Below are 57671 nucleotides of genomic sequence, written 5' to 3'. Positions count from 1 at the left end.
CGGGCGCGCTCACCGCCACGCCGCGCGCGGTCACGCCGAAGGACGGGCACGTGCTCGCGTACGACCTGACGCTCGGCGAGGACGACGGCGTCATCCTCGCCTTCCGGGACGACGATACCCCGAGCGGCTCGATCGGAGGGCGCATCAGCGCCGTGCTGGTGCGGCTCGGCGGCGTCGGTGAGCCGCGCGTGCTCGTCGGCGATCGTGAGCAGGACGCCCCGCCCGAGGCGGCCCTGGGCGTGGGCGCCGGGGTGCCGGCGCTCCTCCGGGGCGCGCCGGGGCCGGGCGCGAACGGCCGCGCGAGCGGCCGCGCGGGAGCCGTGTGGCTCGCGATCGCGAACGCCTCGGGCCCGACGCAGCTCGCGGCGCTCACCGCGCGGGGCGAGCTCCAGGGAGGGCTGCACGCGGAGCCGGCGCTCGGGCGTGGCGAGCCGATCGCGGCCTCCGCGGAGGCGCTGCTGGTGGCGCACCCGGCCGGCAAGGCGATGAAGCTCGACGTGCTGCGCTGCGCGCCGGCCACGCCCGGCAAGTAGGCCGGCCCCCGGGTCGAGGAGGTGCGCCGAGCACCGCATGCGGCGCAGCGCGGCGGGATGCATCGCGTGGCGCGAAAAAAGCCGTGAGCCTGCTCGCGCGCGGCTCGAGATGCGCGCGGCGTCGGTCGAGCAGGCACATGGACGTGGATTGAACGCGCGCGGGTGTGTAGCATCCGCGCCGGTGCACGGGGACGATCCGCAAGAAGGAGCGTCGCGCCGGCCTGGCTTGCCTAGCTTGTCCGGATCGCCGGACGAAGCTGGCTGGGAAGCCAACGCCGACAACGCTCAAATCGCGCGCGTGAGCGCGCAACCTCAGGCCGGCGCGAAGACGCTGCTCGTCGGCAGCGCAGGCACGTCGAGGCTCGGCGCGCCGAGCGCGAACGCGCCACCTGGCGACGAGGCGCCGCCGGCCGCGAACGCGCCGCCAGACGGCGAAGCGCCGCCGGCCGCAAACGCGCCGGCGGTGACGACCCCGCTGCCCACGCCGCACGCGCCGCTGGCCGCGACCCCGCCGCCGGCTGCCACCGCGCCGGCGGCGACGACCCCGCTGCCCACGCCGCACGCGCCGCTGGTCGCGACCCCGCCGCCGCCGCCGACCTCGCTGCCGCCGCCCAACACGCCGCTCGGCGCGGGCGCGCTGCCGCCGTTGACCCCGCTGCCGCCGCCGAGCGTGCCGCCGCCGGGACCGAACCGGACGCCGGCGCCGAGCGTGCCGCCCCCCGGCGGGGGACCGAGCAGGCCGCCGCCGCTCATCCGCCGCAAGGACGGCAGCGTCGCGAGCGGGCCGCTACCGCCGCCGCTGGCCCCGCCGTCGAGGCCTCCGCCGCCGCTGCCGCCGGGCGCGAAGGCGCCCGCGTCGACGCCGGGCCAGATCGGCGCGCCCGGCTCTGGCCAGGCCGCCGCGACCGCGCCCCGGGAAGAGCAGCCGCCGGTCCGCTCGCCGCGAGGCGCTCCCGCGCGCCCGCCGACCCCGAACCGCGCCGTGCCGCCTGCTCCGGGCTCCGGCGCGGGCGCAGGGAAGCCGGCGCCGAGCTCCCAGCCGGGCGTGCCCACGCTGGCCTCGCCGGCGGTCGCCGCCTTCAACGCGACCGCGACGCCGATGCCCATCTCGGTCGACCCGACGGCGACGCCGATGCCCATCTCGGCCGAGCCGATCTCGTCGCCCACGCCCATCTCGGTCGAGTCGATCGAGCCGCTCGTGACGCCCGCGCCCGCCTCGGCCCCCCAGCCGTCGCCGCTGACGCCGCGCTCGGCCACGAGCGAGCCGAGAGTCCCCGCGCAGAGCCTGAAGGCCCCCGCGCAGAGCCCGCAGGCGCCGCAGGCCCCCGCGCAGAGCGCGCAGGCCCCGCAAGCCGTCGCGCCGAGCGCGCAGGCCCCGCAAGCCGTCGCGTCGAGCGCGCAGGCCCCCGCGCAGCGCCAGCAAGCTCCCGCGCTGAGCCCGCCGATCGCGGCGCCCGACCTCGCCACGGAGCTCCAGCAGCGCGCCGAGCGGCTCAAGGCCAGCGACCCGGTCGGCGCGGCGCGCGCGCTCGTCGAGCTCGGCATCCACGAGGAGCGGGTGCTCAGGGACCCGGCCGCCGCCCGCCGCTCCTACGAGCGCGCGCGGCAGCTCTCCCGCACGCTCGAGCCGGCGCTCTCGCGCGTCCATCGCCTGATCGACGCGCGCACCGAGCTCGCCCTCGCGCTCGAGGTCGTCGAGGACAAGCTCCGCGTCGCCGAGAGCGACGCCCTCCGGGCCGACCTGCTCGCCGAGCGGGCGCGCCTGCTCCAGGCGCTCGGGCGCACGCCGGAGAGCTGCGACGCCTTCACCGAGGCGCTGCGGCTCGTCCCGCTCCACGCCGCGTCGCTGCGCGGGCTCGAGATCGCCCTGCGCCGCGAGAGCGCGCGCAGCACCGAGCAGGCCGGGCGGGACCTCGCGGCGCACCTCGATCGGCTCGCCGACGCGTACGCCCCGGGGCGCGGGCGCCCGGACGGCGACGGCCAGCTCACCGCCTGGATCCACGTCGAGCGCGCCGCCGTGCTCGATCGCAAGCTCCACAAGCCCGAGCTCGCCCTCGCGTCGCTCGAGGGCGCGATCGCGTTCGACCCGGGGCCGGGCCCCGTGCGGGAGGCGCTCCGCCGCCACCTCGTGCACCACGACGGCATCGTCGGCCTCGTCGGCGCGCTCTCGCTGGAGGCCGAGCACGAGCGCGACGACGAGCGCGCGTCGCGGCTGCTCTACACGGCGGCGCGGCTGCTCATCGACAAGATCCGCTCCCCCGGGGACGCGGTGCCCCTGCTGACGCGCGCGTCGACGCGCGCCCCGGCCGGGTCGCCGACCGCGCGGCGCATCGTCGGCGAGCTGGTCCGCCTCCTGGAGGCGAGCGGCGCGCTCGAGCAGGCCGCCAGCGTGCGCCAGAAGGAGCTCGCCCTCCTCACCGACCGGGAGGCGATCGTCTACGAGCACGTCCGCCTCGCGGAGATCCACGACACGCTCGGGAACTCGGAGCAGGCCTCCTTCCACGCGACGCGCGCGCTGGAGCTCGAGCCCGAGGACAGCTCGACGCGGGAGCGGCTCGACCGCGCCCTCCAGCGCCTCGGCCACCACGAGGAGCGCGTGGAGGTGTGGACCGCCGTCGCCAACGCGAACCGGCCCACGCAGGTGCGCGTCGCGGCGCTGCTGCGCGCCGCGGACATCTCGGAGCACCACCTCAAGCAGCGGGACGAGGCGCTCGCCATCCTGCGCGCCGCGTGGGCGATCGACCCGGGCAACACCACCGTGTTCGACGCGCTCTCGGCCCTGCTCGCGCCGGCGCCGCAGTCCGTCGACGAGGAGGATCCGCGCGGCGTGCGCGAGCGGATCGACCTCTACACGCAGGCGGCCAGCGCGACGGAGGACCCGACGCGCAAGGTCGGGCTGCTCGAGAAGCTCGTCTCCATCTGGGAGGACGAGCTCGCCCAGCCCGCCCGCGCCATCGAGGAGATCGAGAAGATCCTCGAGATCGACCCGGAGCGGCGCGCCGCGATCCTCGCGCTCCAGCGCAACGCCGCGCGCGCGAGCGACGCGCAGCGGCTCGCGCGCGCGCTCTGCGCCGAGGCCGAGCTCACGAGCAACCCGGCCCAGCAGCGCAGGCTGCTGCTGCGCGCCGCCGACATCACCGAGATCAGGCTCGGCGATCGCGACCGGGCCTCGGCGCTGGTCGATCGCGCCCTCGCGATCGATCCGGCCGATCCGGACGCGCTGCGCGCGCGCTTCCGCCTCGACGAGCGGTCCGGCCGCTACGAGGAGGCGCGCCGCGCGCTGCTCAAGCTCATCCAGCGCGATCCCGCGTCCGACGCGGCGTTCAGCCTCTGGATCGAGGTCGCGGCGCTCGACGAGCGGCGGCTCAAGCGGCCGCACAGCGCCGTCGAGTCGTACCGCGAGGCGGCCCGGCGGAGGCCCTCCCACCCCCAGCCGCGGATCGAGATCGCGCGGCTCCTCCGCGAGACCGGCAACTACGAGAAGCTCGTCGAGGTGCTGAGCTCGCTCGCCGACGAGACGCAGCGGCCCGAGGACCACGCGCGGCTGCTCTTCCAGGCGGCCGAGGTCCAGGAGCTCGCGCTCGGGCGCGATCAGGACGCGCTGCGCCTCCTCGCCCGCGCCGACGCCGCGCTCGCCTCGAGCCAGCCGGACCCGGCGATCCTCGACGCGATGGAGCGCATCTACGTCCGCGCCGGCGGCGCCGGCTTCGGCGTGGGCCTCGGCGCGCCCGCCGCGCAGCGGCCGGCGACCGGCACGCGCCCCGCGTCCAGCCTGCCGGGGATGTCCCACTCGATGATCGCGAGCGAGCTCGCCGGGCTCTACGCGCGCTGGCTCGAGCGCAAGCCGCCGGCGCTCGTCGATCACGCGCTCCGGATCTCGCTCGCGCTCGTCCTCGCGGAGAGCAGCCCGCGCCACGCCGTCGAGATCCTGGAGGGGCTCGTCGCCGTGGTGCCGAACCACGTCCCCGCGCTCCGCATGCTCGAGCAGCTCTACCGGCTGCTCGAGGCCCCGACGTCGCTCGCGACGGTCCTGCGCGCCGAGGCCGACGTGTTCACCTCGGCCGTCGCGCGCGGCGGCGCCCTCTGGGAGATCGCGTCGCTCGAGGAGCAGCTCGGGCCGAGCGCCGCGCTCGAGGCGCTCGCGCGCATCGTCAAGGAGTCGCCGCGCGACGCGGCCGCGCACCTGGCGATCCTGCGCCTCGCCGGCAAGGTGGCCCCCTCCGATCCGGCCGCGCCGCGGGGGCAGGCCCTCTTCACGAGCGCCGTCCGCGACAGCCGCGAGCTGACGAGCGACCCGATCGCGCGCGCGCTCTACAGCATCGAGGAGGCGCTGCTCGCCGAGGCGCAGGCCGACGCCGACCCCGCCGCCGCCCGCGCGGCGCTCGCCGGCTTCCGCGACGCCCTCGCGCTGTGGCCGGAGAGCCTGCTCGCGGCGCGCGGGCTCGATCGGCTCGCCCAGCGCGTCGGCGACAAGGCGAGCATGGTCACGGCCCAGCTCGCGCTCGCCAAGCTCGTCCTCGGGGAGCCCGCGCGCGCGACGCACCTCGTCCGCGCGGCGGAGCTCACGGCCGAGGACACCTCGCCCGAGGGCAACGCGCGCGCGCTCGAGCTGTACGAGAGCGCGCTCCGCGCCGATCCGAGCAGCGTCGCCGCGGCGCGCGCGCTCGCCCAGAAGCTCGCGGGCGACCCGCACCGGCTCGCCGACCGCCTCGGCGAGGCGCTCAACCGGGCGGCGAGCCCCGACGCGATCACGCTGCTCGGCACGGAGATCGCCCGGTCGGTGCTGCAGCACCAGGGGCGCCCCGGCGCCATCGACCCCGGCGTGGGCATCGCGGCGATCCGGCGCGTCATCGAGGCGACGCCGAACGACGCGGCGGCGCTGCTCCTCCTCGCCCGGCTGCTCACCGCGCAGCGCGTCTGGCTCGAGGCCCGCGACGCCCTGAAGCGCGCGGTGGCCGCGGCGACGGACGCCGAGACCAAGATCGCGGCGCAGTTCCTGATCGCCGACCTGTACGAGGGGCCGCTCGCGAACCCGGCGCTCGCGCAGGACGCGCTCCAGGCGGTCCTGTCGATCGACGCGCAGAACCGGCCCGCGCTGGAGCGGCTGCACAAGCTCGGCGTCGCGCGCGGCGATCACGCGCTCGCGCTGCGCGCGCTCGGGCGCCTCGTCGAGCTGTCGCCCGACCCGAACACCCGCGTCGAGGCCGGCCTGCGCCTCGCCGACGCCTACCGCGACGCCGGCGACAGCGCGGGCATGGTGCGCACGCTCTGCGACGTGATCGTCAGCTCGCCGAGCGGCGACACGCGCGGCTGGACGGCGCTCGCCCGCCTCTACCGAGTCGACACGAGCGAGGGGGCGGCGGCCTACGCCAAGGCGCTCACGCAGCTCCTCGAGATCGCCGGCACGCGCCGCGTCGCGCTCGACCCGCGCTGGCTGACGACGCTCGGCCTGCTCGAGTCGACGCTGCTCATCCGGCCGCGCGACGGGCTCGCGCGCCTCCAGCAGGCCGTCGCGCTCCCGAACGCCCCGCCGGAGTCGCGCACCGCACTCGGCCGCGGCCTCGAGGCCGCGGGGCGCAACTCGGAGGCGGTCCAGGTGCTGCGGGACGTGCTCACCTCCGACGCGGAGGTCCTCACGCGGCTCCCGGATCTCGGCCCCGCGCTCGCCGCGCTCGAGGCGGCGCTCGCCAAGGACGGGCGCGCCGAGGAGCGGGTCACCGTCGAGGAGGTCCGCGCCTGCCTCGGCGAGGTGTCGCCCGACCGCATGGCCCGGCTCAGGGGCCGGCGCGTGCCCTCCGAGGCGCCCTACGTCGGGGCGTTCGCCGGCCCCGAGATCGGCCGGCTGCTCGTCCCCGAGGCCCGGAGCTCCTGGATCGACGTGGCGCTCGCGATCGCGCCGATCGCCGCCAAGGCGATCCGCTTCGAGCTGAGCAACCTGGGGGTCAGCTCGCGCGAGCGGCTCGGCCCGCGCGACAACCACCCGACGCGGCAGCTCGCCGAGCGCGTCGGCCGCTCGCTCGGCATCGAGGCGTTCGAGCTCTACCTCGTCCCCTCGTGGCAGGGCGCCGCGCGCGTCTTCCCGGGCGATCCGCCCGCGATCGTCGCGCCGACCTCGTTCACCGAGCTGCCGGAGCTCGAGCAGACGTTCGCGCTGGCCCGCCTCTTCGCGCGCGTCGCGGTCGGCTTCACCTTCCTCGACGAGATCCCGGCCGAGGCCACCGACGGCCTGCTGCTCGCGGCGATCCGCACGCTCGATCCCGGCTTCGGGTCGGGCGCGATCTCGCCCGCGCGCGAGCACGCCGCCCAGCAGATGCTCCCCGGCATCCAGCGGGCGATCGGGCGTCGCCAGCGCAAGCTGCTCGAGGAGATCGCGCCGAACGTCGCCGTGGCGTACGACGCGCGCGCGTTCGTCATCGGCCTGCGCCGGAGCGAGTACCGCATCGGCTACCTGCTGTCCGGCGACGCGCTCGCCGCGATCGACTACCTGCGCCGGTACGATCGCGACATCGCCCGCTCGACCGAGGAGCCGCGCCTGCTCCTGCAGCACCCGGTGTCCAACGAGCTCCTGCGCTACGCGCTCTCGGCCGATGCCTTCGCCGAGCGCCGCCGCGCCGGCTCGATCTGGCCAGCGGTATAGCTGGGAGTGCGATTCACGATGTTTGCGCGTCGCGCCAACGACAGCGACGTACGGATGTCCCCGACGCCGCTGCGACGCTCACATATTTGTTTGACCTGAGCGGTGTAGTAGCGCGCGAGACGCGCGCGGCGCCGGCTCGGCGGACGGCGCGTGGTATCCTGTCTCCGCGTGACCAACACTCTGGTCCCGGGCGCCCTGGTGGCGAGTCGCTACCGGGTCGATCGCCAGCTGGCCGAAGGCGGCATGGGGGTCATCTGGGCCGCCACCCACCTCGCGAGCGGCGAGCGTGTGGCGCTGAAGCTGCTTCGTCCCGGCGCGACGGAGGACGCCTCCACCCGCCGGCGCCTCCTGCGGGAGGCGCGCGTGGCCACCGCGGTCGATCACCCGAACGTGCCGGGCATCCACGACGTCCTGGAGCTCGACAACGGGACCCCGTTCCTCGTCATGGATCTGCTCGAGGGGGAGTCGCTCCGCGACAAGCTCCTGCGGGAGGCGCAGCTACCGCTCCCCGAGCTGGCGCGCATCCTCCTGCCCGTCATCTCGGCGGTGGGCACCGCGCACGCCCTGGGCATCGTCCACCGCGACCTCAAGCCCGACAACATCTTCCTGCTCACGCTCGAGGCGGCGGCGCCGCTGCACGACGAGGCGGCCCGGGTGCGCGTGCTCGACTTCGGCATCGCCAAGCTCACCGCGTCGCACGGCGAGACCGCGTGGACCTCGGGGCGCACCGGGACCGGCGAGATGCTCGGGACCCCTTACTACATGTCGCCCGAGCAGATCCTCGGCGAGCACGACGTGGATCACCGCGCCGACATCTGGTCGCTCGGCGTCATCCTCTACGAGTGTCTCACCTCGGTCCGGCCCAACGAGGCCGCGAGCATGGGCAAGGTGCTGAAGCGCATCCTGACGGGCGCGATGCGGCCGATCGGGGAGGTCGCGCCCGCGCTGCCCGCCGACGTCGCCGCGATGGTCGATCGCATGCTCAGCCCGGATCGCGCGCAGCGCCCCGCAGATCTCCGCGAGGTCGGCGCGCTGCTCGAGCGCTACGCGGACGTCGCGCTCCGCCCGTTCGGCCCGCCCGCGGCGCCGCGGGAGCCGGAGAGCGACGCGCTCTCCTTCGAGGCCCGCGCCGGCGACGCGCTCTCGGCCGGCGCCGCCGACCTGGACGGCGAGGCGTCGGTCGCGACGCTGCGCGCGGGCAGCCTCCTGCCCTCGCCCCCGTCGAGCGCCCCGCTGCCCTCGCGCCGCACCCCGGCGGCCCCGCTGGAGGCGCCCGGCGCCGCGCCCACCGCCGCAGCGGCGGACGCCTACGGCGCCGCCGCGGAGGGCGGCGAGGGAGCCGTCGCCCCGGGGGCGCGCGGCGCGAAGAGCGCAGGCGTCAAGCTCGCCGCCGCGCTGATCGTCGCCGCCGGAGCTGCCCTGTCGCTGCTCCGCTGCTCGACCTCCTCGGCGCAGGAGCCGCCGCACATCCTCCTCGTCGCCCCGGGCGCCGACGCGCCGGGCGCCGCCGACGCCCCGCTCGATATCGAGGTGCAGAAGTCAACTCCGGACAAGCCGGAGATGCCTTGAGGGAACTGCCTTAGATACAGGCGTGAGGCCCTTCCTGACGCCTGTCGTGACGCGACGAGACGGTGTTCGGGCAGCGTCGGATTCCTGTTGCGCCGCGCTCTTGAACAGGGCGAGTCTCTCTCACCTTAGGAGAGAGGCATGCCTACAGAAGTCATCGTCCGCATCCGTTCCCCTCGCGGGATCGTCGACCTGCCCGGCACGGTGGATACCGTCGGGCAGGCCGCGTCCGCTGCGTTCGAAGGGCGCAAGTCCACACCGGGAATTCGCCTGCTCGCGGTGGCGGTGAACGACAACGACTATGCCATCTCGCTCCAGGCGCCGGTGCCCGCGGAGCACCTCGCGGCGCTCCGGGAGCGCGAGGGCAAGGCGGTGCTCATCGTGTTTCCGGGGCGCACGCCGGTGCGCCGGCGGCTCAAGGCCGTCGTCGCCTCCACTGTCGAGGTCGAGCCGGATCAGGGCGTCGCGTCGCAGGCGGCGCCGATCGACCTGACCGCCGGGCGCCAGGGCGCCGCGCCGCTCTGGCTGTTGCCCGTCGGGGTGTTCAGCGCGAGCCCGGCCCTCGCCGCCGACGGGATCGCGGCCCGCGACGCCCTCGTCACCGCGGCCCGGTGGATCTCCTCGCGCCGGACGAGCACCTTCACGCAGCTCTTTCCGCCGAGCGCGTTCCACCCGGAGGAGCCGCTGCGCAAGGAGCGGCTCTCGGCGGGCCGGGGCATGGCGCTGCTGGAGCAGGCGCGCGCGGCGCTCGAGGCCGCGGCCGTCGGCGGCGACGAGGCGCGGCGCGATCCGACGGCGGCCGCGACGCTCCGCTCAGCGGCGCTGACCATCCTGTCGCACCTCATCGCGACGTCGCTCGACGACCGCAGCTTCGCGCCGGTCGCCGACCGCGCCGCCCAGGAGATCTTCGCGCTCATCGACAAGGAGGCGGGCGACGAGACGGCCCGGCCCGCGCTGCGCGCCCACGCGATCCAGCTCCTCCAGCTCCGCGCGCCCGGGCTCACGGCGGACCAGCAGGAGCGCGCGCGGGGGCTCGTGCGCGGCCTGCTCCGCGAGGCGCCGCCGTACGACGAGCTCACGGGGCCGTGGAATCTCGCCGTGTGCAGCGCCTCGGAGTTCCACGAGGGCGAGTGCCGCATCCTCGTGTCGGCCTACGAGTTCAAGGAGATAACGCCCCCGCCGGACACGCCCCCATCGCCGAGCGGCTGGAGCCCTTACCGCGTCTTCGAGGCGCCCTTCAAGACGCCCTCCGGCGAGCCCATCCGCATCTTTGCCCGCACGGCCACCCCGCGGGACGAGAACCTCGAGATGGGGGTGAAGTTCTTCATCGGGCTGCTCATCAACCGGCACGCCCAGCTCGGCTCGTTCGACCTCCGCGCGGCCGCGGTGAAGGTGCGGCAGGAGGGCTACAAGCTGATGATGAACTCGCAGTGCGCCGGGCTCACCACGCGCTTCGCGATCTCTCAGATGTTCCCCGACGCGGACATCTATTCATCCTGGGACTCGACCTATTTCCGGGTCGGCCAGGGCGGCGTGGTCACCGCCTCCGAGGGGATCGATTGCTTCGTCGCCGCATTGCGCGGGATGAGCGAGCGCGCGTCGCACGCCGAGCTCGACGCGCGCATCCGGAAGGCGCAGTGGCACCACCCGCAGGCGCAGGTCCCCGGGTTCTCGCAGTTCGTCGGGCCCTCGCACCCGCTCGTCGTCGCCCGCTACTCCGACGTGAACCGGGACGGACGCGCGGATTATTACGACGGCTTCCTCGACTTCCAGCTCACGGAGATCGCCGAGGACATCCAGGGCTCGATGACGCCGCGCGATCCGGGGGTGAGCGCCTCGCAGATCAGCGGCGACGCCGCGGCGGGGCTCAACTGGGCGGCGGGCAGCCTCAACCGCGTCGCGCAGTACTCGGAGATCTGGGCGGGGCTCGCGGGCCAGAGCGAGCTCTATTATGTCTTCCAGTCGGGGGGCTTCTTCAGCCACCGCGAGCCGCCGCACGACGTGCCCACCGGCAACGCCGTCCGGCAGGATCTCGGGCGGCTCCCGGCCGTCACCCGGTTTCATGAGAGCAAGGACGCGCCCGGCGGCCTGTCGGTCGACGTCATGTTCCACAGCCACCTGAGCCACGCGGCCCAGGAGCTGAAGCGCCTGCTCTGCGCGGCCGACGCCATGCGCCGCGCCTTCGATCTCGGCTATCTCGAGGGCGATGACGCGCTGTCGACGCCGAGGGGCCAGCGCTGCGCCATGCTCCTCACGATGGCCGGTCTCCTGGAGTTCCCCGCGGATCAGAACTTCATCGACGGCCTGTGGTCGATGGCGCTCACGGCGCTGCGGCTGCCGCAGATCTCCCGCAGCGCGGTGCGCGCCTGCATCACCGAAGAGGACCACGAGCTGTCGAACTACTACGGTTCGCGGCGCGGGCTGGGCCAGCTCCTGGCAGCGCTCCAGAAGAGCGATCCCGTGACGTTCGAGCAGCTCGGCACCGAGGATCCGCTGGTCGGCCGGCTCGCCGAGCTCGACCTCGGCGCCGCCTGACGCCGCCCCCATCGCGCGCGGGCTCCGCGGCGGCCTCTCTCGACATCACGGGAACAGGCCTGCTCCCGATCGCGGGAACTCGGGAGTCACACCGTCAGACCGGACCGGTTTCAACCAGGGACGGTCTGCGCAACGGGTGACCGGACGATTGCACCAGCATTGAAGGGAGCGCGGCTCGCGCCGCGAATCGCGAAGCGCTGCCGAGCGCGTCGGCCACAGCGCTGGCCGAGGGGCCGCCGCGCGTTGCTCGGCGCGGTCGCCCGAGCATTGGCCGAGCGGCCGCCGCGCGTTGCTCGGCGCGGTCGCCCGAGCATTGGCCGAGCGGCGCCGGGCGTCGCTGTGGGCGGTCGGTCCAATGCTTGAGGCCCCCTGTTCGTCGGCGTACACTCGGCAGGCATGAAGTTGTTGCAGGCCGTCGCTCGGATCGGGCTGAGGTCGGGGGACGATCCGCGGCTGCGCCAGCACAAGAGGATTCTCACGCTCACGGCCGCGCTCAAGGCGTGCGCGTGCCCCGCCTGGGTGATCGCCTATGCGGCGAGCGGGGATGTCCGCTCGGCGGCGATCCCGCTCGGATACACGGCGTGCACGGCCCTGAGCCTCGTCCACTTCGCCCGGACGAAGGAGTTCGCCGGATTCCGCTTCCGCCAGGCGCTGCTCATCTTCGCGCTGCCGTTCCTCATGCACGCGAGCCGGGGCGGGTTCGTCGCGTCGAGCGGCGTCGTCCTGTGGGCGCTGCTCGCGCCGCTGACCTTCTTGCTGTTCCACGGGTCGCGGGCGTCCATCCCGTGGTTCGCCGCCTACGCGCTCCTCGTGGTGATCGCGGGCGCCATCGACCCCCTGCTCTCGGCGCGGGCGCCGGAGACGCCCGAGGCCCTCATCGCCTGCTTCTTCGCGATGAACATCCTCACGGTGTCGGCCATCGCCTACGCCGCGGTGCAGTATTTCGCGCGCCAGCTCGCGGAGGAGCAGGAGAAGCTCGCGGAGCTCGTCGCCTCCTCGGCGCAAGCGCTCGACGACCTGGCGCGGTGGTCGTCCGCCGCGGCGGCGCAGATCACCGAGGCCATCGGGGCGCGCGAGATCGCGGTGTGGAAGGCCGAGGCGGAGACGATGGTCAGCCTCACCGCGACCGCCACCGAGGCGCCGTCGGCCGAGGCGCTGCGCAGCGCCGCGCTGGCGAAGCGGCCGCTCCCGAGGTCGTCGGACGTCGTGATCCCCGTCGTCGGCATGTCGGGCGACGTCCACGGCGCCCTGGTCATCGTCGGCAGCAGCGTCGCGTGGACCGACACGACGAGGCGGCTCGTCGACTCGTTCGCTCACCACCTCGGCAGCGCGCTCGAGCTGTCTCGCATGCGCAAGGAGCTCGCCGGCGCGGCCGAGCGCCGGAAGGCGACCCTCGAGGACATGGTGAGCCGCGGAATCGATGTCCTGCAGATCTGCCCGAGCTGCCATCGTTGTTACGATCAGAACGCACCGCTGTGCAGCGACGACGGAGCCGCGCTGAGCATGCCGCGGCCGTTCCCTTACCGCGTCGCGGGGCGATATCGGCTGACCCGGGTCGTCGCGGAGGGCGGCATGGGCCGCGTGTTCCGGGCCCAGGACGAGCGGCTCGGGCGCGACGTCGCGATCAAGACCATCAGGACAGAGCATTTCAACAACGACGATGTGCGCGCGCGGTTCGCGCGGGAGGCGCGCCTCGTCGCGCGCATTCAGCACCCGTCGGTCGTCGAGGTGTACGACTCGGGCGAGCTCGAGGACGGGTCGCTCTACATCGTCATGGAGTGGCTGGAGGGCTGCAACCTGGCTCATGCCATGAGGCACAACGGGCCCGGGACGCCTCCGCAGGTGGCGCTGCTCCTGCGCGAGGGCGCCTCGGCGCTCGCGGCCGCGCACGCGGCGGGGCTCGTGCACCGCGACGTGAAGCCGGAGAACATCTACCTGGTTCCGTCCACGTCTCCGGGCGGCTTCCGCGTCAAGATCCTCGATTTCGGCATCGCCAAGGAGGTCGCGGCGGACGTCAGCGCGACGTCGACGGGCATCTTCCTGGGGACTCCGCTGTACATGGCGCCCGAGCAGGCCAGCGGCAGGCCGGTGGACGCGCGCAGCGATATCTACTCCTTCGCGGCCGTCGCCTACCAGGCGCTCACCGGGCGGCGCGTCACGGCCGGAGACGACCTCTCCACCGTCCTGTCGAGCCTCTCGCGCGTGGCCCCGCCGCCCGTCTCATCGCTGCTCCCGGGGACGCCGCCGGCGATCGACGACGCCTTTGCCCGGGCGCTCGCCCTGTCGCCCGACGAGCGGCCGGTCGAGATCGAGGCGTGGGTGAGCTCCTTCGTCGACCACCTCGACGCGCTGCCCCGGCGGTGCCGTGGCTGGCGCGCCGCGGGCGTCACGCACGACCTGGACGACTTCAGCCGCGTCGAGACGGTCCGGATCAACGAGCCCGGGGCGAAGCTCCCGTCGGTGGCGCCGCGCGCGTCGTGACCGCGCCCGCATCGTGACCGCGCCTGCGTCGTCGCTGCACGAGCGCCCCGCGGCGTGGGGAGGAGGGGCCTTGCAAAGAGGGCGGTGGAGGGGGTATGCCCGGAACGGGACCTCCATGCTGTGCCCTCGTTGCCACCGGCGGTACGCGGATGACCACCGCTTCTGTCCGCACGACGGGGAGAAGCTGGTGAAGAGCCTCGACATCCGGCGGATCCGGTCCCAGCCGACCGAGCACGTGGGCGCCGTCATCGCCGAGCGGTACCGGGTGCGGGGCCTGATCGGCAGCGGCGCCATGGCGCAGGTGTTCCTGGCGGAGGACACGCAGGGGGGCGCGCCGGTCGCGCTGAAGCTGCTGGAGCCGAGGTTCCGCCGCGAGCCCAAGGTGAAGGCGCGGTTCCTCATCGAGGCCAAGGCCGCGGCCACGGTCGTGCACCCGAACCTCGTCGAGGTCCTCGACATCGGCCTTCACGACGGGTCGCCGTACCTCGTGATGGAGCTGCTCTTCGGAGAGTCGCTGAGCTCGCTGCTCCTGCGCGACAAGCGGCTGTCTCCGGAGGCCGGCGTGCCCATCCTCCTCCAGGCCGCGGCGGGGCTCGGCGCGGCGCACCGCGCGGGGATCGTCCACCGGGACATCAAGCCGGCCAACGTGTTCCTCGTGGGCGAGAAGGGCGACGCCTGGGCGGCCAAGGTCGTCGATTTCGGGTTCGCCAAGCTGTACGAGCACTCGGGGCTCACCCAGGCCGGGGTGACCGTCGGCACGCTCGAATACATGGCTCCGGAACAGACCATCAGCGACCCGCCCGACGCGCGCACGGACGTCTACGGCTTCGGCATGCTCATGTACCGCGCGTTCTCCGGCAAGCTCCCCTTCAGCGTCGCGCGGGCCTCTGGCCACGCGCTGACGCCCGCCATGGAAGAGGCGATGGTGCTGGGCCACCAGCTCATGACGCCGCCCCCGCCGCCCGGCCTGGGCGCGAGCCCGGCGTCGAGGGCGCTCGAGGCGGTGATCATGAAGTGCCTGCGCAAGCGGCCGGAGAACCGGTATCCGTCGATGGAGGCGCTCAGCGACGATCTCGGCCGGATCGGGCGGCCTGGCGCGCTGGCGGCGGACGCGCCGATCGCCTCGCCCGACGTGTATGTCGCGACGACGCCGTATGGAGAGCACGCGGCGCGGTTCCTGTACAAGCAGCTCGGCAAGGTGTACGGCGCGGCGCCGTAGCCGCGACATGCCCGGCATGCGGCGCTCCGCACGGTTCGCACGACGCCGCGCCCCGGCGCTGGCCGCCTGCGCCGCCGCCCTCGGCTGGCCGCTCGCCGCGGGCGCGGCGCCGGGAGCGCCGCGCGAGGCCGACGCGGGTGGAGGGCCGCATCAGGCCGCCGTGAGCGGCGCCGCCACGGAGCCCGGAATCCGCCTCACGCTGCCGTGGCTGCTCGTCCAGCTCGTGCCGAGCCCGGAGCTGTGGATCGGGGCGAGCGGGGCGCGCTTCGGGGTCCGCTGGCAGGTGACGCCGTTGCTCTACTCGTTCGGGATCAACCGCAAGCTCTCGCCGTGGCGCGCCTTCGTCGTCGAGCCGCTCACGAGGCACGCGGGCTCCATCGAGCTGTTCGGCTCGCCCGAGTACGTCGCTGGCCCGGCCGCGGCGGCCGGGGGCTGGATGGTGCGCGGCGGCGTGCGCTCCTATTTCCCGCTCCTCGACCGGGGAGAGGCCCTGTCGTGCTCGCTCGGCGCGTCCGTGGTCCACGCCCGCGATCAGGTGGCCGCCTCGTACGAGGCGGGGATCTATACGCTGTTCGGCGGCCTCGGCGCTCAGGTGACCGTCACGCCGACAGCCGCCTTGCGGTCGACCACGATCACGCTCAGCATTCGCTACTTCTGACGCCGCGCATGGCCAAGCGCATCTCCTCGTCTCCCGCACGATCGCCCGCGCGGTCAGCCACGCTGTCACGCGCGCTGTCGGCGGCAGGGTCGCTCGCGCGGCCGCTCGCCGCGGCGCTCCTCGCGATCACCGGCCTGTCGAGCTGCGTGCCCGCGCGCATCCTCGGGGACAACGTCGCCATCCTGTTCGACCGGCCGCTGCCGGTGCCGGACAAGGTGCGCGCGCCTCATCGACCGGAGGCGCGGCTCGCCGTCCTCTGGGTCGGGCACGCGACCGCGCTCGTGCAGATCGACGACAAGTTCATCCTGACGGACCCTGTCTTCACGTCGAATGTGGGGCTCATCGTGAAGCGGCTCGTCGAGCCGGGGCTCGACCCCGAGGACCTGCCGCCCATCGACGCCGTCCTCGTCTCGCACATGCATTTCGACCACCTCTCGCTGGGGTCGCTGTCGCTCATCGAGCCGAAGGTCCGGACGCTGCTCGTGCCGCAAGGCGGGCTCGTCTACGTACCGAACTACGCGTTCGAGTCGGTCGAGGTCCCTACCTGGACGACATGGCAGCAGGGCGATCTGAAGATCACGGCGGTCCCGGTGAGGCACGCCGGATACCGGTACGGCCTCGACCGGGACTGGATGACGACGAGCTACACCGGATATGTGATCGAGTATCACGGGATCAAGGTGTATTTCGGCGGCGACACCGCGTACCAGCGCGATCATTTCGAGGAGACGCGCGCGCGGTTCCCCGGGATCGATCTGGCCCTCTTGCCGATCGCGCCGGTGGGGCCGCGCGAGTTCATGGCGCCGAAGCACGTGGACCCGGCGGAGGCGGTCCAGGCCTTCTTCGACCTCGGGGCGCGCCGGATGATGGCCATTCATTTCGATACCTTCATCAACAGCACCGACACGTTCGGCCAGGCGCCCCGCGAGCTCCGGCGCGTCATGGCGGCGCGCGGGCTGGGGCCCGACCGGGTGATCGTCCCGAGGCACGGAGAGCAGCGGATCCTGATCGCGAAATGGGCGCCGTGAGGCCGGTTCAAGGGCGGCCGGCGGAGGCGCCGGCGCCGCAGGAGAGATGGCCCGATCAGGGGAGCCGGGAGCGTCTGGCAGGAGGCGCGAGCGTCACGACCCGCGCTTCCCCTTGAGGCGCTCGATCTCGGCCAACGCCTCGACGAGGCGGCGCTCGAGCTCCTCACGCTGCCGTGCCTCCTCCTTGCGAAGGCGCGCCTCCTCCTTGCGAAGGCGCACCTCCTCCTTGCGAAGGCGCGTCTCCTCCTTGCGAAGGCGCGCCTCCTCCTTGCGCTTGCGCGCCTCCTCGACCGCCCGTTCCTCGGCCGCTCGAGCGCGCACCTCCAGGGCGTCGAGCATGGACTCGAGGGAGCCGATCATCTCGTCCGCCTCGAGCAGCGCCGAGGTGCCGTGGAAGAAGCGAAGGCGCTCGTCCTCGATGGCCAGGTCGAGCCCGAGCACCTGGGAGACGTACCGGCCGCCCTGCGGGATGATCGGCTCGTACCGGCGCGACCCGGCGCCGGACCGCCGGCCCGCCAGGGGCAAGCGGAAGCCCGAGAGCTTGAGCCGGGCCCGGTCGAACACGTAGTACTCGGGGATGCCGAGGCGCGCGTACCGCTCGACGTTCTCGGCCAGATCCTTGCGACGGCGGCCGGAGACGAGCACCTCGAGCGCGAAGTCGAGCCCGCGCCCCTCCACGCCGACGACCCACTTCTCGCGCCGGTGCACGGGCACGTCGAGCACGGCCATGACGTCGGGCGCGAACATCCGCTCGCCCGGGTAGTACACGGGCAGCTCGCACGCGAGGTACACGCGGCGCCCGATCCGGGCGAAGTAACTGCCGAGCGCGGAGCGGGCGCCGACCTTCGCGCCGAAGTGCTCGTCGCCCTCCGGCGGCGACGCCTCGGAGACGGGGAACTCGGAGGGGAGGCTCGCGACCACGCGCGCGCGGCCGGCCGGGCTGAGCCGCGCCCAGACCTCCTCGGAGGGCGCGCGCGGGTCGTCGGGATCGACGCGGTACAGGGCAGCCGGCTGGCGCATGACCGCAAGAATAGCCGGTGCGGCGGGTCCGTCCCAGGCCGCGGTTTCATGGGCGGCCGGCCGGACCGCCCGGCGCGGGGTCCTCCGCGGCGTCGAGCTCGCGCAGGGCCGCCGCGTAGTCCTCGGGCGTGTTGAGGTTGCGCAGCGACCGCAGCGCCGGATCCGCCTCGCGGAGCCGCGAATCCGCGAGCAGGAGCTCCGGCCCCGCGACCAGCGTGCGCGCCCGCTCGAACAGGGAGGACAGCCGCAGCATGCCCTGCGCAAGCAGCTCCGCCGCGTCGGCGCGCACCGAGCAGGCGTATACCGCGCCGAGCGGGTGATGGTGCCCGTCCGCCCACGGAACGGCGACGGCGTGGCCGCCCGCCTGCAGGTCGGCGAGGCGCCGCACGAAGGCGGGGTGCAGGAACGGCGCGTCGGTCGCCGAGACGTAGGCCCGCTCGGCGAGCGGCGCGACCGCCTCCAGTCCCACGGCGATGCCCTGCAGCGGGCCGCGGCCCTCCTCCGGGTCGCGCACGACAAGCACCCCCTCCGGCAGCGGCGGAAGCTCCTGCCCGGGGGCGGCGACCACCGCGATCGGCCACGCCGCCTCGCCGAGGCGCCGCACCACCCGCTGGAGCAGCGCCTCGCCCCCGAACGGCAGCCACGCCTTGGGGCGCCCCATCCGGCTGCTCCGACCGCCGCACAGCACCACGCCCGCCAGACCGGCGGCGCGACCGGTCGCGCCGCGCTCGCCGTCCAGCGCGCCGGGTGCGCTGGGCATGCCGGGTGCGCTGGGCATGCCGGGTGCGCCGGGCATGCCGGGTGCGTCGGGCATGCCGGGTGCGCCGGGCATGCCGGGTGCGCCGGGTGCGGTCGAGATCTTCCCCTGATTCATGAGGATCGCGCCGCGTCCGAGCATGGGCGCGCGCCCGGGCGCCGGCCACCGGGATCGCGCCCCTCGCCCGGATTGTTGGGCGCCGGCGCGCCCCCGTGGATAATGGGCCCCGAGAAGCCGCCTGCGATGCGCCACGCCCCCGTCCTCCTCGCGATGTGCGCCGCGGCCGCGCAGATCGGCTGCGAGCGGCCCGCCAACGTGGGCGCCGGGCTCGCTCCACCGCCCGCCGTCGCCACGGCCGCCCCTATCGCGCCCGCGGCCGCCCCTATCGCGCCCGCGGCCGCCCCTATCGCGCCCGCGGCCGCCCCCATCGCGCCCGCGGCCCCCCCTGGCGCGCCGGCCGATGCGATCACGCTCCTCGCCGGCGGCGACGTGTGCCTCGGCAAGGCGCTCGGCCAGGAGCTGCTCCGCAACCCGGCGCACGACCCGTTCGCCCCGGTCGCGACGCTGTTCGCCTCCGCCGACGTGCGCTTCGTCAACCTCGAGAACCAGCTCAGCGACCAGGGCGGCGAGACCCAGCACAGCCGCCAGCCGCTCGTGTTCACGGGCCCGCCGGCCGGCGCGGACGCGCTCGCGCGCGCCGGCATCAGCGTGGTGTCGCTCGCGAACAACCACATGTGGGATTACGGCAAGGGCGCGTTCCTCGAGACGCTCGGCCACCTGGAGCGCGTCGGCGTCGCCTACGTGGGCGCCGGCCGCACGCGGCGCCAGGCGTACGCGCCGGCCGTCATCGAGCGCCGCGGCTTCCGCGTGGCGGTGCTGGCCGTGACCGGCATCTGGAACCAGGGCTCGCTGTGGGAGCACCCGGCGCGCGAGTTCGTCGCGGCCGCGGAGCGGTACGGGCTCGCCGCCGCCGTGCGCGCCGCGCGCAAGCAGCCCGGCGTGGACGCCGTCGTCGTGAGCTACCACGGCGGCACCGAGTACCTCGACACCCCGCTGCCCCAGGCGCGCGCGGTCGCCGCCGCCGCCATCGACGCCGGCGCCGACGCCTTCCTCGGCCACCACCCGCACGTGCTCCAGGGCATCGAGCTCCGCCGCGGCCGGCCCATCTTCTACAGCCTCGGCAACTTCATCATGAAGGTGAAGAGGACCGGCCCCGCGGTCGAGCTCGCCATGCTCGCCCGCCTGCGCCTGCGGCGCGGCGCGCCGCCCGTCGCGGAGATCTGCCCCGTGCGCAGCGAGGGCCTCGGGACCGTCCCGCTCGCGGCCGACCCGCGGCGCGCCGAGACCGAGGCGGCGTTCACCGCGCGGATGCGCCACGTGTCGGCGTTCGTCGACGGCGAGCCGGCGATCGGCCCGTTCGGCGCCGACGGCTGCGCGCCGCTCGAGGACGCCGCGAAGGCCGCCCCCGCCTCGCCGCCGAAGGTCGCCGGGCCGATCCGCTGAGCGACGCCTTGCGGCTCTACCGCGAGCACATGCGCGAAGCGCGCGGCACGTCGATCAACGAAACTGGCTTGAGCACATTCGATCCGGGGGCGGACACACTGGACAGGTAGGTCTGAAGGAGGGAGCCGTTCGCGGCCCCCTCCTCCACGACGGTGTGCCGTTCACAGAGCGCTCACGCTCCGTTCCTTCCCCAGCCGACCACGGGCGGCCCCCTTCCGGATGCCGGCCTCCATCTCTTCGAGGGACGCGGAGCGGGCGGGCCTGGGGGAACGCCGTGCGAGGAAGTCCTCGGGTTCGTAGAGAATTGGCGTCAGGATCAGCCTTCCCTTGTCGTCGACACGAACATCGACCTGGCAGCCCGGCCGTAGCTTGAGCTTCTCACGGATCGCCCGGGGGACCGTGAGCTGGCCTTTGCTGCTCATCCTCAGGGTGGCCATGAGCCGGAGCGTAAGCCAGCCCGACTTACTCCGCCACTGCTCCCGACGCGCGCGAGCGCGCCGGTCCACACCCTACCTCCGAACCCCGGGCCATGGAACGTGGGCCTCGGGACCGCCCCGCTCGCGGCCGCCCCGCGGCACGCCGAGACCGGGGCGGCGTTCGCCGCGCGCATGCGCCACGTGTCGGCGTTCGTCGAGCGCGAGCCGGCTGCGCACGCGCGCGGTCCCTCACCCGAAGAGCTTCAGCACCACGTTGCCCGTCTTCTTGCCGGACGCAACGTAGGCATAGGCCTCCTGGATCTCATCCAGCGTCACGGTGCGGTCGATGACGGGCCGAAAACGGCGCTCGGTGATGAGCCGATGCATCACCTCGAGAAACGCCTTTCGGTCGGTGGGTACAGGGAACACGACCCGCTTCCGGCCGAGAGCGGGCGTGAGGAGCGCCAGGAATGGATTCTGCCACCCGGGTCCGGGCTCCGAGGAGACGTACACGCCCCTGGGCGTCAACAGGCGCTTGCAGGCGCCAAACGTGCTCTTTCCCACGGCGTCGAACACGTAGTCATAGACCTGGTCGTCCCGGGTGAAGTCCGCTTCCTCGTAGTTGATGACCCGATCGGCCCCCAGCGACTTCAGCAGCTCCAGGTTCCTGGTGTTCCCCACCGCGGTCACGGTGGCGCCCCGGTATACGCACAGCTGCAGCAGCGCGGATCCGATCGCCCCGGTAGCCCCGTTGATCAGCACGCGACGACCGCTCTCGAAGGCCGCCCGCTCGAGGATGCTGTGAGCATACCAGGCGCCCTCCAGGGAGGCAGCAGCCTCTTCGAAGCTCAGGCCGCTGGGCATGCGCGCGACCGAGTCATCCCCGGAAATGACGAGATACTCCGCATGAGACCCGGCCCCGAGATCATTGATCCCCCAGACGTCGTCGCCGACCGCAAAGCTGCCGACGCGCGCGCCGACCGCCTCCACCCGCCCCGCGAAGTCGGTCCCGAGCGTCTGGGTCCTTGGTCTGCGGAGGCCGGTCATGAACCGCATGATGAACGGTTTGGCCGAGAGCAACGCGCAGTCGGTGCGGCTCACCGTGGCTGCGTGGACCCGAACCAGTATCTCGTCATCAGCCGGCGTGGGCGCCGCCACGTCTTCGATCCGGATGACTGCCGGCGTTCCATACCGTTCCCGTCGGGCGGCTCGCATGGCTCCGTGATACCGGAGATGGCTGAGCGCGTCCATGTCCCTCATCGGATCGTGTGTCGCCGTATCAACCCAGGCAACATCACCTCAATACTCCATGTCCGCTGCGTGTGCTTCCCAATCGATGGCCAGGAGCTGCGTGACCACGGCCGGGTCGATCGGGAACGCGAAGTCATCCTGGAACCAGATCACCACCAGGCCGGAGAAGTCGCGGCTCCGGTCGCGAGCCGGATCGAGCGAGTCGAACCGGCCGATGCAGGTCACCCCCGGCAGGGCCGATGGGGTGCCGAACGGGTACGGGTCATCCTCGGGGAGCTCGATGGGCACCTCTATCGGCCGGATCAGGTACGGTCCGCCGGGGTACGGGTTGTCCCGGTGCTCCGAGACCAGCTCCTCGATCTGCTCCTTGTTCCGCTCGACGGTGGGCAGCCCCTCCAGCATGCCCTCGTAGGTCAGGTACTGTCGCAATTCGCGAAGGTACAGCCGTCGCCCCGAGGGCATGTGCAATTCGCCGACGCTGGTCATCCGTAAGCCTCCGCCTCCACCGCCGAGATGGGTGCCACCCATGTTTTTGTTGGAGGCACGTCCACCGGGAGATGGGTGCCACCCATGTTTTTGTTGGAGGCACGTCCACCGGGAGATGGGTGCCACCCATGTTTTTGTTGGAGGCACGTCCACCGGGAGACGGGTGCCGCCCATCTCTTGCTGGAGGCACGCACGCCAGGCGACGGGGGCCACCTCTCGCGGCCGCGTCGCGGCCCTCCGAGCTTCCTCCGAGCCCGGCCCCCGCGCCTCACGCCCGCCCGCGCCGCGCGCCCCCCACCTCCTCGACCGCCTCGAGCGCGCTCTCGATCTCGCGAACCAGCTCGTCCGCCGCCTGCTGCTCCCTGTCGGCGCGCGCCTCCTCGACCGACGCATCGAGGCGCACCTCCACCCGCCGCAGCAGCTCCGCGACCCGCTTCCCCTCGGTCGAGGCGGCGTCCACGCGCCGCTGCTTCAGGGCGCCCAGCGCGGCCTCCACCGCGGGCAGCAGCGGCGCGGCCACGACAGGGTCGGCGGCCCTCAGCTTGGCCCGGGTGCGCGTCGCCAGGCCGAGCAGCTGGCCGAGCGGCGAGCGGGCGCGCCGCCGCTGCACCACCCACCCGATCGACGCGAGCCCCAGGACGCCGAGCAGCACGGCCGCGCCCTGCACGTAAGGCACGGCCGCGGGCGCGACGGGCGGGAGCACGGCGTCCGGCACCTCGACCGTGATGCCGCCGTTCAGGCAGCTCGTCAGCTCCTGCGCGGTCTGGAGCCGCGCGCGCGCGAGCGGGACGAGCCGGAGCGGAAGGCAAGGGGCCTCCACGCCCGCGAGCGCGCAGGCGGGCGCCGGATCGCCGGTCGCGATGGCGCGCACCTCGTGGGTCGCGGGATCGCGGCTCATCACGTGGAAGCCGCCCTGCGCGAAGTCGACGAGCCCGCCGCTGTCGACCGAGGCGCCGCCCGGCGCGCCGGCCGGCCAGGTCGTCGTCGCCGCGTCGATGACCGAGCCGTCGGTCGAGCAGACGAGCTTGCCGCGGAGGACGATCTCGCCGCCAGGCGCCACGTCGACGTGCTGCGCCACCCGATCGCGCCGGAGAGGGAAGGTCTGGGTCATGGGCTCGCCTCGAACGTGCCGGTAGCTCGCCGCGCCCGCGGCGTCGTCGCCATGCGCACGGCCCTCAGTGGAGGTGCGCCCGCGAGGCGGTCTCGAGCAGCATCGCGAGCACGAGCGGGTCGCCCAGGCCGTCCGGGGCGCCCGTGTGGCTGCGGAGGCGCGCGAGGCGGTCCGCGTCCTTCAGGAAGAGCGGCTCCTTCAGCGCGTCGGCCGCGGCGCGCAGGATGCCCTCCCGCTCGGCGAGCAGCGCGGCGGCCCGGCCGCGGTCGCCGAGCGCGATGTGCCGGGAGGCCTCCGACAGCGTCTCGCCCGCGGCGAAGCCCTGGATCGTGCGCGCCACCGACGGGTCGGCGCTCGCCGCGCTGTCGGCGTCGCCGGCCGCGTACACGACCTTGAGCGGCGCCTCGTCGACGACGTTCTTCTTCGTCACGCGATCCTTGTACTTGAGCTCGATCGACGCGATCGTCCGCGCGTCCACGCCGGCCGGCAGGCCGAGCTTGAGCAGCAGCGCGTGGCTGTCGTCGCGCGAGAACGCCGGGATGAAGAACCGCATCCCGCCCTCGGCGTCGTCCTTCCGGTCCTGCTCGATGCGATCGCGCTTCTGCGCCTGCGCGTCCGCCGCGACCTCGATCTCCCGCACGCGCGCCGCCTCGACGTCGCTCAGCCGGCGCGAGCCGTAGACATGGAGCAGCTTCACGTCCGGCTTCAACCGCACCCGGAGCTCGACCGCCGTCGCGACCGGATCGAGCCGCTTGTCGAGCTCCGTCGCGAGCGCCGGGGCGATCTGGTCGGGGTCGCGCAGGTAGTAGTAGCCGCCGGCCCCGTCGCTCGCGATGCCGCTCATCAGCGCGCCGTCGTAGTCGGCGCCGAGCCCGAAGGTGCTCGTCTGGACGCCGCCCTGGAAGGCGTCGAGCGCGAGCCGCGAGAGCCGCTCCGAGCTCGTGATCCCGGCGTTCGCGCGCCCGTCGGAGAGCAGCAGCACGACCTTCACGGCGCCCTCGGGGATGCCCGGCTGGGCGGCCTGCGCGTAGCCGAGCTCGAGGCCGCGGCCGATGTTGGTGCCGCCGCCCTCCGCGATGCCGTCGATCGTGGCCTTGATCATCGCGCGCCGGGGCCCGACCGGCCCGTCGGGGATCCGGACCTGGGCGTCGCTCGAGAACGTGACCAGCGAGAAGTCGTCGTTCGCGTCGAGCCGGTCGACGAGCGCCCGCGCCGCGTCGCGCGCCCGCGCCATCGGCTCGCCCTGCATGGATCCGCTCACGTCGAGCACGAGGTGCACCGACAGGTGCGGCCGCGCCGCGGGCGCCTGCGCCGTGGAGCGCAGCGCGACGCGCACGTGCACCGGGCCGCCGCCCGGCGCGACCTTCGCGCGCTCGAGATCCGTGCGCAGGGCGAGCGTCGCGCCCTTCGGGACGTCGATCGCGGGCGCGTAGCGGGCGCCGACGTCGCTCACGAGCTCGCGCTCGGCCGGCGGCACGATGCCGCGCGCGACCGCCGACTCGAACGCCGCGAGGTGGCCGCCGCCGGGGCGGTAGGTGGTCGCGAAGCGGCCGTTCGGATCGATGGCCGCGGCCTCGGGCGCCGCGGCGACGGAGGGCGCGGCGGGCGCCAGCAGGCCGCCGGTGGCCGCGGCCCCCTTCCGGGCCCCCGCGCTGCCCCCGAGAGCGCCGGGCGGCAGCGCGGGCTCCGCCTTGGCGTTCTCCAGGGCCTGGGCCCCGCGCATCGGCTCGGCGGCCCTGGCCTGCGATGCCGCGGTCGCCCCCGCGGGCGCCGAGGACTCCGAGGCCTCCTTGACGCCGCACGCGAGCCCTCCCGCCGAGAGCCCGAGCGCGAGCGCGCCCCCGAGGAACGCTCGCTTCGCCCACATCATCCCGAGTTCGCTCATGCCTTCTCCCTCCCCGCGGTCCCAGCGGGTGCCCGGTAGGACGGGCCAGCGCCGGATCCGTTCTGTCGCCGCGCGCTAGTCCATGAACTTCGGGGGCATGAGCGGATCGTGCCCGCTCTCGGCCGCCGGCGCCTCGGACGGGCCCGCGCCCGCCGGCGCCGCGGGCGGGCGCTTCCTCGCAGGAGCGGGCGGCCGGGGCGTCGGCAGCTCCAGCTTCGGGGGGAGCGAGCCCGCCTCGGTGATGGAGACCTTCTCCTCCATCGCGCGCCTGCCCTTGACGACACGCACCTCGCGCACGCTCCCGAGCGTGCCCGTGAGCTCGATCTTGCCGTTCTTCACGCGCGCAGGCGCGCCGTCGACCTCCACCGCGGCGTCCGCGGGGACGATCGCCAGCTCGACCCGGTGCTCGACGGGCACCTCGGGCGCCGGCGGGGGGGCCGCGCTCGGGACGGGGGGCGCCCTCGGGAGCTCCCGGGAAACGATGTGCATGCCGGTCATCGCCGCGGTCGGCGGCGCGCTCGGCTGGAGCATCGCGAGCGAGCCGAGGCCCGCGGCGACGAGCGCGGCGATCGCCACCTGCGACCGGCGCGAGGAGGGGCGCGGCGCCGGCGCCTCCTGGCTCGCCCGCGGCGCCTCGGCCGTCTCGAGCGCGGGCGCCGTCGCGCCGTCGGTCGACTGGTCCCGCCAGCGCTCGCCGGCGCTCCCCGGCCCGACGAGCACGGGGCCGCTCCGCCGGGGCGCGCGCGGGGCCGCCGGGAGCTCGAGCCGCGGCGCGACGGTCTGGCGCTCCGACGGCGAGAGCGGGACGAGCATGCCCTCGTCGAGCGCGAGCGGGTCGTGGCCCGGATCGTCGCGGAGCAGCGGCAGGATCGCGTCGAGCATCACCGACGCGCTCGGGTAGCGGGCGACGGGCTGGTACTGGAGCGCGCCGTCGACGACCGCGGCGACCTCGGGCGCGACCCACGGCGCGAACTCCTGGACGGGCGTGGGCAGCTCGGCGACCAGCGCGGCGATGAGATCGCCGAAGGCCTCGACGTCCTGGGTCGGCGTGCGCCCCGCGAGCGCGTGGTAGAGCACGATCCCGAGCGCCCAGATGTCGGTCCGGTGATCGATGTCCTTGATGCCCCGCGCCTGCTCCGGGGACATGTAGCGCGGCGTCCCGAGCATGCTCCCGGACCGGGTGAGCCCCGTCGTGTCCCGGCGCGGCTCGTGGGCCGGCTTGATCTTGGCGATGCCGAAGTCGAGCACCTTCACGATGAGCCCAGGCCCCTGCTCGCGCCGCGCGAGGAACAGGTTGCCGGGCTTGATGTCCCGGTGCACTACGCCGGCCTCGTGCGCCTTCTGCAGGCCGACGCAGGCCTGGGCCACGATCCGGAGCGCGAGCCGCGGGGGCAGCGGGCCGAGGCGCTCGAGGAGCTGCGCGAGATCCTCGCCCTGGAGGAGCTCCATCACGAGGAACGGCGAGCGCGTCTCCTCGTCGACGCCCGCGTCGAGCACGCGGACGATGTGCTCGGTCTGGATGGCGCTCGCGGCCCTCGCCTCGCGCTCGAACCGCCCCACCGCAGACCGGCTGTGGAGGATGTCCGCGTTCATGATCTTCACGGCGACGCGGCGCTGCAGCTCCGTGTCGTCGGCCTCATGGACGACCCCCATCCCTCCTCGGCCGAGGAGCCGGCCCAGGATGTACCTGCCGCTCAAGGTCTTGCCGTCCACAAGCAAGGTTTACCCCAGTGGTGCTGTATGCGGGGCTTCAATCCTGATGCTAGCTCGACCCGGAAACCAGCGACATCCGTGCTCCGCCGCTGGATTCTTGCGCTCTCGCGCGACGGGTCCTGCCGGCGGCATCGCGGGTCGCGCGCGCCTCAGAACGTATAACGCGCCCCGATCCCGGGCGCGATCGCGACGAGCACCTCGCCGGCGAGCGACTCCTGCTCGAACCTGCCGAAGTACCCGCGATCCTTGTCGATCCTGCCGTAGACGCCCTGTGAGGGGTTGGTCCACACGGGCTCCTTCAGCCGGACCAGGACCGCCGCCGCGAGGCCGGCCGTCAGCTCGAGGTGCTCGCCGAAGCGCAGTCCCGCGCGCACCTCGGAGGTCATCACGAAGAAGCTGGTGGCGTCCCGCACCGCCGTGGGGTCGATGCGGAACTCGAGGCCGCTGCTCGAGGTGAAGGTGCCGCTGCGCTCGTCGCTCACCGCGCCGAGGAGGGCGCCGGCGCCGAGCCGCATCGAGAGCCGGGCGCGCTCGCCGAGCGACAGGCCGGCCCAGCCGCCCGCGAGGAGGCCGCCGAGCGCGAGCGCGTCGTCCACGGTGCCGGTGCTCTCCGGCAGCGGGTCCTGGATCTCGAACGACGTGCGTCGGGCGGTCACGGTCTGGTGGACCTGGAGGTAGCCGGTCATGACGCCGAAGCCGAAGCCGGACCAGAGCTCGTAGCCCGCGTGGACCACGCCGAGGGCGCCGGCACCGATGCCCGACGAGCAGGCCCCGCCGCACTGGCCCGCGGCGACGCCGCCGAGGCTCGGCATGAGCGCGGGGGCCGCGGCGAGCTCGACGAGGAACCGCCCGGGCGGGCCGCCGAGCTTCACGCGCTCGAGCGCGACCGGGACGACGACGCGCGCGCCGCGAGCGAGGAGCACCTCGCGCCGCGCGGCGACGAAGCCGCCCGCGGCGACCTCGACGCGGTGCGGGCCGGAGCTCAGGCGCCCCTCCCATACCCCGCTGCCGAGCGTCACGCCGTCGACGGTGATGCTCGCGCACACCGGCGAGGGCTCGATGCGGAGCGTCGAGGAGAGCTCCTCGGCGCGGAGGGCGAGGGGCGTCGTCTGCTTCAGCCGGACGATCACGGAGGCCGGCATGGTCCCGAGATCCCCCGGGCCGCGCAGCACCACCGAGTGCTGGCCGGGCGGGAGCGCGCCCTCCCAGGGCGTCTTGCCGACGGTGAAGCCGTCGACGAGCACGTCGAGCGCCTTGCCCTTCTGCTCGGTGACGCGCAGGCGCCCCGACTCGACCAGCTTCTGAAGGCGCGACAGGATGCGGACGACCTGCCCGCCGGCGAGGTCGATGCGGGTCTCGAACGGCTCGAAACCATCCTTGTAGACGCGGACGACGTGGCTGCCGGCGGCGACGCGCAGCGGGGCGGGCATGGGGTAGTCGCCGCGGCGGTGGCCGTCGACCATGACCGAGGCGCCGATCTCGGCGCCCGCGATGTCGACGGTGCCGACCAGCCCGCGCAGCCGCACGATGGCCTGCTGCGCGGCGCTCCTCGTGTCCGGCGGGAGCTTCTGCGAGAAGTCGCGGAGCAGCGTCTCGAAGAGGGCGAGCGCCTCGTCGTAGCGACGGAGCTGCTGCAAGCAGAGCGCGGCGCTCGAGGTGGCGCTCCAGGTCGGATAGACCTGCCGCGACGCGAGGAACTCGGCGAGCGCCGCCTCCCAGGCGCCCTGGCGGTACAGATCGAGGCCGCGCTCGAAGCGGGCGCGGGCCTCGGCGACGGGATTGTCGGCCGGCGGGGGATCCGCGGCGTCCGGAGGAGCGGCGTCCGGAGGAGCGGCGTCCGGCGAAGCGTCGGGAGGCGCGGGCGCGGCAGGGGGCGTGGCGGGGGCCGCAGCGGCCAGCGCGGCAGAGGGCGTCTCGGCGGGCTGGGCGAGCGCGACGGGCGCCCCGGCGAGGACGGCGGCGAGAGCAACGAGCGCGGCGGCGGTTGAGCGCCGGTGCCTGCGCGCGGCGGCCAGCGCGACGAGCGCCACTCCGACGGCGCACGCCGTGGAGGAGGCGGCGCGCCCCGGCGCGACGCTGCAGCCGCCGACAGCGCCCGGCGCGGGCGGCGGGCGGATGCAGTGGCCTCGCAGGTTGCAGACGAAGCCCGGCGCGCAGTCCTCGATCGAGGCGCAGCTCGTCTTGCAGGCGCCGCTCTGGTCGTCGCAACGGTAGGCGATGCAGTCGACCTTCGCCGGCGCTGGACAGGTGGCCGACGCCAGCGTGCACCGCGCGGGCTGGAAGCTGTGGGTCTCGTCAGCGCACGTGACCTCTTCCGCGCAGACCGTGCCGACCTTCGCTGGGCTGCCCACCGGGCCGCAGTGCCCCTCCGCGCTGCAGGCGCCGCAGGGACAGGGCGCGTCGCAGCAGGCGCCATCGACGCAGAAGCTGCCGGAGAGGCAACCGGACACGCCGGAGCCGGACGGGCCGGCGCACGCCTCGCCCAGAGCGAGGCCGAACCGCTCTGCGCTCGCGTGGGCGGAGCCGCTGTATCCACCCGTGATCAGGACCTCGCCGCTCGGCAGCAGCGTCGCGGTGTGCAGCCGGCGCGCGACGCTCATCGACGTCGTGAGGCTCCAGCTGCTCGTCGTCGGATCGTACAGCTCCGCGCTGGCGAGGGGTAAGCCCCGCTCTACTTCCACTCCGCCCGCCAGGAGGACCTTGCCGCCCGGCAGCACCGTCGCGGTGCAGTCACGACGCCCGCGCTGGAGCCGCCCCGCGGGGCTCCATGTGTCGGTCGTCGGGTCGTACACCTCGCCTTCGGGGGGGGTAGCGCCGCCCGTCTGCATCCCGTCACCGCCTGCCACGAGGACCAGGCCGCTCGGCAGCAGCGTCGCGACATGCCCGGAGCGCGCGTGGTGCATCCGCCCCGCGGGGCTCCATGTGTCGGTCGTCGGGTCGTACAGCTCCGTCGTACCCACGTGATAGTTCTCGTCGTAGCCGTCCACCATCAGGACCTTGCCGTTCGGCAGCAGCGTCGCCGTTTGCCCGAAGAGAGGGCGCGGCATCGGAAGCAGGAGCGTCCAGGCGTCGGTCACCGGGTCGTACACCTGCACGTCGCTTTCGGAGTCGTCCACTTGAGAACGGTCCACAAGGAGGACCTTGCCGTCGGGCAGCAGCGTCGCCGTGTGCACGGTGCTGACGCGCTCCATCGGAGCCGTGACGGTCCATGTGTCGGTCGTCGGGTCGTACAGCTCCGCGTCGGAGAAGCGGTCCGCCTCGGCGCCGCCTGCCACCAGGACCTTGCCGTTCAACAACAGCGTCGCCGTGTGCGCGACGCGAGCGCGGTTCATCGGGGACGCGGCGGCCCAGGTGTCGGCCTTCGGATCATACAGCTCCGTGGTCTCGAGAGGCGCATCCATGCCGACGCCGTACCCTCTTCCGCCTGTCACGAGGACCAGGCCGCTCGGGAGCATTGTCGCGGTGTGAAATGAGCGCGGAGACGCCATCATGCTGACGGAATCCCACGCTGGATCGACGAGCACCGCCTCGCCCCCCGCATCGACCGACAGCTCGATCCGCGAGCCCCGCGCCCGGAGCGCCACGGTCACGGGCCGCCCCGAGGCCGCGTAGGCGCGTGGCGCCGTCACGCGCAGCACGGGCGCTCCGGTCGTCTCGTCCACGACCTCCACCGCGCCGCCGCGGGCACGCAGCGCCGCTCCCTCGACCTGCCACGCTGCGACCGTCTCGTCCCCGCGAGCGACGCCCTCGTCCAAGAGCAGCCATTCCTCCACGCCGCTGTCTGTCGATGTCCAGAACGAGGTTCCGCCCGCCCGCCGGTAGGCCACGGCCCGGTCCTCCACGGTGCTCTCACCCAGAACGTCGTGCTCCCGCACCCGCACCTCGGTCCCTGCGGGCGTGCGAAAGCGTATGGGCTCGCTGCCCGTGCGGGGCAGCACCACGGAAAGCCGCGGGCGCCCGGTCGCCTCGGCAGTTCCCAGGAGAAACCCTTCCGCGCCGGGAACGAACGCCTCGCGGGCCGAGAGCACGGTCGCGGCATGCTCGGGGAACAGGCGATGCAGGGTGGCGGACGCAGGCGAGTCCAGCTCCGCGCTGCAGCCGCAGAGGAACGCGGTGGCCGAGAGCAGGGGACAGGAGCGCAAAAAGAGACGCCGGAGCAAGCTCGGCGGGGACATCAGGAGGCCTCCGGCGCTCGCGTCGGCTCACCGCGGCGGACCGCCGATCTTCGCGCCGCTGCCGCGAGGAGCGCGAAGAGCAGGGCGCCGAGGGCACTGTCGACGGTGGCCGCGGTGGCTGCTTGCGCAGCGCTGCAACGGGGACTCGCGGCGGGCGGGGCGGGCACGCAGCGGCCCGACAGATCGCAAGCATACCCCAGCGCGCAGTCCTGGAGAGAGTCGCACCCGTCCGTCTTGCAGGTGCCGCTGGCCGGATCGCAGTGGTAGGGCGCGCAGCTCAAGACATCTCTGGCCTCGGCGGCGGGGTCAGGGCAAGTGGCCCCATGCGCGCGGCAGCGGACGGCCGCCAGGCTGTGCGTCTCATCGATGCACACAGCCGGGAAGCAGACGCCGTCCAGGGGGACGGTAGAGCAGGCCCCGAAGCCGTCACACGCGCCGTCACAGCCATCGTGCGCGCAGTCCATGCGGAGATCCCATCCCTTCGGCTGGGGCACACATTCGCCGAGAGAAGAGCTCAGGGCGCAGGTATGGCAGGGCTCGGTGCACCGCGATTCGCAGCAAACCCCCTCCACACAGACGCGGCTCCCGCAATCGTCATCCGACGTGCACGCGCTTCCCTGGCTCGTGTACCGCTCAGCGTAGCTGGAGGCGCCGCCGGCGACGAGCACCTCGCCGTTCTGCAGCGGCGTCGCCGTGGTGATGTCGCGCAGGCTGCTCATGGGCTCCGTGAAGATCCAGGCGTTGCTCATCGGGTCGTACAGCTCCGCGCTGGTGGCGTAATCGCCGACCGGGCTTGAACTGCCCACCACCAGCACCTTGCCGCCCGGTAGCAGCGCCGCAGCGTGATCCACGCGCGGAACGCTCAGCGGGCCTGTTGGGGTCCCGGTGCCCGTCGCTGGATCGAACAGCTCTGCGTCGGTTCCGGAGCGGCTGCCGCCCGTCACCAGGATCTTGCCGCTCGGCAGCAGCGTCATCGCGTGATCGCTGCGCTTGCGCGTCATCGAGCCCGCGGGGCGCCACGTGTCGCTCGCCGGGTCGTACAGCTCCGCGACGTCGTTATCCCACAAATCACCGAGTCCGCCCGTCACCAGGACCTCGCCGCTCGGCAACAGCACCGCGGCGTGGCCATTGCGCCGGACGCTCATGGGCGCCGCGGGGCTCCAGGTGTTCGTCATCGGGTCGTACAGCTCCGCGCTGGAGAGATCCACCCGTCTACCATCGAGGGTGCCCATCCCGCCGGCCATGAGCACCTTGCCGTTCTGCAACGCCGTCGCGGTCATCCCGTGGCGCTCGGCGAGGATGGGCTCTGTGAGAGTCCAGGTGTCGGCAGTCGGGTCGTACCGCTCCGCGCCGAAGCGGGTCGCGTCCGAGGGATCTCCGACCTGTCCGGGAGTTCCGGAGTATCCGCCCACCACGAGGACGTCGCCGTCCAGCAACAGCGCCGCGGCGGTGCCAGAGCGCCGCGCTTGCATGGGAGCCGTCAGGGTCCAGCTGTCGTCTGCCGGATCATAGAGCTCCGCGCTGAAGGCGCTGCTCGCGCCGAGGTCGGCTGCGCTAACGAGCAGGACCTTGCCGCTCGGCAACAGCGTCGCGCTGGCGTAGTCACGCGGATAGTTCATCCGGCCGGCTGGCTCCCACAGCGGGTCGACGAGCACCGCCTCGTCCGCCGCGTCGCCCACGTCGACCGACAGCTCGATGCGCGACCCCCGCGCCCTCAGCGCCGCGGCCACCGCCCGCCCCGACGCCGCGTACGCGCGCGGCGCCGTGACGCGCAGCACGGGCGTGCCGCTCGGCTCGTCCACGAGTTCCACCGCCTCGCCACGCTCGCGCAGCGTCGCTCCCTCCACCTCCCACGCCGCCACCGCCTCGCCGCCGCGCGCGACGCCCGCCTCGAGCAGCAGCCACTCCTCCACGCCTTCATCGGTCGCCGTCCAGAACGACGTCCCACCCGCGCGCCGGTAGCTCATCGCGCGCTCCGCCGTCCGGCCCTCGCCGGCGGCGCCGAGCTCCCTCACGCGGATCTCGCCGCCCTCCGCGCGGCGAAACCGGATCTCACCGCTCCCGTCCTGTGGCAGCACCACCTCCGGCCGCACAGCTCGTCCCCAGGTTTCCCCGCCCGGCTCGGTCGCGTCGAGCCGGAACCCGTCCACCGCCGGAGCGAACGCCTCGCGCGCCGACAGCACCGCGTCCGCGTGGTCCGGGAAGCGCACGCGCAGCGCCGCGGCCGACGTGTCCTCCGGCTCCGCGCCGCAGCCGCCGAGCAGCAGCGCGGCTGCGAGCAGCCGTGACGGCGCCGCGAGCGGTCGTATCGAGCAAGAGAAAAGCGCAGTCATGATGAGCCTCGCGCGCCGAGTAGAGCAGCCTCGGCCCCGGCGCGCCTAGCTCCCCGCCGAGATCGCACGACCTCGGCGCCAGACCTCAGCGCCGGCCGCCGTCGAGCCCGCCCTCCTCGGTCAGCTCCGCTTTCTGCGCGCGCGCCGCGGGCGCCTCGAGCCCCGCCGCGCGGGCCAGCCCCATCACCCCCTCCACGGCCGCCGCGATGTAGCCGAACGGGTTGGCGCCGTCGACGGCGGTGACGTGCACCTCGCCCATCCGCTGCTGGAACGCGGCGGCGAGCGCGGGCATCTGCTGCGCGACCGTGAGCCGGATGATCTCGGGCGACACGGCGTTCTCGATCTCGCGCAGCGCCCGCGCGCGGTCGAGCTCGAGCTCAGCATGCGGAACGCGATGAGCGGCTCGACGATGCGGTAGACGGCGAGCCCCGTGACCTCGACGCCGACCTTCTCGAGGGTGACCTGGTCGGCCGTGAACTGGAGCTTCTGGACGGTGGTCGGCACGACCGCGACGCTGTCGCCCGGGAGCTTGAAGCACGAGGCGCCCTGACCGGAGGTGGGCCTGAGCTGGCCGCGCCGCATGTGAATGAGGTACTCGCTCGGCTTCGCGCTGATGCGGCCCCATCTCTTGAGCTTCTCCGGATCTTCGGCCGGCTTGCCCGCGCGCCAGCCTTGATCGTACCGCCCTCGGCCGGCCGCCGCGCTCGCGCGATCGCCGGCGTGGACGATCGCCGCGGCGCCGCCGGGCGCGCCGCCTTCGCCGCTCAAGATGACCCTGCGTTGCTCGATGTGCGTCATGGCCTCTCCACCTCGCGAGGACGGACTTCGCAGGAACCGGGTCAGGCGGGAGAGGCGGTGAAAGGAGGCGTTCGAGGGCCGCGCCGCCGGGAGGAGATCCAGGATGGAGCGCGGCGGAGCTCCAGAATGGAGCGCGCGGAGATCCCGAATGGAGCGCCGCGGCGGGGCCGCGGAGGTGGCCGCCGCGGGCGTCAGCGGACGTTGACCCGGAGCCTCACCGGGCGGCCGTCGCGCTCGACCACGAAGGACAGGCTCTTGTCGGAGCGCATGCGCGAGTAGGCCATCATGGCCTTTTGCGGATCGGTCAGATCGATGCTGTTGACCGACTTCACGAGATCGCCGCTCTGGATCCCGAGCGACTCGAGCACCGAGCCGGGCTTGACCATCATCTTCAGCCCGACCACCTGGTCGCCTCGCATCTCCGGGACCGCCGACGAGGTGTTCGTCACGAGCTCGGGATTGTCGAAGATCTTCTCGGCGGCCGTGCGGTCGATGTCGATCTCCAGGTCGCCGACCCGCTTGATGCTGGCGGCGATCTCCGGCGGAACGCTGCTCTTGCCGGACCGGCGGGGCGGGGTCGCCCGGGGCGACTCGGAGGGCTCCGGTGTCGGCTTCGGATCCGCCTTGTCCTCCTCGCTGGTCTTCTTGCCGAGCTCCATCTGGCAGCGCGCGCCCCCCGAGGTGAGCCACACCCGGTCCCAGGCGATGTCCTCGACCTTCCGTCCGGCGACCTCGCCGCCGCGCCGCCCGAGCGCGGTGCGCCCGCCTTCGGCCTTGATGGCCGCGAACGACCACTCCGGGTCCTCGGACATGGCGATCAGCACCACGCGGCCCTTGTCGCACGGGGGCGCGAGGTAAGGGTCGAGGTGGGAGAGGTCCGCCTGTCCCGCCGGCGCCGCGCCCGGCGGGGGTCTGAGGGGGCCAGTGATCGAGTCGAACGGATTGCGCTCCAGGATCGGCGCCGCGCTCGGCGGGGGATCGCCGGAGGGCGGCGGCCCGGCGTGCGCCGTCGCCCGAGGGGCGGCAGGGACGCTGTCCCGCGCGATCTGGTAAGCGATGAGATGAGATATGCCGGAGGCCTGAAAATACGCGGAGACCGCGACCATTCCTCCCAGGATGGTCGCGAATCGGCGCTTGATGAACGCGTCGAGGTTCATGGATACCGCTCCTCAGGGCAGGAGCGCGCCGGGCCTCGCCGCGCGAGTGTCCCTTGCCGCCGCGGAGGTCGCGGCAGTGCACGCCCTCGCCACCGGCAAGACCGCGCTTCGGGGCGAGCACCGAGCGTGCCCGCTCAGGGGCGATCGCGGCGGGAGAAGAGGGAGTCCGGCCGGGACAGCGGGGAGAGCGGCGCGCCGAGGCCACCTCGGCGGGCAAGGAGCGCGCGTCGCTCAAGCGCAGCACGACACGCACGACCCCGAAGAAGATCCGCATCTCCCGAGGGCACCACAGCGCAACGCGGGCCGTCGGCGTCGCGCGCAATGCCGGCGCTCAGCCACGCGGGAATGTTTCACGCTCCCGCGCCGCGGCGACGGCTTTGCACTACTTCAAACAACCCTGCAGGCGCCCTCTTCTCCAGAGAAAACATCGTTCCTGGTCGCTCACGACCGCGGTTTCCGACGGGAGCTCTGTCCTCGAGCGCTTGACCCACCATGGTTTGCCTGTAGCCTGCCGGGGGTTCGATCGCGCGAAGCGGAGCGTTGTTGGAGGAGCGTCATCATGAATCGATCGTGGCCCGCGCTGTTCAGATCGTTGATCCCCGTCCTCTCGGCAGCGCACGTCGCATGCGGCGACGCCGGCGCGGATCCGGGCGGAGCAGGGGGCACGAGCCGAGACTCGCCCGACACATCGAGCACGTCCGCCTCATCGACGTCCGCCTCATCGACGTCCGCCGGAGGGGCCCCCGACGTCTGGATCCCGGCGCTCGATACGTCGTGGCACTGGATGATCGACCACCCGCTGGATCTGAACGATCCCAAGGACATGGGCCTGGTCGACCCCACCGGGGCGCCCATCGACACGCCGCCTCCCACGGTCTACGACATCGACTGGGAGTTCACGACGGCCGAGACGGTGGCCGCGCTGCACGCGATGGGCGCCAAGGTCATCTGCTACGTCGACGTCGGCGCGTTCGAGGACTATCGGCCGGACGCCGGCGATTTCCCGGACTCGGTCAAAGGCAAACCGGATTACCACTGGGAGGGCTCGTTCTGGCTCGACATCCGGCAGATCGACGTCCTCGGGCCGATCATGGAGGCCCGGTTCCAGGTCTGCAAGGACAAGGGCTTTGACGCCATCGAGCCCGACGAGGTCGACGGCTACGCCAACGACTCGGGGTTCCCCCTCACCTACGAGGACCAGATCGCCTACAACCGCTTCATCGCGGATCTCGCCCACGGGATGGGCATGTCCGTCGGGCTCAAGGGCGACATCGAGCAGGCGGAGGACCTGTGGCCGCACTTCGACTGGACGCTGAACGAGCAGTGCTTCGAGTATGAAGAGTGCGAGATCCTCGTCGACACGTTCCTGGCGAACGGCAAGGCCGTGTTCGAGGTGGAGTACGACGATCCGTTCTCGGGCCACATGACCGATCGGTCGCTCTTCTGCGAACAGGCGAACGCCTGGGGCTTCAACAGCATGGAGATGCCGCTCGACCTCGACGGCGGCCGATGGCCCTGCCGTTGAGCTCGGCGTCGCGCCCGCTCGCGCGGTGAGGCCCTCGGCATCGCGACCCGCGTCTGCCGGACGCGCCGCCGCCGCGCCTCCGTCGCCTCACGCGTCGTAGAGCAGGACCTCGACCACGGCGCCCTCTCCCACCGCCTCTTCGTCGCCCGGCACGATGACCACGCCGTCCGCGCGCGTCGTCGACGACAGGATCGACGCGCCGCTCGTCGCGATCGGAAACACCCGATCTCCGTCGACGCGCACCCTCACGTAATCGACGCGCCCCGCCTGGGAGGCGATCTTGCTCGCCACAACGCACCGCCTCCGCCGGTGGGGCCACGCGCGCGGCAGGCCGCCGAGGGCGCGGATCGAGGGGCCGGCAAAGAACTCGTAGGCGCAGAGGCACGACACCGGGTTTCCCGGCAGCAGGAACACCGGGCGTGCGCCGTCCAGGAAGCCGAACCCCGCGGGACCCGCCGGGCGCATCGCCACGCCGTGGATCGCCAGCTCGCCGAGCTCCGCCAGCACCAGCGGCGCGTGGTCCTCCGGGCCGACCGACGAGCCGCCGGAGACCAGCACCACGTCCGCGCCGGACGCGCCGGACGCTGACAGCGCGCCGCGCACCGCGTCGCGCCGGTCCGGCACGTACTCGACCGCGACGTCGCCGGCGCCGTCGCGCCGCGCCAGCGCCGAAAGCACCAGGCTGTTCGAGTCGACGATGCACGCCCCGCCCGGCAGGCTCCCGGGCGGCAGGAGCTCGTCGCCGGTGATCAGGATCCGCACCGACGGCCGGCGCACCACGCGCACCTCGGCGACGCCTGTCGAGGCGAGCACGCCGACGTCCTGCGGCCGCAGCCGGCGCCCGGCCGACACGACCGCCTCGCCCGCCATGACGTCCTCGCCGATCGCCGCCACGTGCTTGCCCGGCGGTACCGGCTGGCGCACCCGCACGACCTCCGCCCCGCCGCTGCCCGCGGCCTCCTCGGCGTGCTCGACCATGACCACCGCGTCGGCCCCCTCGGGCACCGGCGCGCCGGTCGTGATCCGCACGGCCTCGCCCGGGCGGATCGCGCCCGCGTGAGGGCGCCCGGGGAACGACGCGCCCACGAGCGCGAGCTCGACCGGCGCGGAGGGCGACGCGCCGGCGATCGCCTCGCTGGCGAGCGCGTAGCCGTCCATGGCCGCGCGGGAGAAGTGCGGCACGCTCACCCGGGCGAGCACGAACTCGGCCGCGACCCGCCCGGCCGACGCCGCGATCGGGACCGGCTCGTCGCCGAGCCGCTGGATGCGCTGCTCCAGGACCTCGAGCGCCCGCTCGACGGTCGCGCGCTCGCGAAAACCTCGCATTCTGACGTCGCGCAAGGGGAGCTCGGTGCGGCGGGCCGCTCAGCCCGCGGCGGAGGTCTCGAGCACGCCGCGGTAGATCTCGTCGACGGCGAGCACGCCGTCAATAGACGCGAGCCGCGCGCGCTCGCCCGGCCCGGCCTCGTACAGCGTCCACGAGTCGTCCTCGTTGCGCCGGAAGACCTCGATCCTCCGGTGCGCCTGCGAGACGAGGACGTACTCCTTCAGCGAGGGAATGCGGCGGTAATGGGCGAATTTCTCCCCGCGATCGTACCCCTCCGTGGAGTCCGACAGCACCTCGACCAGCACCACCGGGTTGACCACGGCGTCCTTGTCCTCGGGGCCGTGCATCAGCCGGCCGCACACGACGGCCACGTCGGGGTAGGTGGCGAGGCCCGTCTCGAGCACGCGCACGCGGAGGTCGGACGAGAACACCTCGCAGGGGCACTGGCCGAGCTGCACACCGAGCGCCACCGTCACCCGAGCCGCGAGCCGCGCGTGCTCCGGCGTGCCGCCGGCCATGTCGAAGATCTCGCCGCGGAGGAACTCGTGCTTGGTCGGGCTCGCCCGCTCCTGCTCGAGGTACTCGGCGTAGGTGAAGGAGAGCTTGCGGGCGGGCGCGTTCACGTCGTGACCTCTCCCGGAGTATGGCACGGGAACGCCTCCTCCGGGGCGCGCTCGCCCCCGATCCCTACCGCCGCTCGCCCCGCCGCGGCCGGCTCGCGCGCCGGAGCGGCGCGATCAGCGCGAAGGCGCCGAGCGCCATGACCGACAGCTTCGGCCCCCGCTTCTTCCGGACGCTCGCGCGCCGCTCGCCCGCGACCGAGCAGTCCTCCGACTCGGCGGAGTCGTCGGAGCCCCCGCTGCAGCCGTCGTCCTCCGCGTAGTACTCGTCCCCGGAGTCCGGCTCGCTCGTATCCCCGCTGCAGCCGTCGTCCTCCGCGTAATACTCGTCCTCGGACTCCGGCTCGCTCGTGTCCCCGCTGCAGCCGTCGTCCTCCGCGTAGTACTCGTCCTCGGGCGCCGGCTCGCTCGTGTCCCCGCTGCAGCCGTCGTCCTCCGCGTAGTACTCGTCCTCGGGCGCCGGCTCGCTCGTGTCCCCGCTGCAGCCGTCGTCCTCGTACTCGTCTTCGTAATAGACGTCCTCGCCCTGCTCGTCGGTGTCGACGACGACCGTGTCGGCGGTGCCGGAGCAGCCGCAGCCCACGTCGGCGACCGGCTCGTCGTCGTAATAATACGGGTCGTCGTCCACGCCCGACGGCCCGCCGGTCGCGCTCGAGCCGCCGGCGCCCGGCCCGCCGCCCAGGCCCCCGGGCCCGCTCCCCGACGAGCCGCCGGGGCCAGCGCCCGCGCCGCCGCCGCCGGCGTCGCCGGAGCACTCGTCGAGGCGGATGCGGCCGGCCCGCACGACGGGCGAGACCGACGCGCCGTCCCCGAAGATCAGCGGCCAGTCGGCGCCGGACTGGCCGGCCGCGAGCCGCATCGAGACGCGGGTGAGCCACACCGACGACGGCGCGAGACCGGAGAGCCCGACCGCGAGATCGTCGGCGATCGGACCGCAGCGCAGGAGCTCCGGATCCGTCTCGTCCCGCCGCGGCGACTCCGCGCAGTCGGCCGCGCCGTCGACAACGCCGTGCTCGGCGCGCGGGCAGCTCGCGGCGACCGCGAGGCTCGACGCGAGAGCGGCCGCGGCCACCGCGGCGCACGACCCCGGCCCGTCGGGGAGGTCGCCGTACGCGTCCGCGCGCGCGAAGTACGCCGCGACCACGCTGTCGACGCTGTCGCTGCCGATCGCGATGCTGCGGCTCAGCGCGTCGTGGCCCGCGCGCTCGACGAGCGCCCCGTCGCGCGCCTGCCCGAGGACCTCGGCGCGGATCTCCGCATAATCGCTGCGCTGCGCGCTCGCGTCCCAGGTCAGCGAGGCCGGCGGGAGCGTCACCGGCGCCGCGCCCGACAGCGCGCCCCGGCCGTCGCCGAGGAGCCACGCGGTCACCAGCACGTCGCCCTCGTCCGCCCTGGTCAGCGACAGCGGCAGGAGCGGCGCGCCGCCGCCCATCGCGACGCGCAGCGTCCTCGTGACCGCCGGCCCGCCGGGCGCGTCGAACCGGGCCGCCGCGAACCGCACCCCCTGCAACGCGCCGAGCTGCGCCGCCGTCTCGGGGGAGAGCGCGAGCCCGGCCGACGCCGCCCACTGCGCGACAGCGTCCACGTCGGCGAGCACCGTCACCTCGACAGGCTTCAGCGTCGCCTCGTGGGCGAGCCGCCCGGTCATGTCGAACGGCGCCGGCGCGCCCTCCTCCCCGGGGCAGTACGAGACGGCGCCCTCGGGCGGGAGCACGCGCGGCGCGGTCGCCGCCTCGAGCGCCTCGAGCCACGCGTCCGAGCTCACGTCGAGCGCCGCGCGCGGGGGCACCGGCACGACGAGCGCCACAGGCCCGCTCGCGCCCTGGAACCGCAGGCTCGTCCAGATCGTCGTGCGCTCCGGCCCCGCCGCGACGGCGACGCGCTGCTCGACCGACGTCTGCCCAGCGCCGGGCAGCAACGCCCCCGCCGCGAGGGCGTCACCGGCGCCGGAGAACGAGAGGAGGACCGCAGGAAGCGCAAGCGCAAGCGACCGTCTGTGCATACGAGGCCGATTGGCAAGCAGCATGCCCTCCATCGTACGCGGGTTTCGAGGCCGACCTCCACGCTGTCGAGGCCGGCTGAGAACCGCGGTTCACGACGCTCCATCGCCACAGCGACCCTGCCGCGAGGAGCGCCCCGTGGACGACGCGGCGGCTCACGCCTCGTGGACGATGACGATGTCGTCGGGGTGGAGGTGGCAGAACACCCTGTCGCCGGCGTGGAGCGCCGCCTGGCCGGAGCTCTCGTTGGCCACCACGGCGGTGAGCGTGAGCCCGGAGTCGGTCCGGAGCCGGAGCTGGTCGGTCGCGCCCTTGAACAGCTCGTCCTCGACGTGCGCCTCGAAGCAGTTCTCGAAGGCGGCTTGCCGCTCCTTGCGGAGGGCGACCTTCTCCGGCCGGATCGAGATGAGCGCGCTGTCCGCCCCGGGCGCGAGGTGCTCGGCGTTAACGAGGAGCTCGATCCCCCCCTCGAGCCGGACCCGCGCGCGCTCGCCGCTCCGCGACAGGACGGCCGCCCGGAGGATGTTGGCATGGCCGATGAAGTTCGCGACGAACGTCGTCTTGGGGCGGTGGTAGATCTGCGACGCGTCGCCGAGCTGCTCGACCCGGCCCTTGTTGATCACGGCGATGCGGTCGCTCATGGTGAGCGCCTCTTCCTGGTCGTGGGTCACGAACACGAACGTGATCCCGAGCTTCTTCTGCAGCTCCTTGAGCTCCACCTGCATCGCGTGCCGGAGCTTCGCGTCGAGCGCGGACAGCGGCTCGTCGAGGAGCAGCACCTTCGGGCGGCACACGATGGCCCGCGCGAGCGCGACCCGCTGCCGCTGGCCGCCGGAGAGCTGCGCCGGCTTGCGCTGCTCCATGCCCCCGAGCGACACCATCGCGACCGCGGCGCGGACCCGCTCGTCCATCTCCGCCCGCGGCACCTTCTTCATCCGCAGGCCGAAGCTGATGTTGTCCTGCACGGTCATGTGCGGGAACAGCGCGTAGCTCTGGAACACCTGGTTCACGTCGCGCCGGTAGGGCGGCTCGTGCGTCACGTCCTTCCCCTCCAGCAAGACGGCGCCGGTCGTCGGCGTCTCGAAGCCCGAGATCATCCGGAGCAGCGTCGTCTTGCCGCACCCCGAGGGACCGAGCAGCGTGATGAACTCACCTGCCCTGATCTGGAGATCCACCTCGTTCACCGCGAGGAAGCTGCCGAATCGCTTGGTGACCGCGCGGAGCTCGACCATCACACCCATCGATTTACCTCGGAGTACCTCGGAGACCGGGAGCTCATCCGCGCTCCGGCTCCTTGCGCAGGCCGAGCAGGAAGAACACGGAGAACAGGAGGAGGAGCGTCATGCCGAGCGCGGCGCCGAACGGCCAGTCGCGCGCCTGCCCGAACTGGTTCTGGATCACGTTGCCGATCATCGGCACGCGCGCCCCGCCCATGAGGTCGGTGATCGCGAACATCCCGAGCGCCGGGATGAACACGAGGAGGACCCCCGCCAGGATCCCCGGGCGGGTGAGCGGGACGATGACGTGGGAGAAGGCGGACACCGGCCTCGCGCCGAGGTCGAACGCCGCCTCGATGAGCGCGTTGTCCAGCTTCTCGACGCTCCCGTAGATGGGCAGGATCATGAACGGCAAGTACGAGTAGACGAGCCCGATGACCACCGCCGCCGGCGTGTACATGATGTCGAGCGGCGCCGAGATGATCCGCAAATAGAGGAGTATCCCGTTCAGGAGCCCCTCCGATTTGAGGATGGACATCCAGGCATACGTCCGGATGAGGAAGCTGGTCCAGAAAGGCACCATGACCAGCATGAGCAGCTTGTTCCGGATCCCCTCGCGCGCCCGGCCGATGAAGTACGCCACCGGATACCCTGCCACGAGGCAGATCGCCGTGGTGATCGCGGCGTAGCGGATCGAGTTGAGCAGGATCTTCAGGTAGGTCGCGTCGAGCACGCGCGCGTAGCTCGAGAGCGAGAGGCGGAAGACCACCTGCCCGAGCTCGTCCCGCTCGCAGAAGCTGTAGACGAGCATGATCGCGGTGGGCGCCACGACGAAGGCGAGCAGCCACACGAGGAGCGGGGCGAGCAGCAGCCACCCGCGGACGCCCGGCCTCCGCCGGGCGCCCTGGAACTCGACGACCTGCCCCGTGGCCGTGTTCATGACGCCCCGCCGATCACTGCGACGCCTTGAGGTCCGTCACCAGCTTGTCCACGTCCGCCGCCGCCTTGCCGATGTCGTGGAAGGTCTCCATGCCGGCGAGGGGCGGGTAGCTCGCCGGGTTCGCGAGCTGCTCCGGCGTGAGCAGCTTGCGCGCCTCGGTGTTCGGGTTCGTGTAGGGGAACTTGTCCGAGATGAGCTTGCTGACCTCGGGACGGAGGATGTGGTTCATGAACATCTCCGCGCCGATCTTGTTCTCGGCGTTGGTCGGGACCGCCAGGCTGTCGATCGCCTTGTGCGTCCCCTCGGCCGGCAGGACGAACTGGAACTTGTTCTTGTCCTCCTGGTAGAGCAGGGCCGCCTCCCCGCTCCAGACGACGCCGATGTCGACGTCGCCGTTGAGCAGCGCCGTCTTCGGGCTGTCGGAGTCGAACACCTTCACGAGCTTGATCCACTCCGCGAGGGTCGGCTTGATCTTCGCGAGGTTCTCGGGCGTCACGTCGTTGGCGTCGAGGCCCATCGTGACCATCACCCAGGCGACGATCTCGCGCGCGTCGTTCAGGGCCACGATGCGCCCCTTGTACTTCGGCTGGAACACGTCCTTGAAGCCCTTGATGGGCTCCTTCACCTTCTCGGTGTTGACGACGATGCCGACCGTCGTGCCCATGTAGGGGACGGTGTATTTGAGCTCCGGGTCGTGCGCCTGGTTCCTGAACGTCGGCGCGATGTTCTTCAGGTTCGGGATGCGCGCGTGATCGAGCGGCTGGAGCTTGTTCTGCTTGATCAGCGCCTCGACCGCGTACTCCGACGGCTGGATGAGGTCGTACCGGGTGCTCCCCGCGAGGAGCTTCGACATCATCTCCTCGTTCGAGGCGTAGGTCTCGTAATTGACCTTGATCCCCGTCTCCTTGGTGAAGCCGTCCAGGACCTCCTGGGGGATGTACTCGGACCACCCGAAGAGGTTGAGCTCGCCCCCCGCCTTCGGCTCGGCCGCCGGCCCGCTGCCCGAGGCGGCCGCCTGCGGCGCCGGGCTCTCCTTCTTGCCACAGCCGAGGAGGGCCATGAGGGGGACGACCATCAGTATCAAGAGCGCTGAGATGCGTTTCATTGGCCTTGCTCCTTGTCTTGCCGGCGCAGGCGTGTCCGCGCCGCGCTCGCCTTCAGCCCTCGTCCGGGAGCCGCCTCGCGGTGCCCTTCAGCGACTCGGCGACCACCACCAGCATCGCGGTCGCGACGATGAACACGGTCGAGATCGTGTTCAGCATCGGGTTCAGACCGACCTTCGCCATGCCGAACACCTTGATCGGCAAGGTCTCGGACTTGGGCCCGCGCGTGAAATAGGTGACGATGAGCTCGTCCATCGACAGCGTGAACGACATCAGCGCCCCGGAGATGATCGCGGGCAGAAGATAAGGCACCATGACCAGGAAGAACGCCTTGAGCGGCGTCGCCCCGAGATCCAGGGCGGCCTCCTCGAGCGACGGGTCGAGCCCCGCGAGCCGCGCCTGGACGGCGATGAGCACGAACGGGAAGCAGAAGGTGATGTGCGAGATGATCACCGTCGTGAAGCCGAGCTCGACCTCCACCGTCTTGAAGAAGATGAGCAGGCTGATCCCCATGATGATCTCCGGGATGATCATGGGGATGAAGATCAGCGTGGTGATCGACCGGAGCGCGGGGAACCTGTACCGGTAGAGCAGGAAGGCGCCCGCCGTGCCGAGGGCGACCGAGAACGCCGTGGTGACGCCGGCGATGATCACGCTGTTGCTCAGCGACTCGATGAGCGGCGACCGGCGCTCGTCGCCGAGGTGCGCGACGAGCTCGCCGAAGAGCTGCCGATACCACTTGAAGGTGAACCCCTCCCAGACGACGCTCATCCGCGAGTCGTTGAACGAGTAAACGACCAGGAGCACGATCGGGAGATACAGATAGAAGAGGACCAGGCCGCTCCAGCCGCCAAGGAGCAGATTCGACAGCTTGATGCCCGACAACCTCCGGAGTCGCATGCGGCGGCCTCGCAATCTTACACGGTCGCGGCGCGAGCTTATCGCCGGCGGAACGCCGTTTGCAACCACTGCAACCCGCCGATGTGGCCCGGCGCGCCCCGCCGACGGGCGCGCCCCGCCGACGGGCGCGCCGCGGCGCCGCGCAACGAGGGTGGCGTTCCGGAGAGGCCCTTGACACCGCCCCCTCCTCCGCTTACCGGCCCTGCATGACCGGGTCGTCGCGCCGCCCTTCAGGTGAGGTCCCGTGAGCGCTCCTCGCATCTGGACGATCGAAGAGGCGAACGCCCTCGTCCCGCAGCTCTCGTCGCAGATCGGCCGGCAGCTCGCCCTGGCGGGCGAGATCGAGCGCTGCTGGCGCGAGCTCGTGGACGCCGTGCCGAGCCCGGTGACGACGCCCGAGCAGCTCGTCGAGCTGGCGCGCAGCGGCAGCGAGCAGGCGCGGGCCCAGGAGCGCGAGCTCTCCGAGAAGATCGCCGCCTACGAGGCCGGGTGGCGCGACGTCGAGGAGCTCGGGGTGGTCGTGAAGGACCAGCGGATCGGGCTCTGCGATTTCTATGGGCGCCTCGACGGCGCCCTCGTCTGGCTCTGCTGGCGCTACGGCGAGCCGGCGGTCGAGCACTACCACGCGCTCGAGTCCGGCTACGCCGGGCGCAAGCCGATCACCGCGGCCAAGCGCCGGCAGCTCCTCAACTGACGAGGCCCCCGTGATCGATCGGCAGAGAGCGGCCTGGGCCATCGAGGAGTTCCTTCGCGCGCTCGGGCGCGACGTCGAGGGGGAGCTCGCCGGCACGGGCGAGCGGGTCGCGGACGCGTGGGCGGACGACCTGATCGAGGGCGAGGCCATCGACGCGGCCGCGGTGCTGCGCGAGGGCGCCATGGAGACGGGCCCCTTCGAGCGCGGGCTCGTCGTCGCCCGCGACCTCGCCGTCACCACGATGTGCCCGCACCACCTGCTGCCCGGCCACGGCACCGGGATCGTCGCCTACCTGCCAGGCCCGCGGGTCGCCGGCATCGGCACGATCGCGCACGTGCTCGACGCGCTCGCGCGCCGGCTGACCCTGCAGGAGCGCATCGGCGGGCAGCTCGTGGATCTGCTCGTCCACGAGCTCGGCGCGCGCGGCGCGCTGTGCAAGCTCGCGTTGACCCACACCTGCCTCATCGCCCGCGGCGAGCGCAAGGCGGGCGCCCTCATCGAGACGGTCGCTGTCGCGGGGGTGTTCGCCGAGCCGGGGCCGGAGCGCGACCTCGCGTTCGCCGCCGCGCTCTCCGGGGGGTGCCGCGCGTGACCGGCGTCGCTGTCGTCACGGGGCCGAGCCGCGGGATCGGCCGGGCGACGGCGCTCGCGCTCGCGCGCCGCGGCCTCGCCGTCGCGCTGCTCGGCCGCCCGAGCCCGCGGCTCGACGCGGTGACCGACGAGGTCCGCCGCCTCGACGTCGCCGCGCTGCCGATCCCGTGCGACGTCGCCTCCGAGGAGCAGGTGGCGCGCGCCGCCGCCGAGGTCGTGGCGTGGCTCGGCGCGCCGCGCGTCGTCGTGAACAACGCGGGCATCGTGCGCCGCGGCGCGCAGGTCCACGAGACCGCGCCCGCGGCCTGGGACGAGGTCATCGCGGTCAACCTCCGCGGCCCCTACCTCGTATCGCGCGCCTTTCTCCCGTCGATGCTGGCGCAGGGCCGCGGGCGGCTCGTCCACGTCGGCAGCATCTCCTCGACCATCGCGTCGCCAGGCAATGCGTCGTACGCCGCGTCGAAGTGGGGGCTCGTCGGCTTCTCGAAGAGCCTGGCCGAGGAGCTGCGCGGCAAGGGGCTCCAGTCCATCGCCGTGCTCCCCGGCTCGGTCGACACCGACATGCTCGTCGGCAGCGGCTTCCCCCCGCAGATGAGCGCCGACGACGTGGCGCAGCTCATCGTGTACGCCGCGCTCGACGCGCCCGACGCCGTCACCGGCTCGGCGCTCGAGATGTTCGGCTGACCGCGCCGGCCTCCTTGCCGAGCTCGGTGTACGTGCGGCCGCCACACCCGGCGCACCTGCGTGCTAGCCTTGGGCCGTGGAAACGACGCCTCCGCGACCTGGCGATCTCACCGCGGCATTGCCCGAGCTCCCGCTGTTCCCGCTGCCGCAGACGGTGCTCTTCCCCGGCGCGCTCTTGCCGCTGCACATCTTCGAGCCGCGCTACCGCGCCCTCGTGCGCGACGCCCTCGAGACGCACCGCATCCTCTCGGTCGTCCTCATCACGGACACCCGCGCGGTGGACGCGCACGGTCACCCGGCGATCGCGGGCGTGGCCGGCGCCGGCGAGATCATCGACCACGCCGAGCTGCCGGGGGGCCGCTACAACATCGTCCTGCGCGGCCGCGCCCGCGTCCGCCTGGCGGAGCGCCCCTTCGTGCCGCCCTACCGCACGGCGGCCGCGACCGTCCTCGAGGACGAGCCCGCCGAGGTCTCGGCCCAGGACCACGCCGCGCTCATCTCGACCGCGGCCTCGTTCTCCTCGCTCGTCCGCGAGCGCGACAGCGGCTTCGAGTTCCGCCTGCCGCGCGACGCGGCCACCTCGCTCGTCGTGGACCTCTGCGCCCACCACCTGATCCTCGACGCCCGGGAGCGGCAGGCCGTTCTGGAGACCCTGAACGTCGCCGCGCGGGTGCGCCGCGTGACGGAAGCGCTCGCTCTCCAGCAACTCGCGCTCGCCACCGCGACGCGCGACGTCAACTGAGTCAGCTCGGCTGGGCTCGAGCGCGCGATGTTTGCGCGCTGTACCTGAACGCGAGTCCAGAAGCGATGTAGAGCGGGGTGCGGGCGCCCCAAGATCGGGTAGGCTGCGCCGCCTATGGCGACCTCTCGTTCAACGGAACCTTCTGCCCCGATCATCGTCAAGCACCCGGGGTGTCCCCAGTGGGGACTCGGATACCTCGTCGAGGAGCGCGACGAAAAGCGCTTCTACGACTTCGAGGACGGCCACAATCACTCGATCGCCAAGGCTTTCTGGTCGAAGCTCGAGCCGGTGCAGCTCGGCGACGACGAGGCGAACGCGCTCGAGGCGCGGATCCGCGGGCTCCGTGATCGGCCCTCCGCCGCCGCCAAGAAGCAGCGCGCCCGCGTGGTCGCGCCGCCGGTCACGAGCTTCGACGAGCAGGTCGCGAGCTTCGAGTCGCAGTTCGAGGGCGGGTTCGGGGGCCCGCATTTCATCGCCGAGGAGCGCGGCGCCGCGGGCGGCGAGGCGGCGAACGGCGGGGCGAAGAAGAAGAGCAAGGCCTACAAGCAGAGCGCCATCGAGACGGCGCGCGCGCTGCTCGGCAAGGGCGAGCTCGAGGCGCTGCTCGCGGCGGGCAACCTCGCCGACTTCATGGAGCGCATCCACAAGGTCCACAAGGCCGCGACCGGCCTCCTGCACCCGCTCGGCGATCTCATCCCCTTCAACAAGATGCCGGCCGAGCACCACCGCGCCTACGCCGAGGCGGTCGTCGATCTCCTCCACGGCGGCGGCGACTACGCCGCGCGCTTCGACCGGCTGGCCGGCGTGCTCGCTGCGGCCAAGGTCGCCACGTGGCCGCTCGCGACGATCCTGAGCGCGCTCGTCTACCCGGAGGAGCACGTGTTCGTGAAGCCGTCCTTCTTCGAGAAGCAGGCCGTCGTGCTCGGCTTCAACCTCGCCTACGACCGCGTGCCGAGCGCCGAGGGTTATGCCCGGATGCAATCGCTCGCGCGCGACCTCGAGCGACGCCTGCGCGAGCGCAGCCTCGCCCCGCGCGATCTGATGGACGTCTACGCGTTCCTCTGGCGCACGATCTCTCCGCCCAAGCCGTCCGCCAAGTCCTGACCGCCAGCGTCGAGCCGCCCTGCGCCGTGCCGCGCGGGGCGGCGGTCGACGGCCCTCGACGCGCGGCCGCGGCCCGCTTATGCGACGCCTCGAGGAGGTGTCGCGTGAAGGCAGCCGTGCTCGAAGCCGTCAAGAAGATCGCCGTCCGCAACGACGTCGTCCCGCCGCAGATCGGCCCGCGCGACGTCCTCGTCCGCGCGAAGGCCTGCGGCATCTGCGGGACGGACGTGCACATCTGGGAGGGCGATTTCTTCCCCACCTTCCCGCTCATCCCCGGGCACGAGGTCGCCGGCGAGGTGGCCGAGGTGGGCGCCGAGGTCACGGACCTGAAGCCGGGCGACCGGGTCATGGTCGACCCGACGGTGACCTGCGAAGAGTGTCATTTCTGCATGATCAACCGGCAGAACCACTGTCTGAAGTGGAATGCCGTCGGCGTCACCCGCGACGGCGGCTTCGCCGAGCTCGTCCGGGTGCCCGCGAAGAACTGTTATCGCTTCGAGCGCGTCTCGTTCAGCGAGGCGGCGTTCTGCGAGCCGCTCGCGTGCGTCGTGTTCGGCCAGGATCGCGCGCGCATCGAGATCGGCTCGGAGGTGCTGGTGATCGGCGCCGGCCCGATCGGCCAGCTCCACCTCCAGGCGAGCCGCGCAAACGGCGCCGCGGCGGTCACGGTGGTCGACGTCGTCGAGTCGAAGCTCGACCTCGCCCGCCAGCACGGCGCGACCGAGGTGGTCGTCGCCGACAACGCGGTCCAGGCGAAGCTCAGGAAGATCGCGCCCTACGGCTTCGACGTCGTCATCGACGCGACGGGCATCGCCCGGGTGCTCGGCGACTCGCTGCAGTACGTCAAGAACGGCGGCCGGTACCTCGTCTTCGGCGTGTGCGGCCCGCACGACAAGATCGAGATCTCGCCGTTCGAGATCTACCGGCGCGATCTCGAGATCATCGGCAGCTTCGCGATCCGCAGGACGTACGACCGCGCCTTCAAGCTGATGGAGCGCGGGGCGGTCGACGTAAAGAAGCTCCTCTCCGAGGCGATGCCGGTCGAGGAGCTCCCGCGCGGGCTGGAGATGATGAAGAAGGGCACCGCGCCGATGAAGCTCCAGGTCGTGTTCTAATCGCTCACCCTTTCTTTACGAAAAAGGACGCTCTCCATGGCCATCGTGATCGGAATCGACGTTGGGACCAGCGGCCTCAAGGCCATCGCAGTTGAGACGGAGCGCGGCGCGGCGGTCGCGTCGGCGCACCGCGAGTACCCGCTCTCCACCCCGCACGCCGGGTGGGCCGAGCAGGATCCCGAGGACTTCGCCGCGGCGGCGCTGAGCGCCCTCGGCGAGCTCGCCCGCGCGCTCGGCCCGCGCCGGGACGAGGTGCGCGCGATCGGGCTCACCGGGCAGATGCACTCGGCGGTCTTGCTGGACGAGGCGCAGGCCGTGATCCGGCCGGCGATCCTGTGGTGCGACACGCGCACCACGGCCGAGTGCGACGCGATCCGCGCGAACCCGAAGGTCGGCGACGCGGGCCTCGCGCGCCTCGTCGGCAACCGCGCGCTCGAGGGGTTCACGCTGCCGAAGCTGCTCTGGCTGCGGGAGCACGAGCCCGAGGCGTTCGCCCGCGTGCGCGCGGTGCTGATGCCGAAGGATTTCGTGGGCTTGCGGCTGACGGGCGAGCTCGGGACGGACGACAGCGACGCGAGCGGCACGCTGGCGTTCTCGCCGGGCGATCGCGCCTTCAGCGCCGAGCTGCTCGCGGCGGTCGGCGTCCCGCGCGGGATCTTCCCGCGGTCGGCGCCGTCGAACGCGCCGCTCGGCCAGCTCACGTCCGAGGTCGCGTCGGCGACGGGCCTGCCCGCGGGCACGCTGGTCGTGCGCGGCGCGGCGGACAACGCGGCGGGCGCGGTGGGGCTCGGCATCGTGCGCCCTGGCCGCGCGATGGCGTCGGTCGGCACGAGCGGCGTCATCCTCGCGCACACCGACTCGTGGATCGTGGAGCCCGAGATGCGGCTGCACAGCTTCTGCCACGCGGTCCCGGGCCGCTTCTACCTGATGGGCGTGATGCTCGCCGCCGGCGGCGCGCTCCGCTGGTACCGCGACGTCCTCTGTGACGGGGAGCGCATGGGGGCGGAGCTCCGCAAGGTCGATCCGTACGAGATCATCTCCGACACGGCGTCGACGGCGCGCCCGGGCGCCGGCGGGGTCGTCTTCCTGCCGTACCTGATGGGCGAGCGCACGCCGCACAACGACGCGGCGGCGCGCGGCGCGTTCGTCGGGCTGAGCGCCCGCACGACGAAGGCCGACGTCTCGCGGGCGGTGCTCGAGGGCATCACGTTCGGGCTGGCGGACTCGCTGGGCCTGATGCGCGGCGTGGGTCAGACGAACGGCGCGGCGCCGGTGACGATCGACGAGATCCGGCTGACCGGCGGCGGGGCGCGCAGCCCGTTCTGGCGGCAGCTCATGGCGGACGTCTTCGAGGCGCCGGTGGCGATCACGACGTCGACCGAGGGTCCGGCGTACGGCGCGGCGCTGCTCGGCGCGGCGGGCGCCGGGCTGTTCTCGTCGGTCGAGGAGGCGGCGGACGCGTTCGTGCACGTCGTCTCGCGCGTCGCGCCGGACCAGGCGCGCTCGGCGCGGTACCGCGAGATCCACGCGGTGTACCAGGGGCTCTACAGCGACCTGCGCGAGCGGTTCCGGCAGCTCGGGAAGCTGGCGTGAGATAGAGAGAATCGAACCACAGAGGCACAGAGGGCACAGAGGAGAGAGAAGAAGAAAGAGTCATTATCTCTCTTTCTTTTCTCCCCTCTGTGCCCTCTGTGCCTCTGTGGTTCGTTCTCTCCTTCTCGTGTAACTCGCCTACGCCGCCCGCACCCACCCCCGCGGCGTCTCCTCGAAATGCTCCGGGGCCGCGATCCCGAAGGCGCTGCCCTCCGGCTGCCAGTAATTGCGCTCGATATGGATCTTCTTCCCGTCGATGCGGATCACGTTGAACGCGTTCTGCTCCCCGCGGCCGCGCGTCGATGTCGCCGTGCCAGCCTGGATGATCAGCGAGGAGTGGCCGCCGGCCTCGAAGCGCTCCGCGGAGTGGCCGGTGTGGCTGAGGTGCAGGTGGCCTGACATGATGATGTCGACGCCGCAGCCGGCGATGGCGGCCATCGCCTGCTTCGCGCGACCGACGATGTCGTGGGGCGAGTTCGCGGGCAGATCGAACGGGTGATGCGTGACCACCACCTTCGTGACCTCGGGCCCCAGGTCGCACATCCTCTCCTTGATGCCCTGGATCTGGCGCGCGTTGATGCGCCCGTCCTTGATCGTCAGCGAGCGCGCGGTGTTGATGCCGAGGATCGCGATCTCTGTGTCCACGTGGAACGGCGAGAGATCGTCCGTGATGTGGCTCCGGTATCTGTCGAGCGGGCGAAAGAACCGGTCGAACAGGTTGTAGAGCGGGACATCGTGGTTCCCGGGCACCACGATCTGCGGCGTCGGCAGGTCGTCGAGGAAGGCGCGGGCCTCGGCGAACTCCGCGCTGCGCGCCCGCTGCGTCAGGTCGCCAGAGATCACGACCACGTGGGGCTCGATCCCCCATATCCTGTCGATCAGCGGGCGCAGAATGGCCTTGTCCACGCGTCCGAAGTGCAGATCCGACAGGTGCACGAGGGTGCGCATGATGATCATCCCCCCAGCGCGGCGAGACGCCCGGGTTGGTCCTCCTGCCGCCGCGATCCCGCGCTGATGTCCGACGACAGGGGGACGAGGACGCGCAGCGCTGACGGCCTCGTGCGGTAGACGAGCGGCGGCGTCATCCGGAGAATCTCGCCGTCCGCGGCCACGTGGAGCGTCCGGCAAGGCGCCTCCACGCGCAGCTCCGTCGTGCGCATGATACTGAAATCATTCGCCTTCTGGATGCGCCCGGCGAAGGCGCTGGCGATCAGCTTGAGCATCGCCAGGCGGCTCTCCGCGCGCGCCACGCACACGCCGAGCTCGCCCCGGTGCGGCGGGCGCTGGCGGGCGAGGTCGAGATCACCGAGCTTGAAATCGCTGTTGGCGACGAACACGAACGGCGTGTCGAGCTCGAGCTCCTGCCCATCCAGCAGGAGCCGGAGCCGAGCCCCCTTGTGGCGCCGGATCCCGGAGACGGTCGCCAGCGCGAAGGCGAGCCACTTGTTGATCCCCCTCCGCTTCCGGAGCGCCTCGCGATCGCGCACGATGCTCGGATAGATGCCCAGGGTCGAGTTGTTCACGAAGACCCGACCGTTGACCTCGCCCAGATCGACCTGGACGCGCCGGCCCTCCACCAGGGTGCGCACCGCGCCCTCCAGGTCGAGCGGCACACCCAGGTACTTGGCGAAATGGTTCACCGTGCCGAGCGGCAGGACGCCCATCGTCTTGTCGGTCTCCGCGATCGCCGCGGCGACCGTGCTCATCGTGCCATCACCCCCGCCCGCCACGACGAGATCATAGGGCCCCCGCGCCGCGCGCCGGGCGAGCTCCCCCATGTGCCGACCCTTCTCGGCGCACAGCAGATCCGCGGCGAGGCCGCTCTCGTTCAGGAGCTCCCCGAGCCGCGCGCGCTGCTCCGCCGCGCGGTTCGACCGAGAAGAGCAGTTCAGGAGGACAGCCACGGATCGTTGTGTCACCGTCGAGTTTCCAGCAGAGAGCGAGGGCTCGTGTTCACCGGACGGCGACGAGGCAGCTCACGCGCCCCGCGCCGTCCCGACGAGCAAAGCAAGCCGCGCGCCCGGCCTCTCCGCTGCTTGCGGTGCCCCCCGGCGAGGCGCGCTTTCACGGACCGTCTCCGCGGGAACCACCCCTCCGCCGAGCGCCTCGCGCCCCCCGGCGGAGCCGGCAGCCCCGCCGGCGGAGCGGCCGCCCGGCAGGCGGCGCCGCTCCAGGCTGCCTCACGCAGCCCGGGGCGTGGCGGATTGTCACGCTGCCGCGCGAAGCGCGCTTTCGCCGCGCCTCAGCGCGCGCTGCCCGTGGCGTCCGACTCGTGGCGAGGCCAGGTGAAGAAGAACGTGGCGCCAGCGCCCTTCTCGGACTCGACCCACGCGTGTCCGCCCTTGCTGAGCACGATCTTCTGGACGATCGAGAGCCCGATGCCCGTCCCCTCGACGTTGTCGCGCGGGTTCAGGGTCTGGAATATCTCCCACACTTTCTGGTGGTACTGCGGGGCGATCCCGGGCCCGTTGTCCTTCACCGCGAACTCCCAGAGATCGCCCAGGTCCCGCCCCCGCACCTCGACGCGCGCGTCGGGGCGGTCGGCGTACTTCAGCGCATTGCCGATCAGGTTCAGAAAGACCTGCTCGAGCGGCACCCGCTCGGTGAAGAGCGTCGGCATGCCCGCCGCGACCTCGATCGAGGCGCCCTCGGGGATCGTGAGCAGCGCGAGGACCTCGTCGAGCAGCCTCCGGACCTCCACCGTCTCCGGCTTGTCGCGGGCGCGCCCGGCGCGCGAGTAGCGCAGGATACCTTCGATGAGCGCCTCCAGCCGGACCACGCGCGAGCGCAGCAGCACGATGTGCTGGCGCGTCTCCGGCGTCACCGTGTCCACGAGGTCGTCCTCGATCCACTGCGAGAGGTTCGCGATGGCGCGCAGCGGCGCCTTCAGATCGTGGCTCGCCACGTAGGCGAAGCGATCGAGCTCCTGGTTGCTCCGCTCGAGCGCCTGGATGAGGTGCTGCGCCTTGCGGAACAGGTGCGCGTTATCCATGGCGATGGCGGCCTGGGCGGCGAGGCCGACCACCAGCTTCTCCGCCCGCTCGGTGAAGACGCCGGGCGCGGGGTGCCCGAAGAACAGCCCGCCGATGACGCTCCCGGAGCGCGAGATCACCGGCACCGCGAGGTAGCTGACGACCGGCAGGTGGCCTCTCGGCATGCCGTGGTGAGGCGCGTTGTTCCCGTAGCGCGGATCCCGCGTCACGTCGTCGAGGCGCACGACGCCCTCCCCGTTGAAGGTCGGCGCGAACACGTCGGTGTTGCGCGGCATCGGGAACCCGGAGAAGTGGTCGCGGGACACGCCCGAGATGGTGTAGAGCGTGTAACTCTTCCCCTCCGCGTTCGTGACGTTGTAGAAGAACGCGCCGAACTGGGCGCCGCTCAGCCGGGTGGCCGCGTCGGTCACCGCCTGCACGAGCTTCTCCAGGTCGAGCTCCGCGGCGAGCAGCTTGCCCGCTCGATTGAGCAGCTCGAGCGTCTCCCCCTCTTCCTGGAGCTTCGTCTCCGTCTGCTTGCGCTCGGTGATGTCGAGCACGATCGCCCCCACGGCAACGATCTGCCCCTCCTTCGAGCGCACGGGGGCGTAGTTGACGATCCACGCGCGCGGCCGGTCCGACGCCCGCGTCCTCCCCGTCACCTCGGCGGAGAGCGCCTCGCCGGTCTCCAGGACGCGCCGGAGCGGGGCCACGATCGCGTCCCCCATCTCCGGGAGCAGCTCGGGGATGGTCTTGCCGAGGTGCGCCTCCAGCGGGATCCCGTTGATATCCGCCAGCGCCTGGTTGAGCCGCACCACGCGCAGGTCGCGGTCGATCACCCCGAGCCCCGCGGTCGTGGCCTGGAAGAAGGCGTCGAGCAGCGCGCAGTCCTCGTGGGAGCCGTGGGGGCCGTGCTCGCCCAGCGCGCCGCCCGCCCCCCCGCCCTGCCGCGGCGCGTCCCCCGCGTGCGCCGCGGGCGAGGCCGCATTCAGCGGCTCAGCCATTCCCTGGTGCGCGTGTGAATCCGTGTTCTCCATCGACCTCGTGGCCACTGGATGCTCCCGCTCGAGCGTGGCGCTCGAGTGCAAAGGCGACTCGGCTGCATGTCGCCGGACGGTCTCTCCAGTTCAGCACGGAGCGAGGGGCCAGGCGAGATGAGGCGAGAAGATCCTCGGGCAACGGCAGAGCTCGGCCACTCAGAGCGAGGGGGCCGACCGCCGCTCGCGAAGCGGGATGTGCAGCTCGCGCTGGGGCACCGGGACGACGATCCCCTCGGCGTCGAGCCGCTCCTTGAAGTGGCGCGTCAGCTCGAGCCGCGTCGCGAAGAAGTCCGCGGGCAGGGTCCAGGCGCGGACGAGCAGGTGGACCTTCTCGTCCGCGAGCTCGATCACGTCGACCGCCGGCGCCGGCTCGGCCAGCACGCGCGGCTCGCTCGAGAGGACCTCCCGCAGCGAGCTGATCGCGCGGGCGAGGTCGGCGCCGGCGCTGACGCCGATCGTGAGGTCCATGCGCCGGCGCTGCGCCCGGGTGAAGTTCTGGATCTTCGCGGACCGTACCTTCGAGTTGGGCAGCACGATCGGCACGCCGTCGAAGCTCGTCAGCTTGGTCTGGAACACGTCGATGGCGTCGACGATCCCGGAGGTCCCGTCGACCTCGACCGCGTCGCCGACGTCGAACGGGCGGAGCACGAGGAGGACGAGCCCGGCGGCCACGTCCGACAGCGTGTCCTTGAGGGCGAGGCCGATGGTCAGGCCGGCGGCGCCGATCACCGCGAACAGGCTCTTGGTGTCGACGCCGAAGCGCTCGAGCACCGCCATCACGGTGATCGTCAGCACGGCCAGCCGGCTCACGCTGGCCAGCACCGGGACGAGGGTCACGTCGACCTGCGTCCACCGCTTGCCGAACGACCGCACGCTCCGCGCCGTCCAGGCCGCGGCCGTCCACCCGACGATCCCGATCAAGAGCGCGCTCGCGACGCCGGCCCCGTGGCTCCTGAGGAGCTCGATCGGCGTGCCCAGCGTCGGAATCTCCTGCTCCACGGTGCATCCTCCTCGACGGCCGCGCGCCGGCGCGCCCTGGGCCGGGCTCTCTCCGCGCGCGGCCGGCGGGAGTCAACCTGCGAGCGCGGTGAGGCGGCGGAGCTGCTGCGCCGCGCTCTCGAGGCCGTTCACGAGGCCCTGGAGGAGGTGGGCCACGGCGTTGTCCTTCGCCGCCCTCGTGGCGCGCGCCGGGCGGGCCGCGAACCACGCGAGCTCGCCGGCGGCCGCCTCGACGAGGGGCCGGCGCTCCGAGAGCCAGCGCGCGCACCACGCCGCGAGGAGCGTGTCGCCCTCGGCCGCGGCGACGTACTGGATCAGCGCGACGAGGTCGACGCCGTGGCGCATCCCGAGGAGGGTGCCGCGGTAGGATTTCTCGGCGTTCAGCAGGTGATCGGCGAGGTGATCGCGCAGCGCCGAGAAGACCTCGCCCACCGCGCTCCCGCCCGCGCTGACCGGCAGCCCGCGCTCGCCCATGAGCGCGGGCAGCTCCGACAGCACCGCCTCCGCGTGGGACGACACCGCCCGCAGGGCGCGCGCCGGCGGCGTATCGCCCAGCCGCTCCGCCTCCACGCGCGGATGGGTCCTCGCCGAGCGCTCCGTCTGGAACAGCTCCCGCACGAGGTTCGCCAGGAAAGCTCGCCCCTTCTGGCTCTCCTGCTGCGGTCCGGATTCGTCCTTCTCCGGGCCGCCCCCGCCGTTCGGCGCCCCGTTGCTCTGAACTTCGTGCATGGTCGTTCCCTCTCCCCCTCCGCGTGGCAAGGTCAGGACCCGCTCGCGGCGCGCTTCCGCGCTCCCTTCCTCGCCCCCGAGGTCGTCTTGCGCGAGGCCCCTGCCCCGCCGCGGCGCGCCGTGCCCTGCGCGGCGCGGGGGCGGCTGCTCGTCGTCTTGCGCGCGGTCGTCTTGCGCGCGGTCGTCTTGCGGCCGCGGGCGCCGGTCGCGGAGCTCTTCGCCGCGCTCTTCGTCGCCCTCTTCTTCGCGGCCGGGCGCTGCTCCGCGCTCGACGCGGCGCTCCGCCCGGCGGCGTTCCGCTTGCGGGTCGCCGCCGCCTTCTTCGCCGCCGCGCTCCTCGCCGCGGCCGGCCGCGCCTTGGACGCGGCGCCCCCCTTGCGGCCTCCCTTCTTCGCCGGCTCCTTGTTCACCGGCTGGCCGACCCCCGAGCCCGACTTCTTCCCTCCGCCGGTCATCTTGTTGACGGTCGCCCAGGCCCGCTTCTCGGCTTCTCCCTCGGGGACCCCTCGCTTCT

Annotated in this window: 43 protein-coding genes and 1 pseudogene (2 of these 44 only partly in view); 17 read left to right on the top strand and 27 right to left on the bottom strand. The window is 72.9% G+C overall.

What is annotated here, in order from left to right:
- Positions 1-533, top strand: the final stretch of a protein-coding gene (locus WME96_RS47400; RefSeq protein ID WP_437288126.1) for a hypothetical protein. The gene continues 1072 nt to the left of window position 1, outside the view; 533 of the gene's 1605 nt are visible here — the last part of the coding sequence; its start codon lies off the left edge, out of view; its stop codon occupies positions 531-533.
- A gap of 312 nt (positions 534-845) precedes the next feature.
- Here the strand turns inward: WME96_RS47400 and WME96_RS47395 are convergent, their stop codons facing one another.
- Positions 846-1706 carry a hypothetical protein gene (locus WME96_RS47395; RefSeq protein WP_437288125.1) on the bottom strand — a complete coding sequence of 287 codons (861 nt, stop codon included), beginning with the start codon at positions 1704-1706 and terminating at the stop codon, positions 846-848.
- Between WME96_RS47395 and WME96_RS47390 the strand changes: the two genes are divergently transcribed.
- The 7 genes from WME96_RS47390 to WME96_RS47360 all read left to right on the top strand — a co-directional run bounded on the left by WME96_RS47390 (position 1666) and on the right by WME96_RS47360 (position 16657).
- Positions 1666-7170 carry a cellulose synthase gene (locus tag WME96_RS47390; protein WP_437288124.1) on the top strand — a complete coding sequence of 1835 codons (5505 nt, stop codon included), beginning with the start codon at positions 1666-1668 and terminating at the stop codon, positions 7168-7170. The two genes, WME96_RS47395 and WME96_RS47390, sit on opposite strands and share 41 nt — an antisense overlap.
- A 168-nt stretch (positions 7171-7338) precedes the next feature.
- Positions 7339-8739 carry a serine/threonine-protein kinase gene (locus WME96_RS47385; protein ID WP_437288123.1) on the top strand — a complete coding sequence of 467 codons (1401 nt, stop codon included), beginning with the start codon at positions 7339-7341 and terminating at the stop codon, positions 8737-8739.
- A 138-nt stretch (positions 8740-8877) separates the two neighbouring features.
- Positions 8878-11271 (top strand): hypothetical protein, encoded by a 2394-nt coding sequence (locus WME96_RS47380; protein WP_437288122.1) that lies wholly within the window; start codon positions 8878-8880, stop codon positions 11269-11271.
- A gap of 396 nt (positions 11272-11667) precedes the next feature.
- A complete protein-coding gene (locus WME96_RS47375) occupies positions 11668-13752 on the top strand; it encodes a protein kinase domain-containing protein (RefSeq protein ID WP_437288121.1) in 2085 nt (694 codons plus the stop codon).
- Positions 13753-13867: 115 nt separating this feature from the next.
- Entirely contained in the window at positions 13868-14971 is a 1104-nt protein-coding gene (locus WME96_RS47370) for a serine/threonine-protein kinase (protein WP_437288120.1), read from the top strand.
- 16 nt (positions 14972-14987) lie between these two features.
- The gene (locus WME96_RS47365) at positions 14988-15629 is read left to right on the top strand and encodes a hypothetical protein (RefSeq protein WP_437288119.1); all 642 of its coding nucleotides are present in this window, start codon (positions 14988-14990) and stop codon (positions 15627-15629) included.
- An 8-nt stretch (positions 15630-15637) separates the two neighbouring features.
- Complete coding sequence (locus WME96_RS47360) at positions 15638-16657, top strand: MBL fold metallo-hydrolase (RefSeq protein WP_437288118.1); 1020 nt, start codon at positions 15638-15640, stop codon at positions 16655-16657.
- A 93-nt stretch (positions 16658-16750) separates the two neighbouring features.
- On the opposite strand, the gene WME96_RS47355 is transcribed toward WME96_RS47360, so the two are convergent.
- Both WME96_RS47355 and mobA read right to left on the bottom strand, forming a co-directional pair.
- Entirely contained in the window at positions 16751-17677 is a 927-nt protein-coding gene (locus WME96_RS47355) for a Uma2 family endonuclease (RefSeq protein ID WP_437288117.1), read from the bottom strand.
- A 46-nt stretch (positions 17678-17723) separates the two neighbouring features.
- Positions 17724-18437 carry a molybdenum cofactor guanylyltransferase gene (gene mobA, locus WME96_RS47350; protein ID WP_437288116.1) on the bottom strand — a complete coding sequence of 238 codons (714 nt, stop codon included), beginning with the start codon at positions 18435-18437 and terminating at the stop codon, positions 17724-17726.
- A 240-nt stretch (positions 18438-18677) separates the two neighbouring features.
- On the opposite strand from mobA, the gene WME96_RS47345 reads away from it, so the two are divergent.
- The gene (locus WME96_RS47345) at positions 18678-19937 is read left to right on the top strand and encodes a CapA family protein (RefSeq protein WP_437288115.1); all 1260 of its coding nucleotides are present in this window, start codon (positions 18678-18680) and stop codon (positions 19935-19937) included.
- 161 nt (positions 19938-20098) lie between these two features.
- Here WME96_RS47345 and WME96_RS47340 read toward each other — a convergent pair whose 3' ends face one another.
- The 11 genes and pseudogenes from WME96_RS47340 to gspC all read right to left on the bottom strand — a co-directional run bounded on the left by WME96_RS47340 (position 20099) and on the right by gspC (position 35262).
- The gene (locus WME96_RS47340; protein WP_437288114.1) at positions 20099-20374 is read right to left on the bottom strand and encodes an AbrB/MazE/SpoVT family DNA-binding domain-containing protein; all 276 of its coding nucleotides are present in this window, start codon (positions 20372-20374) and stop codon (positions 20099-20101) included.
- A gap of 228 nt (positions 20375-20602) precedes the next feature.
- Positions 20603-21568 (bottom strand): NAD(P)-dependent alcohol dehydrogenase, encoded by a 966-nt coding sequence (locus WME96_RS47335; protein WP_437292431.1) that lies wholly within the window; start codon positions 21566-21568, stop codon positions 20603-20605.
- 84 nt (positions 21569-21652) lie between these two features.
- On the bottom strand, positions 21653-22033 hold the full coding sequence (locus WME96_RS47330) for a hypothetical protein (protein WP_437288113.1): 381 nt from the start codon (positions 22031-22033) through the stop codon (positions 21653-21655).
- Between the two features lie 325 nt (positions 22034-22358).
- Complete coding sequence (locus WME96_RS47325; protein WP_437288112.1) at positions 22359-23201, bottom strand: hypothetical protein; 843 nt, start codon at positions 23199-23201, stop codon at positions 22359-22361.
- A 64-nt stretch (positions 23202-23265) separates the two neighbouring features.
- Positions 23266-25086 (bottom strand): vWA domain-containing protein, encoded by a 1821-nt coding sequence (locus WME96_RS47320; protein WP_437288111.1) that lies wholly within the window; start codon positions 25084-25086, stop codon positions 23266-23268.
- A 75-nt stretch (positions 25087-25161) separates the two neighbouring features.
- Positions 25162-26799, bottom strand: coding sequence for a serine/threonine-protein kinase (locus WME96_RS47315; protein ID WP_437288110.1), 1638 nt, complete (start codon positions 26797-26799; stop codon positions 25162-25164).
- A 149-nt stretch (positions 26800-26948) separates the two neighbouring features.
- A complete protein-coding gene (locus tag WME96_RS47310) occupies positions 26949-30941 on the bottom strand; it encodes a kelch repeat-containing protein (protein ID WP_437288109.1) in 3993 nt (1330 codons plus the stop codon).
- Between the two features lie 32 nt (positions 30942-30973).
- Complete coding sequence (locus WME96_RS47305) at positions 30974-33307, bottom strand: Kelch repeat-containing protein (RefSeq protein ID WP_437288108.1); 2334 nt, start codon at positions 33305-33307, stop codon at positions 30974-30976.
- Between the two features lie 85 nt (positions 33308-33392).
- On the bottom strand, positions 33393-33638 hold the full coding sequence (locus WME96_RS47300) for a hypothetical protein (protein ID WP_437292447.1): 246 nt from the start codon (positions 33636-33638) through the stop codon (positions 33393-33395).
- A 113-nt stretch (positions 33639-33751) separates the two neighbouring features.
- Positions 33752-33889, bottom strand: a pseudogene (locus tag WME96_RS47295) (hypothetical protein); the annotation flags it as partial.
- Positions 33890-34296: 407 nt separating this feature from the next.
- A complete protein-coding gene (gene gspC / locus WME96_RS47290) occupies positions 34297-35262 on the bottom strand; it encodes a type II secretion system protein GspC (RefSeq protein WP_437288107.1) in 966 nt (321 codons plus the stop codon).
- A gap of 559 nt (positions 35263-35821) precedes the next feature.
- Here gspC and WME96_RS47285 point away from each other — a divergent pair.
- Entirely contained in the window at positions 35822-36787 is a 966-nt protein-coding gene (locus WME96_RS47285) for an endo alpha-1,4 polygalactosaminidase (protein ID WP_437288106.1), read from the top strand.
- A gap of 87 nt (positions 36788-36874) precedes the next feature.
- Here WME96_RS47285 and WME96_RS47280 read toward each other — a convergent pair whose 3' ends face one another.
- The 7 genes from WME96_RS47280 to WME96_RS47250 form a co-directional block, all read right to left on the bottom strand.
- Positions 36875-38128, bottom strand: a complete 1254-nt coding sequence (locus WME96_RS47280) for a molybdopterin molybdotransferase MoeA (protein ID WP_437288105.1) — start codon at positions 38126-38128, stop codon at positions 36875-36877.
- Positions 38129-38152: 24 nt separating this feature from the next.
- Positions 38153-38737: a Uma2 family endonuclease gene (locus WME96_RS47275; RefSeq protein WP_437288104.1), complete on the bottom strand. Its 585-nt coding sequence runs from the start codon at positions 38735-38737 to the stop codon at positions 38153-38155.
- 64 nt (positions 38738-38801) lie between these two features.
- Positions 38802-40736 carry a DUF2330 domain-containing protein gene (locus tag WME96_RS47270; protein ID WP_437288103.1) on the bottom strand — a complete coding sequence of 645 codons (1935 nt, stop codon included), beginning with the start codon at positions 40734-40736 and terminating at the stop codon, positions 38802-38804.
- A gap of 153 nt (positions 40737-40889) precedes the next feature.
- Entirely contained in the window at positions 40890-41975 is a 1086-nt protein-coding gene (locus tag WME96_RS47265) for an ABC transporter ATP-binding protein (RefSeq protein ID WP_437288102.1), read from the bottom strand.
- A 34-nt stretch (positions 41976-42009) separates the two neighbouring features.
- Complete coding sequence (locus WME96_RS47260) at positions 42010-42891, bottom strand: ABC transporter permease (protein WP_437288101.1); 882 nt, start codon at positions 42889-42891, stop codon at positions 42010-42012.
- A gap of 13 nt (positions 42892-42904) precedes the next feature.
- Positions 42905-43996 carry a polyamine ABC transporter substrate-binding protein gene (locus tag WME96_RS47255; protein ID WP_437288100.1) on the bottom strand — a complete coding sequence of 364 codons (1092 nt, stop codon included), beginning with the start codon at positions 43994-43996 and terminating at the stop codon, positions 42905-42907.
- 52 nt (positions 43997-44048) lie between these two features.
- Positions 44049-44894 (bottom strand): ABC transporter permease, encoded by an 846-nt coding sequence (locus tag WME96_RS47250; protein ID WP_437288099.1) that lies wholly within the window; start codon positions 44892-44894, stop codon positions 44049-44051.
- 244 nt (positions 44895-45138) lie between these two features.
- On the opposite strand from WME96_RS47250, the gene WME96_RS47245 reads away from it, so the two are divergent.
- The 7 genes from WME96_RS47245 (at position 45139) to xylB (ending at position 51417) form a co-directional block, all read left to right on the top strand.
- Positions 45139-45588: a DUF2203 domain-containing protein gene (locus WME96_RS47245; protein ID WP_437288098.1), complete on the top strand. Its 450-nt coding sequence runs from the start codon at positions 45139-45141 to the stop codon at positions 45586-45588.
- A 10-nt stretch (positions 45589-45598) separates the two neighbouring features.
- Positions 45599-46180 (top strand): GTP cyclohydrolase I, encoded by a 582-nt coding sequence (gene folE / locus WME96_RS47240; RefSeq protein ID WP_437288097.1) that lies wholly within the window; start codon positions 45599-45601, stop codon positions 46178-46180.
- A complete protein-coding gene (locus tag WME96_RS47235; protein ID WP_437288096.1) occupies positions 46177-46863 on the top strand; it encodes an SDR family NAD(P)-dependent oxidoreductase in 687 nt (228 codons plus the stop codon). The genes folE and WME96_RS47235 overlap by 4 nt, the downstream gene beginning before the upstream one ends.
- Before the next feature lie 76 nt (positions 46864-46939).
- Complete coding sequence (locus WME96_RS47230; protein ID WP_437288095.1) at positions 46940-47605, top strand: LON peptidase substrate-binding domain-containing protein; 666 nt, start codon at positions 46940-46942, stop codon at positions 47603-47605.
- 114 nt (positions 47606-47719) lie between these two features.
- A complete protein-coding gene (locus tag WME96_RS47225) occupies positions 47720-48709 on the top strand; it encodes a hypothetical protein (protein ID WP_437288094.1) in 990 nt (329 codons plus the stop codon).
- 104 nt (positions 48710-48813) lie between these two features.
- Positions 48814-49824 carry a zinc-dependent alcohol dehydrogenase family protein gene (locus WME96_RS47220; protein ID WP_437288093.1) on the top strand — a complete coding sequence of 337 codons (1011 nt, stop codon included), beginning with the start codon at positions 48814-48816 and terminating at the stop codon, positions 49822-49824.
- Positions 49825-49860: 36 nt separating this feature from the next.
- Complete coding sequence (gene xylB / locus WME96_RS47215) at positions 49861-51417, top strand: xylulokinase (RefSeq protein ID WP_437288092.1); 1557 nt, start codon at positions 49861-49863, stop codon at positions 51415-51417.
- Between the two features lie 138 nt (positions 51418-51555).
- Here xylB and WME96_RS47210 read toward each other — a convergent pair whose 3' ends face one another.
- The 6 genes from WME96_RS47210 to WME96_RS47185 all read right to left on the bottom strand — a co-directional run.
- Positions 51556-52365: a metallophosphoesterase family protein gene (locus WME96_RS47210; RefSeq protein ID WP_437288091.1), complete on the bottom strand. Its 810-nt coding sequence runs from the start codon at positions 52363-52365 to the stop codon at positions 51556-51558.
- A 5-nt stretch (positions 52366-52370) separates the two neighbouring features.
- Entirely contained in the window at positions 52371-53321 is a 951-nt protein-coding gene (locus tag WME96_RS47205; protein ID WP_437288090.1) for a diacylglycerol/lipid kinase family protein, read from the bottom strand.
- A gap of 338 nt (positions 53322-53659) precedes the next feature.
- On the bottom strand, positions 53660-55393 hold the full coding sequence (locus WME96_RS47200) for an ATP-binding protein (protein WP_437288089.1): 1734 nt from the start codon (positions 55391-55393) through the stop codon (positions 53660-53662).
- 192 nt (positions 55394-55585) lie between these two features.
- Complete coding sequence (locus WME96_RS47195; RefSeq protein WP_437288088.1) at positions 55586-56428, bottom strand: mechanosensitive ion channel family protein; 843 nt, start codon at positions 56426-56428, stop codon at positions 55586-55588.
- Positions 56429-56500: 72 nt separating this feature from the next.
- The gene (locus WME96_RS47190) at positions 56501-57157 is read right to left on the bottom strand and encodes a hypothetical protein (protein ID WP_437288087.1); all 657 of its coding nucleotides are present in this window, start codon (positions 57155-57157) and stop codon (positions 56501-56503) included.
- Between the two features lie 32 nt (positions 57158-57189).
- A protein-coding gene (locus WME96_RS47185; RefSeq protein ID WP_437288086.1) for a hypothetical protein crosses the window boundary here: on the bottom strand, positions 57190-57671 show its 3' portion. It continues 73 nt past the right edge of the window; the window shows 482 of its 555 coding nt (coding positions 74-555); the start codon falls outside the window, past its right edge; its stop codon occupies positions 57190-57192.

Origin of the sequence: Sorangium sp. So ce406 (assembly GCF_051474675.1) — a bacterium.
GTDB lineage: Bacteria > Myxococcota_A > Polyangia > Polyangiales > Polyangiaceae > Sorangium > Sorangium cellulosum_G.
The sequence above is the reverse complement of the archived record's forward strand: the minus strand, read 5'-3'. Positions and strand labels throughout refer to the sequence as shown.

Coding starts and splice junctions, on each gene's coding strand:
- WME96_RS47390 (WP_437288124.1), top strand. CDS start 1,666: ATGCCCATCTCGGCCGAGCCGATCTCGTCGCCCACGCCCATCTCGGTC.
- WME96_RS47395 (WP_437288125.1), bottom strand. CDS start 1,706: ATGGGCGTGGGCGACGAGATCGGCTCGGCCGAGATGGGCATCGGCGTC.
- WME96_RS47380 (WP_437288122.1), top strand. CDS start 8,878: ATGCCTACAGAAGTCATCGTCCGCATCCGTTCCCCTCGCGGGATCGTC.
- WME96_RS47375 (WP_437288121.1), top strand. CDS start 11,668: ATGAAGTTGTTGCAGGCCGTCGCTCGGATCGGGCTGAGGTCGGGGGAC.
- WME96_RS47370 (WP_437288120.1), top strand. CDS start 13,868: ATGCTGTGCCCTCGTTGCCACCGGCGGTACGCGGATGACCACCGCTTC.
- WME96_RS47365 (WP_437288119.1), top strand. CDS start 14,988: ATGCGGCGCTCCGCACGGTTCGCACGACGCCGCGCCCCGGCGCTGGCC.
- WME96_RS47360 (WP_437288118.1), top strand. CDS start 15,638: ATGGCCAAGCGCATCTCCTCGTCTCCCGCACGATCGCCCGCGCGGTCA.
- WME96_RS47355 (WP_437288117.1), bottom strand. CDS start 17,677: ATGCGCCAGCCGGCTGCCCTGTACCGCGTCGATCCCGACGACCCGCGC.
- mobA (WP_437288116.1), bottom strand. CDS start 18,437: ATGCCCAGCGCACCCGGCGCGCTGGACGGCGAGCGCGGCGCGACCGGT.
- WME96_RS47345 (WP_437288115.1), top strand. CDS start 18,678: ATGCGCCACGCCCCCGTCCTCCTCGCGATGTGCGCCGCGGCCGCGCAG.
- WME96_RS47340 (WP_437288114.1), bottom strand. CDS start 20,374: ATGGCCACCCTGAGGATGAGCAGCAAAGGCCAGCTCACGGTCCCCCGG.
- WME96_RS47335 (WP_437292431.1), bottom strand. CDS start 21,568: ATGCGAGCCGCCCGACGGGAACGGTATGGAACGCCGGCAGTCATCCGG.
- WME96_RS47325 (WP_437288112.1), bottom strand. CDS start 23,201: ATGACCCAGACCTTCCCTCTCCGGCGCGATCGGGTGGCGCAGCACGTC.
- WME96_RS47320 (WP_437288111.1), bottom strand. CDS start 25,086: ATGAGCGAACTCGGGATGATGTGGGCGAAGCGAGCGTTCCTCGGGGGC.
- WME96_RS47305 (WP_437288108.1), bottom strand. CDS start 33,307: ATGACTGCGCTTTTCTCTTGCTCGATACGACCGCTCGCGGCGCCGTCA.
- gspC (WP_437288107.1), bottom strand. CDS start 35,262: ATGAACCTCGACGCGTTCATCAAGCGCCGATTCGCGACCATCCTGGGA.
- WME96_RS47285 (WP_437288106.1), top strand. CDS start 35,822: ATGAATCGATCGTGGCCCGCGCTGTTCAGATCGTTGATCCCCGTCCTC.
- WME96_RS47270 (WP_437288103.1), bottom strand. CDS start 40,736: ATGCACAGACGGTCGCTTGCGCTTGCGCTTCCTGCGGTCCTCCTCTCG.
- WME96_RS47265 (WP_437288102.1), bottom strand. CDS start 41,975: ATGGGTGTGATGGTCGAGCTCCGCGCGGTCACCAAGCGATTCGGCAGC.
- WME96_RS47260 (WP_437288101.1), bottom strand. CDS start 42,891: ATGAACACGGCCACGGGGCAGGTCGTCGAGTTCCAGGGCGCCCGGCGG.
- WME96_RS47255 (WP_437288100.1), bottom strand. CDS start 43,996: ATGAAACGCATCTCAGCGCTCTTGATACTGATGGTCGTCCCCCTCATG.
- WME96_RS47250 (WP_437288099.1), bottom strand. CDS start 44,894: ATGCGACTCCGGAGGTTGTCGGGCATCAAGCTGTCGAATCTGCTCCTT.
- WME96_RS47225 (WP_437288094.1), top strand. CDS start 47,720: ATGGCGACCTCTCGTTCAACGGAACCTTCTGCCCCGATCATCGTCAAG.
- xylB (WP_437288092.1), top strand. CDS start 49,861: ATGGCCATCGTGATCGGAATCGACGTTGGGACCAGCGGCCTCAAGGCC.
- WME96_RS47210 (WP_437288091.1), bottom strand. CDS start 52,365: ATGCGCACCCTCGTGCACCTGTCGGATCTGCACTTCGGACGCGTGGAC.
- WME96_RS47200 (WP_437288089.1), bottom strand. CDS start 55,393: ATGGCTGAGCCGCTGAATGCGGCCTCGCCCGCGGCGCACGCGGGGGAC.
- WME96_RS47190 (WP_437288087.1), bottom strand. CDS start 57,157: ATGCACGAAGTTCAGAGCAACGGGGCGCCGAACGGCGGGGGCGGCCCG.